At 60.2% G+C, this 53,964-nt stretch carries 48 protein-coding genes; 29 read left to right on the top strand and 19 right to left on the bottom strand.

What is annotated here, in order from left to right; all coding sequences use genetic code 11:
- A partial coding sequence (locus tag A8O26_RS07775; RefSeq protein ID WP_301336274.1) for a calcium-binding protein occupies positions 1–1,251 on the top strand: 1,251 nt, incomplete at its 5' end.
- A 166-nt stretch (positions 1,252–1,417) separates the two neighbouring features.
- Here A8O26_RS07775 and A8O26_RS07780 read toward each other — a convergent pair.
- Positions 1,418–4,312 (bottom strand): ribonucleoside-diphosphate reductase subunit alpha, encoded by a 2,895-nt coding sequence (locus A8O26_RS07780; protein ID WP_064117485.1) that lies wholly within the window; start codon positions 4,310–4,312, stop codon positions 1,418–1,420.
- Between the two features lie 774 nt (positions 4,313–5,086).
- Here A8O26_RS07780 and A8O26_RS07785 point away from each other — a divergent pair.
- The gene (locus A8O26_RS07785) at positions 5,087–5,809 is read left to right on the top strand and encodes a response regulator (protein ID WP_064117486.1); all 723 of its coding nucleotides are present in this window, start codon (positions 5,087–5,089) and stop codon (positions 5,807–5,809) included.
- A complete protein-coding gene (locus tag A8O26_RS07790) occupies positions 5,806–7,416 on the top strand; it encodes an ATP-binding protein (protein WP_064117487.1) in 1,611 nt (536 codons plus the stop codon). The genes A8O26_RS07785 and A8O26_RS07790 overlap by 4 nt, the downstream gene beginning before the upstream one ends.
- Before the next feature lie 116 nt (positions 7,417–7,532).
- Here A8O26_RS07790 and A8O26_RS07795 read toward each other — a convergent pair whose 3' ends face one another.
- Positions 7,533–8,258 carry a 4'-phosphopantetheinyl transferase family protein gene (locus tag A8O26_RS07795; protein WP_064117516.1) on the bottom strand — a complete coding sequence of 242 codons (726 nt, stop codon included), beginning with the start codon at positions 8,256–8,258 and terminating at the stop codon, positions 7,533–7,535.
- Between the two features lie 150 nt (positions 8,259–8,408).
- Positions 8,409–9,200: a dienelactone hydrolase family protein gene (locus tag A8O26_RS07800; protein ID WP_064117488.1), complete on the bottom strand. Its 792-nt coding sequence runs from the start codon at positions 9,198–9,200 to the stop codon at positions 8,409–8,411.
- 143 nt (positions 9,201–9,343) lie between these two features.
- On the opposite strand from A8O26_RS07800, the gene A8O26_RS07805 reads away from it, so the two are divergent.
- The 4 genes from A8O26_RS07805 to A8O26_RS07820 all read left to right on the top strand — a co-directional run bounded on the left by A8O26_RS07805 (position 9,344) and on the right by A8O26_RS07820 (position 14,057).
- The gene (locus A8O26_RS07805; protein WP_064117489.1) at positions 9,344–9,949 is read left to right on the top strand and encodes a hypothetical protein; all 606 of its coding nucleotides are present in this window, start codon (positions 9,344–9,346) and stop codon (positions 9,947–9,949) included.
- A 149-nt stretch (positions 9,950–10,098) separates the two neighbouring features.
- A complete protein-coding gene (locus tag A8O26_RS07810; protein WP_008079190.1) occupies positions 10,099–10,776 on the top strand; it encodes a response regulator transcription factor in 678 nt (225 codons plus the stop codon).
- Positions 10,773–12,119: an ATP-binding protein gene (locus A8O26_RS07815; protein WP_064117490.1), complete on the top strand. Its 1,347-nt coding sequence runs from the start codon at positions 10,773–10,775 to the stop codon at positions 12,117–12,119. The genes A8O26_RS07810 and A8O26_RS07815 overlap by 4 nt, the downstream gene beginning before the upstream one ends.
- Positions 12,120–12,425: 306 nt before the next feature.
- Complete coding sequence (locus A8O26_RS07820; RefSeq protein ID WP_064117491.1) at positions 12,426–14,057, top strand: hypothetical protein; 1,632 nt, start codon at positions 12,426–12,428, stop codon at positions 14,055–14,057.
- A gap of 49 nt (positions 14,058–14,106) precedes the next feature.
- Here the strand turns inward: A8O26_RS07820 and A8O26_RS07825 are convergent, their stop codons facing one another.
- Complete coding sequence (locus A8O26_RS07825) at positions 14,107–15,105, bottom strand: AraC family transcriptional regulator (RefSeq protein WP_064117492.1); 999 nt, start codon at positions 15,103–15,105, stop codon at positions 14,107–14,109.
- Between the two features lie 351 nt (positions 15,106–15,456).
- Here A8O26_RS07825 and A8O26_RS07830 point away from each other — a divergent pair, with 351 nt between their 5' ends.
- Together A8O26_RS07830 and A8O26_RS07835 are read left to right on the top strand one after the other, a co-directional pair.
- Positions 15,457–16,791, top strand: coding sequence for a dicarboxylate/amino acid:cation symporter (locus A8O26_RS07830; RefSeq protein WP_034155798.1), 1,335 nt, complete (start codon positions 15,457–15,459; stop codon positions 16,789–16,791).
- A 144-nt stretch (positions 16,792–16,935) separates the two neighbouring features.
- Positions 16,936–18,117, top strand: coding sequence for a CaiB/BaiF CoA transferase family protein (locus A8O26_RS07835; protein ID WP_064117493.1), 1,182 nt, complete (start codon positions 16,936–16,938; stop codon positions 18,115–18,117).
- A gap of 108 nt (positions 18,118–18,225) precedes the next feature.
- Here A8O26_RS07835 and A8O26_RS07840 read toward each other — a convergent pair whose 3' ends face one another.
- Both A8O26_RS07840 and A8O26_RS07845 read right to left on the bottom strand, forming a co-directional pair.
- Positions 18,226–18,720, bottom strand: a complete 495-nt coding sequence (locus tag A8O26_RS07840) for a SprT family zinc-dependent metalloprotease (RefSeq protein ID WP_064117494.1) — start codon at positions 18,718–18,720, stop codon at positions 18,226–18,228.
- A 140-nt stretch (positions 18,721–18,860) separates the two neighbouring features.
- The gene (locus tag A8O26_RS07845) at positions 18,861–19,463 is read right to left on the bottom strand and encodes a Yip1 family protein (protein WP_007917515.1); all 603 of its coding nucleotides are present in this window, start codon (positions 19,461–19,463) and stop codon (positions 18,861–18,863) included.
- A gap of 288 nt (positions 19,464–19,751) precedes the next feature.
- Here A8O26_RS07845 and ttcA point away from each other — a divergent pair, with 288 nt between their 5' ends.
- Positions 19,752–20,576: a tRNA 2-thiocytidine(32) synthetase TtcA gene (gene ttcA / locus A8O26_RS07850; RefSeq protein ID WP_008079181.1), complete on the top strand. Its 825-nt coding sequence runs from the start codon at positions 19,752–19,754 to the stop codon at positions 20,574–20,576.
- 150 nt (positions 20,577–20,726) lie between these two features.
- Entirely contained in the window at positions 20,727–21,401 is a 675-nt protein-coding gene (locus tag A8O26_RS07855; protein ID WP_007917512.1) for a DNA-3-methyladenine glycosylase I, read from the top strand.
- A gap of 100 nt (positions 21,402–21,501) precedes the next feature.
- Here A8O26_RS07855 and A8O26_RS07860 read toward each other — a convergent pair whose 3' ends face one another.
- The 3 genes from A8O26_RS07860 to arsC are packed head-to-tail and all read right to left on the bottom strand — an operon-like array spanning position 21,502 to position 22,876.
- Positions 21,502–21,927 carry a DUF2069 domain-containing protein gene (locus tag A8O26_RS07860; protein WP_064117495.1) on the bottom strand — a complete coding sequence of 142 codons (426 nt, stop codon included), beginning with the start codon at positions 21,925–21,927 and terminating at the stop codon, positions 21,502–21,504.
- Positions 21,928–21,929: 2 nt separating this feature from the next.
- Positions 21,930–22,526, bottom strand: coding sequence for an NAD(P)H:quinone oxidoreductase (gene wrbA / locus A8O26_RS07865; RefSeq protein WP_016987440.1), 597 nt, complete (start codon positions 22,524–22,526; stop codon positions 21,930–21,932).
- A complete protein-coding gene (gene arsC / locus A8O26_RS07870) occupies positions 22,523–22,876 on the bottom strand; it encodes an arsenate reductase (glutaredoxin) (RefSeq protein WP_064117496.1) in 354 nt (117 codons plus the stop codon). The genes wrbA and arsC overlap by 4 nt, the downstream gene beginning before the upstream one ends.
- Positions 22,877–22,989: 113 nt before the next feature.
- Here arsC and A8O26_RS07875 point away from each other — a divergent pair, with 113 nt between their 5' ends.
- Complete coding sequence (locus A8O26_RS07875; protein ID WP_007917494.1) at positions 22,990–23,457, top strand: TlpA disulfide reductase family protein; 468 nt, start codon at positions 22,990–22,992, stop codon at positions 23,455–23,457.
- Between the two features lie 365 nt (positions 23,458–23,822).
- Here the strand turns inward: A8O26_RS07875 and A8O26_RS07880 are convergent, their stop codons facing one another.
- Positions 23,823–24,227 (bottom strand): META domain-containing protein, encoded by a 405-nt coding sequence (locus tag A8O26_RS07880; RefSeq protein ID WP_064117497.1) that lies wholly within the window; start codon positions 24,225–24,227, stop codon positions 23,823–23,825.
- Complete coding sequence (locus A8O26_RS07885) at positions 24,227–24,661, bottom strand: hypothetical protein (protein ID WP_038367468.1); 435 nt, start codon at positions 24,659–24,661, stop codon at positions 24,227–24,229. The genes A8O26_RS07880 and A8O26_RS07885 overlap by 1 nt, the downstream gene beginning before the upstream one ends.
- A 133-nt stretch (positions 24,662–24,794) precedes the next feature.
- Here A8O26_RS07885 and A8O26_RS07890 point away from each other — a divergent pair, with 133 nt between their 5' ends.
- Positions 24,795–25,253, top strand: coding sequence for a hypothetical protein (locus A8O26_RS07890; RefSeq protein ID WP_064117498.1), 459 nt, complete (start codon positions 24,795–24,797; stop codon positions 25,251–25,253).
- A gap of 3 nt (positions 25,254–25,256) precedes the next feature.
- Here A8O26_RS07890 and A8O26_RS07895 read toward each other — a convergent pair whose 3' ends face one another.
- Positions 25,257–26,246, bottom strand: a complete 990-nt coding sequence (locus A8O26_RS07895) for a 2-hydroxyacid dehydrogenase (RefSeq protein WP_064117499.1) — start codon at positions 26,244–26,246, stop codon at positions 25,257–25,259.
- Positions 26,247–26,330: 84 nt separating this feature from the next.
- Positions 26,331–29,084 carry a response regulator gene (locus tag A8O26_RS07900; RefSeq protein ID WP_064117517.1) on the bottom strand — a complete coding sequence of 918 codons (2,754 nt, stop codon included), beginning with the start codon at positions 29,082–29,084 and terminating at the stop codon, positions 26,331–26,333.
- 217 nt (positions 29,085–29,301) lie between these two features.
- On the opposite strand from A8O26_RS07900, the gene A8O26_RS07905 reads away from it, so the two are divergent.
- The 7 genes from A8O26_RS07905 to A8O26_RS07935 all read left to right on the top strand — a co-directional run bounded on the left by A8O26_RS07905 (position 29,302) and on the right by A8O26_RS07935 (position 37,805).
- Complete coding sequence (locus tag A8O26_RS07905) at positions 29,302–30,024, top strand: response regulator transcription factor (protein WP_064117500.1); 723 nt, start codon at positions 29,302–29,304, stop codon at positions 30,022–30,024.
- Positions 30,011–31,435: a sensor histidine kinase gene (locus tag A8O26_RS07910; RefSeq protein ID WP_064117501.1), complete on the top strand. Its 1,425-nt coding sequence runs from the start codon at positions 30,011–30,013 to the stop codon at positions 31,433–31,435. Before A8O26_RS07905 ends, A8O26_RS07910 begins: the two co-directional genes overlap by 14 nt.
- A gap of 212 nt (positions 31,436–31,647) precedes the next feature.
- Positions 31,648–32,550 (top strand): cysteine synthase CysM, encoded by a 903-nt coding sequence (cysM, locus tag A8O26_RS07915; protein WP_027612303.1) that lies wholly within the window; start codon positions 31,648–31,650, stop codon positions 32,548–32,550.
- Complete coding sequence (gene rlmD, locus A8O26_RS07920; RefSeq protein WP_064117502.1) at positions 32,550–33,926, top strand: 23S rRNA (uracil(1939)-C(5))-methyltransferase RlmD; 1,377 nt, start codon at positions 32,550–32,552, stop codon at positions 33,924–33,926. Before cysM ends, rlmD begins: the two co-directional genes overlap by 1 nt.
- A gap of 101 nt (positions 33,927–34,027) precedes the next feature.
- A complete protein-coding gene (gene relA, locus A8O26_RS07925) occupies positions 34,028–36,271 on the top strand; it encodes a GTP diphosphokinase (protein WP_064117503.1) in 2,244 nt (747 codons plus the stop codon).
- A 132-nt stretch (positions 36,272–36,403) separates the two neighbouring features.
- Complete coding sequence (gene mazG / locus A8O26_RS07930; RefSeq protein ID WP_064117518.1) at positions 36,404–37,237, top strand: nucleoside triphosphate pyrophosphohydrolase; 834 nt, start codon at positions 36,404–36,406, stop codon at positions 37,235–37,237.
- Between the two features lie 25 nt (positions 37,238–37,262).
- Complete coding sequence (locus A8O26_RS07935) at positions 37,263–37,805, top strand: DUF2058 domain-containing protein (protein ID WP_016987455.1); 543 nt, start codon at positions 37,263–37,265, stop codon at positions 37,803–37,805.
- Positions 37,806–37,875: 70 nt separating this feature from the next.
- Here A8O26_RS07935 and A8O26_RS07940 read toward each other — a convergent pair whose 3' ends face one another.
- The 6 genes from A8O26_RS07940 to A8O26_RS07965 all read right to left on the bottom strand — a co-directional run bounded on the left by A8O26_RS07940 (position 37,876) and on the right by A8O26_RS07965 (position 45,408).
- On the bottom strand, positions 37,876–38,064 hold the full coding sequence (locus tag A8O26_RS07940; RefSeq protein WP_007917473.1) for a hypothetical protein: 189 nt from the start codon (positions 38,062–38,064) through the stop codon (positions 37,876–37,878).
- Between the two features lie 391 nt (positions 38,065–38,455).
- Positions 38,456–39,676 (bottom strand): beta-ketoacyl-ACP synthase I, encoded by a 1,221-nt coding sequence (fabB, locus tag A8O26_RS07945; RefSeq protein ID WP_003227152.1) that lies wholly within the window; start codon positions 39,674–39,676, stop codon positions 38,456–38,458.
- 11 nt (positions 39,677–39,687) lie between these two features.
- A complete protein-coding gene (gene fabA, locus A8O26_RS07950; RefSeq protein WP_003227150.1) occupies positions 39,688–40,203 on the bottom strand; it encodes a 3-hydroxyacyl-[acyl-carrier-protein] dehydratase FabA in 516 nt (171 codons plus the stop codon).
- A gap of 247 nt (positions 40,204–40,450) precedes the next feature.
- Positions 40,451–42,355, bottom strand: coding sequence for an ATP-binding protein (locus tag A8O26_RS07955; RefSeq protein ID WP_064117504.1), 1,905 nt, complete (start codon positions 42,353–42,355; stop codon positions 40,451–40,453).
- Positions 42,352–43,284: a hypothetical protein gene (locus A8O26_RS07960; protein WP_064117505.1), complete on the bottom strand. Its 933-nt coding sequence runs from the start codon at positions 43,282–43,284 to the stop codon at positions 42,352–42,354. The genes A8O26_RS07955 and A8O26_RS07960 overlap by 4 nt, the downstream gene beginning before the upstream one ends.
- Positions 43,285–45,408, bottom strand: coding sequence for a TonB-dependent receptor plug domain-containing protein (locus tag A8O26_RS07965; RefSeq protein ID WP_064117506.1), 2,124 nt, complete (start codon positions 45,406–45,408; stop codon positions 43,285–43,287). It lies immediately after the preceding gene.
- A gap of 196 nt (positions 45,409–45,604) precedes the next feature.
- On the opposite strand from A8O26_RS07965, the gene A8O26_RS07970 reads away from it, so the two are divergent.
- From A8O26_RS07970 to A8O26_RS08010, 9 genes are all read left to right on the top strand, one after another.
- The gene (locus A8O26_RS07970) at positions 45,605–46,630 is read left to right on the top strand and encodes an NAD(P)H-dependent glycerol-3-phosphate dehydrogenase (RefSeq protein ID WP_064117507.1); all 1,026 of its coding nucleotides are present in this window, start codon (positions 45,605–45,607) and stop codon (positions 46,628–46,630) included.
- 30 nt (positions 46,631–46,660) lie between these two features.
- Positions 46,661–47,008: a DUF4389 domain-containing protein gene (locus A8O26_RS07975; protein ID WP_064117508.1), complete on the top strand. Its 348-nt coding sequence runs from the start codon at positions 46,661–46,663 to the stop codon at positions 47,006–47,008.
- A complete protein-coding gene (gene sixA, locus A8O26_RS07980; protein WP_064117509.1) occupies positions 47,005–47,457 on the top strand; it encodes a phosphohistidine phosphatase SixA in 453 nt (150 codons plus the stop codon). Before A8O26_RS07975 ends, sixA begins: the two co-directional genes overlap by 4 nt.
- Before the next feature lie 204 nt (positions 47,458–47,661).
- Positions 47,662–49,317, top strand: a complete 1,656-nt coding sequence (locus A8O26_RS07985) for an AMP-binding protein (protein WP_064117510.1) — start codon at positions 47,662–47,664, stop codon at positions 49,315–49,317.
- 31 nt (positions 49,318–49,348) lie between these two features.
- Entirely contained in the window at positions 49,349–49,792 is a 444-nt protein-coding gene (locus tag A8O26_RS07990; RefSeq protein ID WP_064117511.1) for a hotdog fold thioesterase, read from the top strand.
- A gap of 276 nt (positions 49,793–50,068) precedes the next feature.
- Complete coding sequence (locus tag A8O26_RS07995; RefSeq protein ID WP_064117512.1) at positions 50,069–50,875, top strand: alpha/beta fold hydrolase; 807 nt, start codon at positions 50,069–50,071, stop codon at positions 50,873–50,875.
- Entirely contained in the window at positions 50,872–51,726 is an 855-nt protein-coding gene (locus A8O26_RS08000; protein WP_064117513.1) for an alpha/beta hydrolase, read from the top strand. The genes A8O26_RS07995 and A8O26_RS08000 overlap by 4 nt, the downstream gene beginning before the upstream one ends.
- Positions 51,727–51,841: 115 nt before the next feature.
- The gene (locus tag A8O26_RS08005; protein ID WP_064117514.1) at positions 51,842–52,648 is read left to right on the top strand and encodes a DUF4892 domain-containing protein; all 807 of its coding nucleotides are present in this window, start codon (positions 51,842–51,844) and stop codon (positions 52,646–52,648) included.
- Between the two features lie 69 nt (positions 52,649–52,717).
- Positions 52,718–53,770, top strand: a complete 1,053-nt coding sequence (locus A8O26_RS08010; protein ID WP_064117515.1) for an AI-2E family transporter — start codon at positions 52,718–52,720, stop codon at positions 53,768–53,770.
- Positions 53,771–53,964: the final 194 nt, after the last annotated feature.

A 53,964-nucleotide genomic window follows, 5' to 3' on the forward strand; every position in this document is an offset into this window, starting at 1 on the left:
GGCGCAGGTGCTGACCAGTTCTTCGGTGGCGATGGTTTTGACACGGTCAGCTACGTTGACAGCCTCTCGGGCGTGACAATCAACTCCAAAACCGGCGTCAACACGGGTATCGCTGCCGGCGATTCCTACAACAATATCGAACAGATCCGGGGCTCCAGTTACGGCGATATCTTTGTCGGCAGTGCCGGCGTGGATCGTTTTGATGGTGGCGATGGCAACGACATCCTCAGCTTTGCGGGTGAAAATGCCGGCGTTACGCTGGATCTGAGTGCTGCGGTGCTTACCGGTATTGCGGCGGGAGATTTCTACACGTCGATCGAGGGATTCCAAGGTTCTGCTTATGCCGACACCTTCACTGGCTCCGCGGCCGTGCGGGAGAGCTTTATTGGCGGTGCTGGTGCGGATACTTTGATTGGTGTGGGGCGTGGAGACTCTGCCTGGTACGTCAATAGCGCCGAGTCGGTGCAGGTCAATCTCCTGACAGGTTCCGGCACTGGCGGCGATGCTCAGGGGGATGTGCTCACCAATATCGATAATCTGGTCGGCTCAGCCTTCAATGACACTTTGACCGGTAATGCCTTCGCCAACATGCTGGAAGGTGGTGACGGTAACGACGTTCTCTATGGCGGTGATGGCAACGACATTTTGTACGGTCACAGCTTCACCAACACTGGCGCCCTGGCGGTACCTTTCGCCACGGATAACCAGGCCGATATCGTCTATGGCGGCAACGGTGATGATTACATCATCGGGTATGTGCGTGATGTCGGTTCGGTTTTCTACGGCGAAGCCGGCAATGACAACATTACGGTCATTTCGGGTATCGCCGACGGGGGCGACGGCAATGACACGTTGATGGGCTTGGGTCATGGCTATGAGTTGCGCGGCGGAGCGGGTGCCGACAAGTTGTATCTGAGCGCTTCCGGTGACGGTTATGGTGGAGAGGGCAGCGATGCGTATTTCGTGTCTTCCAAAACCATGGTCGCGATTTTCGATGACGGAACCACAGGGATCGATGTGGTCACTCTGAGAAACATCCAAAGTGTCAGCGATGTCCGGATCATGCAAAACGATCAGGGCGCCTACATCTTCAACGCCGCCGATCTGCAGAGCGGCAATCTGGACTCCGGCGTGTTCCTGAAAGACTGGTACAAGGGCGCCAACACCATCGAAACGTTCTACACCAACAATGGCGAGTCCTTCACCATTCCGGTGGTTGGACAGGCAATGTCTGAAGCATTCACGGTGTGATGATTAACTAGCGACAACAGAAAAACGGCGAAGCCTGTACTCAGGTTTCGCCGTTTTTTTTGCTTCGATTTTTATTCAAGACAAAAGAAAACCCCCGATAAACCAGAAGTCTGTCGGGGGTTTCTTTTGGAAAGCTCAGGCGTCTCGCAACGCCTGAGTGCTCAGCTTATTGGCAAGCTTCGCAATCCGGCTCGTCGATCGCGCAAGCCTTTGGCACTGGAGCAGGACCGGCAGGAGCTGCCAGAACCGAATCGTCGCCGTGGTTGCCGCCGCTGGAAACAGCGTTCAGCTTGCTGGTGCTGATGGTCGACTTCTCGGTGCTGGTCGCGGCCAGGGCACGGAGGTAGTAAGTGGTTTTCAGGCCACGGTACCAGGCCATGCGGTAGGTCACGTCGAGTTTCTTGCCCGATGCGCCAGCGATGTACAGGTTCAGCGATTGGGCCTGGTCGATCCACTTCTGACGACGGCTGGCCGCGTCAACGATCCACTTGGTGTCCACTTCGAACGCGGTCGCGTAGAGCTCTTTGAGTTCTTGCGGGATGCGCTCGATCTGCTGAACCGAACCGTCGTAGTACTTCAGGTCGTTGATCATGACCGAGTCCCACAGACCGCGAGCCTTGAGGTCGCGAACCAGGTACGGGTTGATCACGGTGAATTCGCCCGACAGGTTCGATTTCACATAGAGGTTCTGGTAGGTCGGTTCGATCGACTGCGAGACGCCAGTGATGTTGGCGATGGTCGCGGTCGGTGCGATGGCCATGATGTTGGAGTTACGAATGCCTTTCTGAACACGGGCGCGAACCGGTGCCCAGTCCAGGGATTCATTCAGGTCAACGTCGATGTACTTCTGGCCACGTTGCTCGATCAGGATCTGTTGCGAATCCAGTGGCAGGATGCCTTTGGACCACAGCGAACCCTGGAACGTCTCGTAAGCGCCGCGCTCGTCAGCCAGGTCGCAGGACGCCTGGATCGCGTAGTAGCTGACCGCTTCCATCGACTTGTCGGCGAACTCGACGGCAGCGTCGGAACCGTAAGGAATGTGCTGCAGGTACAAAGCGTCCTGGAAGCCCATGATGCCCAGACCGACCGGACGGTGCTTGAAGTTGGAGTTCTTCGCTTGTGGCACCGAGTAGTAGTTGATGTCGATAACGTTATCGAGCATACGAACGGCGGTGTTCACGGTGCGTTCCAGCTTGGCGGTGTCCAGCTTGCCGTTGACGATGTGGTTCGGCAGGTTGATCGAGCCCAGGTTGCAAACGGCGATCTCGTCCTTGTTGGTGTTCAAGGTGATTTCGGTGCACAGGTTCGAGCTGTGAACCACGCCGACGTGCTGCTGCGGGCTGCGCAGGTTGCACGGGTCTTTGAAGGTCAGCCATGGGTGGCCGGTTTCAAACAGCATGGAGAGCATTTTGCGCCACAGGTCTTTGGCCTGGATGGTCTTGAACAGGCGAACCTTGCCTGGGTATTCGGTCAGGGCTTCGTAGTACTCGTAGCGCTCTTCGAAGGCTTTACCGGTCAGGTCGTGCAGGTCCGGTACTTCGGATGGCGAGAACAGGGTCCACTTGCCGTCATCGAAGACGCGCTTCATGAACAGGTCAGGGATCCAGTTGGCAGTGTTCATGTCGTGGGTACGACGACGATCATCACCGGTGTTCTTGCGCAGCTCGATGAACTCTTCGATGTCCATGTGCCAGGTTTCCAGGTAGGCACACACAGCGCCTTTGCGCTTGCCACCCTGGTTAACGGCCACAGCGGTGTCGTTCACCACTTTGAGGAACGGAACCACGCCTTGCGACTTGCCGTTGGTGCCCTTGATGTACGAACCCAGTGCACGCACCGGCGTCCAGTCGTTGCCCAGGCCACCGGCGAATTTCGACAACATGGCGTTGTCGTGGATCGCGTGGTAGATGCCCGACAGGTCATCCGGCACGGTGGTCAGGTAGCAGCTCGACAGCTGTGGACGCAGGGTACCGGCGTTGAACAGGGTCGGGGTCGACGACATGTAATCGAAGGACGACAGCAGGTTGTAGAACTCGATCGCACGGTCTTCTTTCTGCTTCTCTTCGATCGCCAGGCCCATGGCCACGCGCATGAAGAAGATCTGCGGCAGTTCGAAACGAATACCATCCTTGTGGATGAAGTAACGGTCGTACAGGGTTTGCAGGCCCAGGTAGGTGAATTGCTGATCGCGCTCGTGGTTGATCGCCTTGCCCAGTTTTTCCAGGTCGAAGGAGGCCAGCACAGGGTTCAGCAGTTCGAACTCGATACCTTTGGCGATGTAGGCCGGCAGCGCCTTGGCGTACAGGTCGACCATCTCGTGGTGAGTGGCGCTTTCAGCGACACCGAGGAAACCCAGGCCTTCGGCACGCAGGGTGTCCATCAGCAGGCGGGCGGTCACGAACGAGTAGTTCGGCTCGCGCTCGACCAGCGTACGGGCGGTCATCACCAGGGCGGTGTTGACGTCGGTCAGGGCCACGCCGTCGTAGAGGTTTTTCAGGGTTTCGCGCTGGATCAGGTCGCCGTCGACTTCTTCCAGGCCTTCGCACGCTTCGGTGACGATGGTGTTCAGACGGCCCATGTCCAGCGGCGCCAGGCTGCCGTCGGCACGGGTGATGCGGATCGACGGGTGCGCGTTGACCGCCTCTTCGGCCGGTGCGTGGGCAGCGCGTTCTTTCGAACGACCGTCACGGTAGATCACGTAGTCGCGAGCGACTTTCTGCTCACCGGCACGCATCAGGGCGAGTTCGACCTGGTCCTGGATTTCTTCGATGTGGATGGTGCCGCCCGAAGGCATGCGACGCTTGAAGGTCGCGGTGACTTGTTCGGTCAGGCGGGCAACGGTGTCGTGGATTCGCGACGAAGCGGCAGCGGTGCCGCCCTCAACTGCGAGAAACGCTTTGGTGATAGCGACGGTGATCTTGTCATCGGTGTAAGGAACGACAGTGCCATTACGCTTGATCACGCGCAGTTGACCAGGCGCGGTGGCTGCCAGATCCGAAGTCGAATCGGCGGCCTGCGGCAAGGTGCCCTGCGGGTTCTCGCGAGTTGTGTCGGTTTGCATGGGTGTCTCCACGTTCTCTATGTTTGTTTGGGCACCATCACGGTGCCCACCGTTCCGTCCTGAAGCACTACAACCGGCACGCGCCGGGCATAACGACTTCGGGACAGTTCAGGAAGAGGGCCTTGTGAGCGCCGCTTCCATGCCGAAGTCTTCGGTCCACGCGATACGCGTGAATCCGCATTCCATTCCGGGAGCAGTTTCGTCACTGCAACACCCGTACCGTAAACGCCGTGATCGGCTGAAAATCGGTAGCCATCCGCAGGCGCGGTTTGGGCTTCTGAAAATACGTTTGGTTCAACCCGACAATGGCAATAAAAAGCCTTGAATTTACTGTCGGGTTTGTGTTTGGTTTTTTAGCGTCAAACCCTACATGTAGGGTTTTTTTTCGCTCGGGCTACAAGATAATGCGTTTCAGGGGGGGATTGCAACGTACTACCTGTGGATAAGCCTGTGCGTAAATTGTGTAAGAAATCCCGAATTCACGTGTAGGCCGCGAAGCTGCTGAGCTAGACCGTCTGTCACTGTTTTTGCATCGGGAAAAACGCTTCAGCGGATTTTTAAGGGCGCGAACCCTATCACAAAAAACCGCCTTGTCCGAACGCATTTACCGACTTGTGTTCTGCCTGTACGCCGTTTATACAATCGGGCCATGCACAGGCATCTTTATCCTCCCGGAACATGACAAAAAGACGGGAGGATTCAGAGCGACAGGGGTTTGTGCGTCTGGGCAATTGCTTTTCTTCTATTAATAAAAACAGCAAGCAGAGGTCACCGGTGGAGCAACAAGCCTTTCAGGTATTGATCGTCGAGGATGACCAGCGACTGGCCGAACTCACGCGTGACTACCTGCTCGCCAATGGACTGCGCGTCAACATCGAAGGCAACGGTGCATTGGCGGCGGCGCGGATCATCAGCGAGCAGCCGGATCTGGTGATCCTCGACCTGATGCTGCCGGGCGAAGATGGCCTGAGCATCTGTCGCAAGGTGCGCGATCGTTATGACGGGCCGATTCTGATGCTCACCGCGCGTACCGACGACGCCGACCAGATTCAGGGGCTGGACCTGGGCGCCGACGATTACGTCTGCAAACCGGTGCGTCCGCGTCTGTTGTTGGCGCGGATCCAGGCGCTGCTGCGACGCAGTGACACACCGGAACCGGCCGCAGAAAAATCCCGTCGTCTGCAATTCGGTCCGCTGCTGGTCGACAATGCCTTGCGCGAAGCCTGGCTGAGCGACAACGGTATCGAGTTGACCAGCGCCGAGTTCGACCTGCTCTGGTTATTGGTGTCCAACGCCGGGCGCATTTTGTCCCGCGAAGAAATCTTCACCGCCCTGCGCGGCATCGGCTATGACGGCCAGGACCGCTCGATCGATGTACGCATCTCGCGCATCCGCCCGAAAATCGGTGACGATCCCGACCATCCGCGCTTGATCAAGACCATCCGCAGCAAGGGCTACCTGTTCGTTCCTGAAGCCTGCGTAGACCTGCCGCTGTGAATTCGATCTTCCTGCGCATCTACGGCGGCATGTGCGCAGCGCTGATTCTGGTGGCAGTGCTCGGCGTGCTGGCGCTGAACCTGCTCAATCAAGTGCGCAGTGAGCAGTACCGCGAGCGCCTGGCCCACGGCACGTTTTCGCTGATGGCCGGCAACCTGCAACCGATGAACGAAACCGAACGCCACCGGGCGCTGCTGGTGTGGGAGCGTCTGCTGGGTATTCCATTGGCGCTGAAGGCATTTGCCGAAACCGATCTCGACCTCGCCCAACGCACCCGCGTGCAGCGCGGCCAGGCCCTGGTCGAACAGACCGGGCCGCATGCGGCCAAGGTGTATCGACTGGTCAGCGACAAGGAACAGCTTGTGCTGGTGGGGGAGGTGCAACAGATCAGCGAGCAACTGGCCCGCGCCACTATTTACCTGTTGGCCGATGAACTGGTGCGCGTGCCGGTCGGCGAGCAACCCAAGCGCCTTGCGCAGATAAAGCAAGAGAAGGGTTTTGGATTCGACTTGCGGCTGGTCACGGCCGACGACGCCGATATGGACGAAGACCAGAGCCGGCGTGTGTCCGAGGGCGACACGGTAATGGCGTTGGGCAAGGGCGGTGATTCGATCCGCGTGTTCGCCGGCATGGTCGGCACGCCGTGGGTACTGGAAATCGGCCCGCTGTATCAAATGAACCCGTACCCGCCGGAGTGGCTGGTGCTGATCGCCGCCCTCGGGCTGAGCTTGATCGGCCTGATCGTGTACTTGCTGGTGCGTCAACTCGAACGACGTTTGCGCGGTCTCGAAGCGGCCGCCACGCGCATTGCCAAGGGCAGCCTGGAAACTCGTGTGCCGGCGCGCGGTGCCGACTCGGTCGGGCGTCTGGCGGCGGCGTTCAACGGCATGGCCGAGCACTTGCAGCAGTTGCTGGCGATCCAGCGCGAACTGGTGCGGGCGGTGTCCCATGAGTTGCGCACGCCGGTGGCGCGGCTGCGTTTCGGTCTGGAAATGATCGGTTCGGCGACCACGCCGCAAGCGCTGGAGAAGTACCGCGAAGGCATGGACCACGACATCGAGGACCTCGATAAGCTGGTCGATGAAATGCTTACTTACGCCCGCCTGGAGCAGGGCTCGCCGGCGCTGACGTTCCAGCGCATCGATCTGGACGCGCTGGTCAATCAGGTCATCGAGGAACTCGCGCCGCTGCGCGCCGAGGTTACCGTGCAGCGCGGCTTGTGTTTGTCGGCGGCCGATAATGACGCCGCCTGGGTCGAGGCCGAGCCGCGCTATTTGCACCGGGCGATGCAGAACCTCGTAAGCAATGCCATGCGCCATGCGAGTTCGCAGGTGACGGTGAGTTATCAGGTCGGGCAGTTGCGTTGCCGCGTCGATGTCGAGGATGACGGGCCGGGCGTGCCGGAAGTGGCGTGGGAAAGGATTTTCACGCCGTTTCTGCGTCTGGACGATAGCCGTACACGGGCGTCGGGCGGCCATGGTCTGGGTTTGTCGATTGTGCGGCGGATCATCCATTGGCATGACGGCCGGGCGATCATTGGCAAGAGCAAGAGTCTGGGTGGGGCCTGTTTCAGCCTGAGTTGGCCGAGGAATCAGGAACGCCGGTAAGGTTTGTGGTGGCTGTGATGCCGCCTTCGCGAGCAGGCTCGCTCTGACAGGGGAATGCATTCCAAATGTGGGAGCGAGCCTGCTCGCGAAGAGGCCCCGACAGGCGCTGAAAATCCTCAGGCCTTGATGCTGACCAGACTCAACAACTGCCCATCCTGCACCCCGAACTGCGCCTCAAGTTCGCTGCCGTTGCGCCATTCCGCCGACAAGTCCGTCAACAAGCGCAAGCGAACCTGACCTGCCTCCGTCCACTCCAGCACTTCCGCATGCTCGAAATAAAAACGCTGCTGCACGATCGGATACAGCGCCTTGAACAGACTTTCCTTCACCGAAAACGTCAGCGTCACCCACAACGCCAACTGATCCCGCGACGCGGCGGTCATGCGCTGCATCTCTGCCGGCGTGAGAATTTCCCCGGCCAGGCGCTCGGCGCGTTCGGTGTTCAGCAGGTTTTCCAGGTCCATGCCCAAACCGCGCCAGTGCTGCTTGTTGGCGACAATCGCCGCCGCACGGCCGGTGCTGTGGGTGATCGAGCCGCAGATGTGCGCCGGCCACACCGGTGCGCGATCCTCGCCAATCGCCGGCACCACGCCGCTGCCCTCAAGTTGCTGCAACGCCGCCCGGGCGCAGATCCGCCCGGCAAGAAACTCTGCCTGACGCTTGGCCACCGAACGTTGAATGCTCGGCGGTGCCGTGACGGCGCTGCGCTGAAAATCATCGCCTAGCAGTTGGGCCGGATCGAAATGAGTGCTGAGCAGCACGGTGTCGGGCAACACCGTCGGCAACGGCCAGTGGCTGTCGAGCGCGGTGCAGCAGGCGGGAAGGGCGGGGGTGAGATTCATGGCGGGCATTTTGCCGGTTAGTCGTGGCAAGGTCGAGATTGGCGGTGAAGCTTTCGCGAGCAGGCTCGCTCCCACACTGGATCTATGCCACCGAGTAGATCCCCTGTGGGAGCGAGCCTACTCGCGAAGGTCGCACCGCGGTCCCTCTGATCAGCTGAAGATTTTCTGGAAGAACGCTTTCATGTCCGCCCAGGATTTTTCATCCGCAGCCTTGTTGTACCCGATGTCCGGGCCACCGTGCTCGCCATGGCTCAGGCGATCGGCATCGGGGTTGGTGAAGCCATGCTTGGCGCCATCCAGACTGACAAATTTGTAGTCAGCCCCGGCCTTGTCCATTTCTGCCTTGAACGCGGTGACATTGTCCGCGGTGACCATGCTGTCCAGCGCGCCGTGCTCGACCAGAATCTTCGCCTTGACGCTGCCGGGCGTCGCCGGGGTTTTGGTTGCCAGCGCGCCGTGGAAACTCACCACGCCTGCCAGTGGTTCACCTTGCCGCGCCGCGTTGAGCACCACGCCCCCGCCAAAGCAGTAGCCGATGGCGGCGAGTTTGTTCGCGTCAGTTTGTGGTTGCTGCTTGAGCAAATTCAGCCCCGCCTCAAAGCGTTTGCTGGAGGCTGCCGCGTCCGCCGTCGCCGCCTGCATGAACGCCATCGCATCTTTCGGGTGTTCGGTGTTCTTGCCTTCGCCATACATATCAATCGCCAGCGCGCTGTAGCCGAGACCGGCAAGATCGCGGGCGCGGCGTTTGGCGTAATCGTTCAGCCCCCACCACTCATGCACGACGACGACGCCCGGGCGCTTGCCTTTAATGGCGTCGTCGTAGGCGTAATAACCGATGAGCTGGGTGCCATCGGCGCTTTTATAGGGGATTTCCTCTGTCTTGATCGCAGCCTGAGTGAGGCTGCTGACAGCCAGCAACGTGAGGGCGAGGAACAGGCGCATGGTCGGGTCTCCTTATCGAAAGTGGTCAAAACAGCCTAGTCGATTTGATTCAGGTCAGGTTCAGAGACGGTTCAGGGTCGGTACAGGGGCGGGTCAGTAACCTTGCGCCATACCCAAACAGCACTGTGAAAGAGGAAATACCCATGACTCGTTTTAACCAACTGTTGCTGGCATTTACCCTGTTAGGCTCCAGCATCGCGGCCAACGCCGACGACACCAGCAACTTTGCCGGCCTGACTTTCGGCCAGACCAGTGACAAGATCGACAAGTCCCACGCCCTGAACAACAACCTCGATCACCCGAACGCCACTGGCGCGATTGACGGCAACAACACCTACGGCGTACGCCTCGGTCAGCAAAACAGCCAGGGTCGCTACTACGCCACCTACGACAACGTGTCCGGTTCGCACAATGGCATTAAACTGCGTCAGGAAAACCTGCTGGGCAGCTACGATCTGTTCTACCCGGTGGGCGGCAGCACCAAATTGTTCGGCGGTGCCACGGCCGGTCTGACCAAGCTGACCCAGGATTCGCCAGGCTACAGCCGCGACAGTGACATCGGTTACGCCGTCGGCGGCCAGGTCGGTGTGTTGCAGCAAGTCACCCAGAACACTTCGGTGGAACTCGGTTACCGTTACCTGATGAGCAACGCCAGCACCGAAATGAAAGAGAGCGGTGGCAGCAAGCAGGGCTCGCTGGATTTGAACAGCAGCGCCCAGACTTACCTGTCGGCTAACTACAATTTCTAAGGAGCGAGTCGCCCTGGAATCCTGTGGGAGCGAGCTTGCTCGCGAAAGCGATGTTTCATTCAACATCATCGTTGACTGGATAATCGCCTTCGCGAGCAAGCTCGCTCCCACAGGGGGTTGTGGAGATTTCAAGTGATTAGGAGAAGGTCATGAAACTGTTGGTCGTCGAAGATGAAGCGCTGTTGCGCCATCACCTGCAAACCCGCCTCACGGAGAGCGGTCACGTGGTCGAGTCCGTGGCCAATGCCGAAGAGGCGCTGTACCAGACCGGACAGTTCAACTTTGATTTGGCGGTGATCGATCTCGGCCTGCCGGGCATGGGCGGGCTCGACCTGATCCGCCAGTTGCGCTCGGGCGGCAAGACCTTCCCGATCCTGATCCTCACCGCGCGCGGCAACTGGCAGGACAAGGTCGAAGGCCTCGCCGCCGGTGCCGACGATTACGTGGTCAAGCCGTTCCAGTTCGAAGAGCTCGACGCGCGCCTGAATGCCTTGCTGCGCCGCTCCAGCGGTTTCACCCAGTCGACCATCGTCGCCGGCCCGCTGCTGCTCGACCTCAATCGCAAACAGGCGACCCTCGACGAACAACCGTTGGCGCTGACCGCCTACGAGTACCGCATCCTCGAATACCTCATGCGCCACCATCAGCAAGTGGTGCCCAAGGATCGCTTGATGGAACAGCTCTACCCGGACGACGACGAGCGCGATCCGAATGTCATTGAAGTGCTGGTCGGTCGCCTGCGCCGCAAACTCGAAGGCCCGGCCGGGTTCAAACCGATCGACACCGTGCGTGGCCTCGGTTACCTGTTCAACGAGCGCTGCACTTGATTCGTTCGCTTCGTGTTCGTCTGATGCTCGCCGCCACCACGTTGGCGGTGTTGTTCATGCTTGCCTTGCTGCCGGCGATGCAAGGCGCGTTCAGTCTCGCCTTGCAAGACTCGATCGAGCAGCGGCTGGCTTCCGACGTGACCACGCTGATCTCTGCCGCGCGCATCGAAAACGGTCGGCTGGTGATGCCCAATCAGTTGCCGGATGAGCGTTTCAACCTCACCGACTTCCGCTTGCTCGGCTACATCTACGACCGCGAAGGGCACCTGGTGTGGCGTTCGAAAGCCACCCAGGAAGAACAGATCAACTACAAACCGCGCTATGACGGCCTCGGCAACGAGTTCGCGCGGATCCGCGAAGCCAACGGTCAGGAATTCTTCGTCTACGACGTCGAAGTCAAACTGCTCGGCGGCAAGAGCGCGGCGTTCAGCATCGTTGCCCTGCAACCGGTGCGCGAATACGAAACCACCCTTGAAGGCCTGCGCGAGAATCTCTATCTGGGCTTCGGCGCGGCATTGCTCGTGTTGCTGGCGTTGTTGTGGATCGGCCTGACCTGGGGCCTGAAAGCCCTGCGCCAACTCAGTCAGGAGCTCGACCAGATCGAAGGCGGCACCCGCGAAAGTCTCACCGAACAACACCCGCGCGAATTGCTGCGCCTGACCGGCTCGCTCAACCGTTTGCTGCACAGCGAACGGCAACAGCGCAGCCGTTATCGCGATTCTCTCGATGACCTCGCCCACAGCCTGAAAACCCCGTTGGCGGTGTTGCAAGGCGTCAGTGAAGACATGGCCCAACGCCCCGAAGAACGCGATCAAGCCTGGGTGCTGCAAAGCCAGATCGAACGCATGAGCCAGCAGATCAGCTATCAACTGCAACGCGCGAGCTTGCGCAAAAGCGGTCTGGTGCGCCATCAGGTGCGGCTGCAACCGGTGCTGAAAAGCCTCTGCGACACCCTCGACAAGGTCTACCGCGACAAGCGTGTGCGCGTGGCCTTTGATCTGCCCGAGCATTGTTACGTGCCGATCGAGCAGGGCGCGTTGCTGGAGATGATGGGCAACCTGCTGGAAAACGCTTATCGCCTGTGCCTGGGCGAAGTGCGCATCAGCGTGCGCGAGACCCTGGCCGGAATTGAACTGTGCGTCGAAGATGACGGCCCGGGCGTACCGCCGGATCAGCGTGCGCGGATTCTCGAGCGTGGCGAACGGCTGGATGCCCAACATCCGGGGCAGGGCATCGGGTTGGCGGTGGTCAAGGACATCATCGAAAGCTACAACGCGAAATTGGCGCTGGGTGATTCGCCGATGGGTGGGGCGGCGTTCAGGATTCATTTTCCTGCGGTTTAGTGGGCGGCAATGGTGGCCCCTTCGCGAGCAGGCTCGCTCCCACCTGTGTTGGCGGTGTTCATACCAACTGGGGGAGCCCGCTTGCTGGCGATGATGAATCTTCGCTCGCACATTTGAAAACCGATCCCCTGTGGGAGCGAGTCTGCTCGCGAAAGGGCCCGTCCAGCCAACCCATCTTGCGGGCTTGCCGTCCGTCGGAAAATGCCGCTGACCTGTTAGTTCTTACAGTAGCCAGCGAAACCGCTACGGTGTCTGATTCTTGCTATCCGTCGCATAGCGCGACTTGTTCAGCAAGGAGCACGTGCGATGACTAGCGATCAGCCAGAAACCGGCTTATTGATCAATTTTCCTCTTAAGTTTGCTGGGGCCACCCCGGACGTTATCGTCAATCCAGCGCCGCCCGCTGGCGTGCCGGTCGAAGGGCTGCCGCAGGCCAGTTTTAGAGAGGTGGTAGGACTCGACGGTAACCGTGATGGCGCGGCGCGGGCGGTGGTCGACCCGCCCACGGGCGGTGAGTATACGGCTATCGCGCTCTACATGAAGGGGCCCCGCGATAGTGCGCGGCAATTCATCGATCGTAAGGATGTGTCGCCCGACGAGCAGAATGATCGAACGTATTTCGAGGTCTACCAGTCACTGCTCGGCGACGGCGTGCACGTCTTTACTTACGACGTGGAACGCGCCAGTGGCAACAGCGGCCCATCAACGGAATCATGGGCGCTCTATCACCGCGACCTGCCCGGCGGCAATGACGTGCCGGGTACTGGCCCCCACCCCAACCTTGCCATCAGCCTGCCTGCAGAGTTGGGCGAGCCACCCCGCATCGGTAAGGAAGAAATGGACGCAGGCGTTCCGTGCACGCTGTCCTACATCTTTCGGCGGGCATACGACCAAGTCACGCTGGAACTCAATCGCTATCGCTTTTACTTCACCGTCCAGCCCGAGCAGGTCGGCAAACCGTACGTGATCACTATTACCCGGGAAATGTTTGAACTGGCTGGCAACAGCCCTCGGTTTGCGATTTCCTACACGGTGGTCGATCAGCTCAATAACCCGACGGATAAACGACGCTGGTCGAAGGTGATCGAGGCTGATGTCGATACCGAACGTGTAACGCTGGAACCGGCAGTCCTCAGGGAAATCCCTACCGAGAACAATGACGACTCAAGCATTGTCGATCTGACGAAGATGAAAGGCGGTCCGTTATGGGCATTGATCCATCTGGTCGACAGGGTCTGGAGAGCCGGGGATGAAATCCATTTGAAGTTCACCGCCATGTTCGGGGGCAGCGAAGTTGCTACCCATGCAGCAACAATGCCGATCACGCAGGTTCCCGGGCAGTTCTCATGGGAGATCCCTAACAACAAAGTCATTGCCGACAGCCGTGTCGAAGTTGTTTATGAGCAAGTCAGAGGGGGCGCTGTGATCGGTACTTCGAAGGCTGCCACCGCGCAGGTGGTAGGCGAGGTTGTTCCTATTCTTTCTGAAGACTTCGAAGCCTATCCAGATGGGACGATCTTTCCTGCTGGAGAACGCACAGAACTGCCGAGCATGTACGTGACCGTTTCGCCAGGAGTACTTTTCCCTGCCAGGATAACATCGGGTAGCGCTCATACACCCGGAATAAATGATGGTAAATCGCTCTACGCAATACATGGCAGCATTGGTACTACACGGTTGGACTTCAAAGCCACCTACTCTGCAATTCGATTTGGAGCTGTAATGGCCGGTTGGGACCAATCTCAATTTATTTATAGAACATATGATGCTCAGGAGAATTTGCTTGAAGAAAAGATTTTTGTTAATCAAGGAATTGTAGGGATTCAACAGACCTTGATTTTTTCTAAACCAGGTATTGTTCGGCTTGATCTTCGCCATGATTCAGCGCAGGGGATGCCAGCCAATCTGGTTGTCGATAAGTTCGTGTTCACGCCATAGAAATCGAATAACAGTTTAAAGGATCGCTCCTCCCGGACCGCGTTTGCCGTTAATGCTCCTGCGCGCGATAAGCCCCCGGCGTCAGCCCCGTCCACTTCTTGAACGCCCGATGAAACGCCGACGGCTCGGAAAATCCGAGTTGCTCGGCAATCTGCTGCAACGACAGATCCGCCCGCCCCAGATGATAGATGGCGATATCCCGCCGCAACTGATCCTTCAGTTCCTGAAAACTCGTGCCTTCTTCGCGCAAATGCCGGCGTAGCGTCTGCGGGCTGATGTGCAAATGCGCCGCGACCGCTTCCAGATCCGGCCAGTTCGCGCTGTCGCGGCTGAGCAAGCGGCGCAGGCGACTGCTCAGGCTGTCGCCGTCGTCGGGGCGGGAGAGCAGGTCGGCGGGGGAGCGTTCGAGGAAGTGTTTGAGCGTGCGTTCATCCTGCAACAGCGGCATAGACAGATAGCGGCTGTGGAATAAAAGGCTGCTTTGCTCGGTGCCGAAGCTCAGCGGGCAGGGGAACAGCAGGTCATATTCGGCGCCGTGTTCGGGGCGTGGATAACTGAAGGTCGCTTGTTCGAGGCGAATCCGCTGGCCGATCAGCCAACTGCCGAGGCGATGCCAGATCACCAGCAGGCTCTCGGTGAGAAAGTGATCCGGATCCCATAATGGCGAATCATCAAGGCTCAAACGCACCCATTCGTCTTCGCGCGTCAGGGTCAGGCGCGGGGCTTGCGGGAATAGGCTATAAAACAATAAACCGCGTTGCAGTGCCTTCTCCAGATTGCGGCAGTGGATCGAGGCATGGCACATCATCGCGAAGCTGCCGGGCTTGCTCGGGGCGTTACCGAAACCGAGGTATTCGTCGTCCAGCGCCAGCCACAGGCTCTGGATCAACTGCGTGAATTGCTCCGGGGCGATGCGTGCGCGCGGCTCATCGAGCAATTCCGGGCTGATGCCCAGTTGCAGCAGCAGGCCCGAGTAATCGAAGCCCCGTCGGCGGGCGCCACCGAGGGCGGCACGGGCGAAATGACTGGCAATGGTGCGTTCGCGCATAAGCGGCAAATCCTTCCTCTGGTGCCGGATGGTAGTCATCGGTGGTGCGAGCAACAAGGCGGATTTCCGCCAAATTGTAGGACGAGAAGCGGCGAGTTGGCGGAAATCCGCCACACTCAAGTCACCGGACGGTGACACTGAACAGGCCTGTAGCCCCTGATATCAAAAGGCTTGCAGCAAAATGCACCAAAGTGGCACGACGTTTGCGATAAGAGCGACAGAAGCGTGCGTTGATCCTGTGCGGAAAACGCCGCTCCAACAACAAATCCCTCCAGTGCAGGAGGGTTCGCAATTCAGGTTTCGCGGTCAACAGATGGATGTTGCCACGCGAGACTCTTGAGGAAACTTGCAATGACGACTCGTCAGCCACTGTACAAATCCCTGTATCTACAGGTGATCGTCGCAATCGTTATCGGTATCGCGCTCGGTCACTATTACCCGCAGTTCGGTGTGGCGGTAAAGCCGCTGGGTGACGGGTTCATCAAACTGATCAAAATGATCATCGCCCCGATCATCTTCTGCACCGTGGTCAGCGGCATCGCCGGCATGCAGAACATGAAGTCGGTCGGCAAGACCGGCGGTTACGCACTCCTGTACTTCGAAATCGTTTCGACCATCGCTTTGCTGGTCGGTCTGGTTGTGGTCAACGTTGTGCAACCGGGCGCCGGCATGCACATCGACGTCGCGACCCTTGACGCTTCGAAAGTTGCTTCCTACGTGGCTGCTGGCGCTGACCAAAGTGTTGTCGGTTTCCTGCTCAACGTGATCCCGACCACCATCGTCGGCGCGTTCGCCACCGGTGACATCCTGCAAGTGCTGATGTTCTCGGTGATCTTCGGTTTCGCCCTGCATCGCCTGGGCGCCTACGGCAAGCCGATCCTCGACTTCATCGATCGCTTCGCTCACGTGATGTTCAACATCATCAACATGATCATGAAGCTCGCGCCAATCGGTGCCTTCGGTGCCATGGCCTTCACCATCGGTGCCTACGGCGTGGGTTCGCTGGTGCAGCTGGGTCAACTGATGATCTGCTTCTACATCACCTGCCTGGCGTTCATCCTCATCGTCCTCGGCGCCATCGCGCGCATGCACGGTTTCAGCGTGCTGAAGATGATCCGTTACATCCGTGAAGAACTGCTGATCGTCCTCGGCACGTCCTCGTCGGAATCGGTACTGCCTCGCATGCTGATCAAGATGGAGCGTCTGGGCGCGAAAAAATCGGTAGTGGGTCTGGTGATCCCGACCGGTTACTCGTTCAACCTCGACGGTACTGCGATCTACCTGACCATGGCTGCCGTGTTCATTGCTCAGGCCACTGACACGCACATGGACATCACGCACCAGATCACCCTGCTGGTGGTGTTGCTGCTGTCCTCCAAAGGCGCAGCCGGTGTGACCGGTTCGGGCTTCATCGTGCTGGCCGCGACCCTGTCGGCGGTCGGTCACCTGCCGGTGGCCGGTCTGGCGCTGATCCTCGGTATCGACCGCTTCATGTCCGAAGCCCGCGCCCTGACCAACCTGGTCGGTAACGCTGTAGCGACCATCGTGGTTGCCAAGTGGGTGAAAGAGCTGGACACCGACGTGCTGGATGCCGAACTGGCTTCGGGCGGTCGCGGTATCGCTGATACCCGTCCTGAAGATGACCTGGGTGTGGCTGAAGGCCCAACCCCGAGCAGCGTCAAGTAACACTCGTTGAATGAAAGAACCCGCTTCGGCGGGTTTTTTCTTGCCTGTGATTTGAGCGTAACGGTCACACCCGCTGACATTTGCGGTGATTGCTGTACGCGGCATCGCTGCCTAGGCTGAGTGCATCGCCCAAGGAGTTCGCCCATGTCCGCACCGCTGGCCTCACTGAAAATACTCGATTTCTCGACGCTGTTGCCGGGGCCGTTTGCCTCGTTGTTGCTGGCGGACATGGGCGCTGAAGTGCTGCGCATCGAGTCGCCGACGCGCCTGGATCTGCTGCGGGTGTTGCCGCCGCATGATGGCGGCCTTTCGGCCAGCCATGCCTACCTCAATCGCAACAAGCGCAGCCTGGCGCTGGACCTCAAGCAGCCTGAGGCGCTGGATGTAGTTAAACAACTGCTGGCCGATTACGACATCGTCCTTGAGCAGTTTCGCCCCGGTGTCATGGAGCGTTTGGGTCTGGGCTACGAAGCGCTGAAGGCGATCAATCCAAAGCTGATTTACGTGTCGATCACCGGTTACGGCCAGACCGGGCCGTACAAGGATCGCGCCGGGCATGACATCAACTATCTGGCGCTGGCCGGGCTGGCCAGCTACACCGGTCGCGCCGACAGCGGCCCGTTGCCGTTGGGTATGCAGGTGGCGGACGTCGCCGGTGGTTCGCTGCACGGGGTCATCGGTTTGCTTGCGGCGGTGATTGCGCGCCAGCAAACGGGGCAGGGCACGCATCTGGATGTCAGCATGACTGATTGCGCGTTCAGCCTGAATGCCATGGCCGGCGCCGGGTATCTGGCCTGCGGCGAAGAGCCGGGGTGGGAAGAGCAGATGCTCAACGGCGGCAGCTTTTACGATTATTACCGCTCCCGCGATGGGCGCTGGATGTCGGTGGGCAGTCTGGAACCTGGGTTCATGCAGCAATTGTGTACGGCGTTGGGCCGGCCGGAATTGGCGGCGCAAGGGTTGTCGCCCAAACCCGAACAGCAGCGCGCACTGAAATACGCGCTGACGGTCGAGTTCGAAAAACATGACTTTGCCGAGTTGTGCGCGTTGTTTGCCGGCATCGATGCCTGTGTCGAGCCGGTGTTGAATCTGAGTGAGGCGGTACGCCATCCGCAGTTGCAGGCGCGCGAACTGGTGACGCAGGTGCCGCGCGGGGATGGCACGGCGCAGGCACAGATGGCCTGTCCGCTGAAGTTTTCCGAAGCGTTGCCGGCGCCGCGGCATGTTGGCGCGGTGTTGGGGCAGCATACGGATCAGGTGTTGGGCGAGTTGGGGTTCAGCACTGAGCAGATTGCTGAATTGCGTTCATCCAAAGTGATTCTTTAGTGCCTGTACCGACCCTTTCGCGAGCAAGCTCGCTCCCACAGGAGAATGCATTTCAAGGTGGGAGCGAGCTTGCTCGCGAAGAGGCCAGAACAGGCAATAGAAGACTGACTATTCGACGCGCATCTCACCACTGAACACCAAGGTGCTCCGGCAGCGCCGACACAAATACCGCCGCCCCTGCCGCACCAGGCTATGGCGCTGTGCTGAAAACGGAAAATCACTGTCGGCACATGGGCATTTGTAGATGTAGCGGGTCACGCTGCGGCGCTTGATTGCATAGGTGTGGCAGCGATCCGGTGGCAGTTCGTAAACGCCGCGCATGATCAATTGCCATTCCTCGCCATGCGGCTGAATGCGGTCGCCGAACAACTGATGGGCGATCAGGTGCGCGACTTCATGGGCCACGGTTTGCTTGAGGAAGTGTTCGCTGTTTTCCCGGTACAGCTGCGGGTTGAAGCGCAGCAGGTTCTCGTGCAGATGCGCGACACCGGCTTTTTGCCCGCGCAGCTTGAGGCTGACGACAGGGCGTGGGAAAGAACGTTTGAAAAAGGATTCTGCGAGTTGGTAACAATCTTCGACGCGGGTATTGAGTTGCTCGGGCATGCTTGATGGATCTCCAGAGGCGTCGAGTATGCCGTAACGCCGCAGACTTGCGAATCGCCGAGCTGCCGAATGGTCATCCTCCAAACGACAAGGCCGCCTTGCGGCGGCCTGGATTGGCAGATGTTGTTTTTCTCGGCGAGTCAGTTCGTATAGACAGGGCCTACGCCCAATCCCCAGACGATCACGGTGAACGCCATGATGGCCACCAGCACCACCAGACCCACCGCCAGCACCGAGCTGGAAAACAGGAAACCTTCATCCGACGGAATATTCATGAACGTCGGCAGCCCCACATACAACAGATAAACCGTGTAACAGATGGCCGCCGTACCGACGATCATCCCCAGCCACATATGCGGATACAGCGCCGCCAGCCCACCGACAAACAACGGTGTCGCGGTGTAGGTGGCAAACGCCACGCAACGGGCCAGGCTCGGATTGGCGTCATAGGTGCGGGCCATCCAGTGCACGAAGGCGCCCATGACCGCGACCCCGCCGAGCATCGCCAGATAAGACATGACGGTCATCCAGATCGCGCTTTCGACGGTGAGCATCACTGGCGCGCGGTTGCCGATCACCCAGCCGACCTGAGTGGTGCCGATAAACGCCGAGACAGCGGGGATGGCCGCCAGAATCAGCGTGTGGGTGAGGTACATGTGGCTGATGCTTTCCTCTTGGTCGCCACGGATTTCCTTCCATTCCTGATCGGGGTGGGTGAAAAGTCCCACTACGTGATGGATCATGCCAGTCACTCCTCTTGTTATTGCCATCGCCCCCCAACGGAGCGCCTACGGGCCAAGGTGGCCGAGCAAATTCAGGTCTTCAGATGTGTGCGACCTTATGTCGCAGTATAGAAAGGACTTACCCGCACAGGTATTAGGGGCTTAGAGCAAATCGCGCTGTAAACAGGGCGGGTAATCGCCTCGGGGTCTGTAAAAGCGCCGTTGGCTTACGACGACAACCTGTGCCCACAACCCCGGGGTTTTTGCGTAAAATGCCGGCCTTTCGTCACACCTCACGGATTTCGCGTCATGGGCACTCTTACGGTCAACCAGAACAAACTGCAAAAGCGCCTGCGCCGCCTGGCCGGCGAAGCGGTCGCCGATTTCAACATGATTGAAGACGGCGACAAGGTCATGGTCTGCCTGTCCGGGGGCAAGGACAGCTACACCATGCTCGACGTGCTGCTGCACCTGCAGAAGGTTGCCCCGATCAAGTTCGAGATCGTTGCGGTGAACATGGACCAGAAGCAGCCGGGCTTCCCCGAACACGTGTTGCCGGCCTATCTGAAAGAGCTGGGCGTCGAGTATCACATCGTCGAGAAAGACACCTATTCGGTGGTCAAGGAACTGATCCCGGAAGGCAAGACCACCTGCTCGCTGTGCTCGCGCCTGCGTCGCGGCACGCTGTACACGTTTGCCGATGAAATCGGCGCGACGAAAATGGCCCTCGGTCACCACCGCGACGACATCGTCGAGACGTTCTTCCTCAACATGTTCTTCAACGGTTCGCTGAAAGCCATGCCGCCGAAGCTGCGCGCCGATGACGGCCGTAACGTGGTGATCCGTCCGCTGGCCTACTGCAACGAGAAAGACATTCAGGCTTACTCGGATTTGAAAGAATTCCCGATCATTCCGTGCAACCTCTGCGGCTCGCAGGAAAACCTGCAGCGTCAGGTGGTCAAGGACATGCTTCAGGACTGGGAGCGCAAGACCCCGGGCCGTACCGAAAGCATCTTCCGCAGTCTGCAGAACGTGATTCCGTCGCAACTGGCCGACCGCAACCTGTTCGACTTCACCAGCCTGAAGATCGACGAGACCGCCGCTTCGCGCTTCGTCAACGTCGTCAACCTGTAAACCCGATCCATGTGGGAGCGAGCTTGCTCGCGAAGGCGTCGTGTCAGCCGACATCCATGTTGAATGACAGACCGCTTTCGCGAGCAAGCTCGCTCCCACAGTGTTTTGTGTTCAACGATAAATTTTCATTTTCAGTTCTCAGGAGAGGGCATGCGCGATTACAAGTGGCTGCACGAATACTGTCTGAACCGCTTCGGTTCGGCGGCTGAACTGGAAGCCCATCTGCCCGTTCCCAAGACCCCTGCGCAACTGCGCAAGATCAGCGACGACCGCTACCTCTCGACCATGGCCCTACGCGTGTTCCGCGCCGGCCTCAAGCACAGTCTGGTCGATGCCAAATGGCCGGCTTTCGAAGAAGTGTTCTTCAAGTTCGACCCGGAAAAAGTCGTGCTGATGAGCGCCGAACACCTTGAGCGGTTGATGCAGGACGCGCGGATCATCCGTCACTTGGGCAAGCTGAAAAGCGTGCCGCGCAATGCGCAGTTCATTCTCGATGTCGAGAAAGACAAGGGTAGTTTTGGCGCACTGATTGCCGACTGGCCGGTGACCGATATCGTCGGCCTGTGGACGTACCTGAAAAAGCACGGTCATCAATTGGGCGGGCTGTCGGCGCCACGCTTCCTACGCATGGTCGGCAAGGATACGTTTGTGCCGAGTTACGACGTGGTCGCGGCGCTGAATGCGCAGAAGATCGTCGACAAGGTGCCGACCAGTCTGCGCGATCTGGCGATCGTGCAGGACGCGTTCAACCAGTGGCATGAACAGAGCGGCGGGCGGGCGATGAGTCAGATTTCGATGATGCTCGCCTACACTGTGAATCATTGAAACCGAGTCGCTCCAATCGCTAACAGGGCTAGCTCCCACAGGGAATCTGTGGCGTTCACAAATCCCCTGTGGGAGCTAGCCTGCTAGCGATGGCGGTCTCTCAGGCGACGGAGATTTCGCCTTCGCCAGCCAGTTTGCGATTCAACTGATACCGCCACCGCACATACAGCAGCGCCGAGCAGAACACCGCCAGGCTCGCGACCATCTCCAGCACTCCAAACAACTGCCGGCTCGGGTCATACGCCGCCAGTGCGCCTTTGATGAAGTACAGATTCACCACAAAACACATCCACGAATGCCCGCGCGCGCTGCCCATGATCATCGCCGGTGCGAGGACGATCCACGGGATCAGCTCGACCAGCAGAATCACCCACGGTCGCGCACCGTGCAGGTCGGCGAAGACCAGGTAGTAGGCGGCGAGCAGTCCGGCCAGCGCGAAAAAGCTCAGCAGGCTGATGATCCGCATCGCTTTGACGCGCGGCTCCAGCCACGCGACCGAGGGCAAGACTTTCGGCTTCTTCGCCACTGTCAGCCCTCCAGCTTCTGCGCAGTTTTGGCCAGACGCAGACCGAGCGCGCGGCACAGCGCGACTTCGTGCTGATCCAGACCTTTTTTACCGTCAGCCCCGGCGTGATGGCTGGCACCGTAAGGCGTACCGCCGCCCTGGGTTTCCAGCAGCGCCGACTCGCTGTACGGCAAGCCGGTAATGAGCATGCCGTGGTGCAACAGCGGCAACATCATCGACAGCAAAGTGGTTTCCTGACCGCCGTGCAGGCTGGCGGTCGAGGTGAACACGCCGGCGGGTTTGCCAACCAGCGCACCGGTCAGCCAGAGGTTGCTGGTGCCGTCGAGGAAGTACTTCAACGGGGCGGCCATGTTGCCGAAACGTGTCGGGCTGCCGAGTGCCAGCCCGGCGCAGTTCTTCAGATCATCGAGCGTTGCATACAGCGCGCCTTCGTCGGGAATGTCCGGCGCCACGGCTTCGCACTCGGTGGAAATCGCCGGCACGGTGCGCAGGCGCGCTTCGAGCCCGGCCTGTTCGACACCGCGGGCAATCTGCCGGGCCATCTCGTTGGTCGAGCCGCTGCGGCTGTAATACAGCACCAGAATGTACGGCGCGCTCACGGCAACAACTCCAGGATTTTTTCCGGCGGACGACCGATGACGGCTTTGTCGCCGACTTCAAGAATGGGCCGTTCCATCAGTTTTGGGTGCTGGGCGATGGCGTCGATCAATTGCGCTTCACTGAGGCTTTCGTCCGCCAGCTGAAGCATCTTGTATTCATCTTCTCCAGTGCGCAGCAACTGGCGCGCGCTGATCCCGAGCTTGCCGAGCAGGGCCTTGATCTGCGCTGCATTCAGCGGGGTTTCGAGGTAGCGCACGACGGTTGGCGTCAGGCCGCGGGCTTCAATGAGTTCCAGCGCGCCGCGGGATTTCGAGCAGCGCGGATTGTGATAAAGCGTCAGATCGGTCATGGCGGGTCGCTTCTGGCGTAAAGTGGCGGCTATTCTAACTGTGCAGCGCGCAATCCAGAACCGTCAGAGGCGATGGGTCGCAGGCGCGTTTAAATTTTCACAAGGAACATGACATGACACGGCGATTGGCAGCGGCATTGACGATAATCGGGGCGTTGATGCTGGGGGGATGCGGCAATGATTACGGCATTGACCAGAACGGTCAGAAAGTCGCCTCCGAGCGCTTGGACAAACAGTGGGTGGTGCTGAACTACTGGGCCGAATGGTGCGGCCCGTGCCGAACCGAGATCCCGGAACTCAACCATCTGGCTGACGAGCTGAAGAGCAAGAACGTCGGCGTGTTCGGGGTCAACTTCGACAACGTGCAGGGTGTGGAGCTGAAAGACGCCAGTGAAAAACTCGGCATCAAGTTCACCGTGCTGGCGCAGGATCCAGCGGAGTTGTTTGAGTTGCCGCGCAGTGAGGCATTGCCGGTGACGTACATCATCGACAACAAGGGCAAGGTGCGGGAGCAGTTGATGGGTGAGCAGACGGCGGCGGGGGTGATGGCCAAGCTTGAGGCTCTGCAGGCTACTAAATAACCTTCAAAAGCCCCTCACCCCAGCCCTCTCCCGGAGGGAGAGGGGGCCGACCGAGGTGTCTGGCGAGGTACATCGACCTGAGAGATCGAGTCGATTGTAGATTCGCCAAAGCATGATCCAGTCGATTATGGATTCAGTTGCACTCGTTCAGGTCGCTGTAGCTCTCCAATATCCCCCAATCAGTCCCCTCTCCCTTTGGGAGAGGGCTAGGGTGAGGGCTTTGGCAGACTCACGGGCCTAAAAGATCCAGTCGATTATGGATTCGGCATAGGCCGTTCAGGTCGCTGTAGCTCTCCAATATCCCCCAATCAGTCCCCTCTCCCTTTGGGAGAGGGCTAGGGTGAGGGCTTTGGCGATCCTGAGGCTTATCCCTCTTCCAGCCACCAACGCAACGGCTTGCCTTCAGCCGGCCAGAAGCGCATCTGCTCGATTGGCGAGATGTCCCAGCGCTCGACATGTTCCAGCGCCTGCAGGAAGCGTTGCTCCTGCTCCATCAGCGCCGGCGCACACAGTTTGCGGGTCTTGCCGATCTTGCCGAAGCTCAGCTTGTCGCCGTCCAGCGTGTACGGCGCGAACCAATGGTTGCAGCCGCCGTTACCGTAGGCGCGACCATCATCGCCAAGGGTCACGGTCAGATGGCTGTAATCCATCAATGGCCGTTCGCCGATCCATTCCAGAATGTAGCTGCGGTTCTGCTGCAGTTGCACAGGCTCCGCCGCGCAACCGACCAAACCGACACTGACCAAAGCGGTCAGGGCAAGGCGTTTCATCATGCCGGCTCCTGGCATTTCGGGCACAGGTGCTTGTCGCCCACGGCTTTCCAGCCCAACTCGGCGATGCGCGCGGTGGCGGCCGGTTTTTCAGCGGTTTTGCCCAGTTTGGCATCCACGGCAAATTCAAAGCTCAGCTCTTTGGCGCAGCTGTCGCAGTTGACCTGCCAGGTGTGGATCGCCAGTTCACCGAACACCGGGCCGGTGGTCATCGCGGTCCATTGGCCCGGCGGGTTGATCAGGTGGCGGACGGTTTCAACAGTCAGGCGCATGGACAAATCCTTGCTGCCTTTGAGGGTGACCAACAGCGCGTCACCAATGCGAATCGAGCCACCGTTGCCGGTGACCTGATAGCGGCCCGGAACGAGCGCGCGGCATTCGGTGAGGGTGTGTTGCGGGTTCATCAGGGTGTAGCGGAAATCGTGTTCGACCATGGGTCCTCCAAATATGCGCGACATGCTAGCACGGGCTCGATTACAGGATGATGCGCGCGTGCGACCTTCGATCCGGTTCAAATCGACGGACGCTCATGGCAAACTGCCGCCCTCGACTCTGAAGGAACGGAACATGGCGCTGATTGAATGTTATGAATGCAAGCGGAGCATCAGCTCGCAAGCCCAGGCGTGCATTCATTGCGGGGCTCCAATGGTGGCGCAAGTGGCGCCTGCGCACGCAGAGGCCGTAGCGGCCCCCGTTCAGGCGTCGACGATTTCGTTCGGCAGCCTGCCGCGCAACAAGGCGGTTCCGGAGGCGGTTACCCTGCCTCCCGCGGCAGAGCCATTGCCCAAAGTGGTGCCGGCAGCGGCAGGGCGGCGCCGTCGCCAGCAGGCCGAGCAACCGGTGGTGATGCCAGGTAATGCCGACGGCAGCCGGCCGGTTGAAGGCTGGCTGAAGATCATGGTGTTTCTGATGCCGTTGGTGTTCGTCTGGTTTCTGCTGCGTAGCGGGCATTCGATGAAACAGCGCTTTTTCGGTTTCGGCTGGCTGGCCCTGCTGATTCTGGCCACCTCGCTGTCACCGAAGTAACCCTCAACCCTCGACCTGGTTCTGCGGCGCCCCTGCCGCCCAGGTCGCGATGTTGTGCAGGGTGGTCGCGGCGATCGCCCCCAGCGCTTCACGGGTCAGAAAGGCCTGGTGCGCGGTGATGATCACATTGGGAAAGGTCAGCAAGCGCGCCAGCACATCGTCCTGCAACGGCAGGTCGGAGCGATCCTCGAAAAACAGCTGCGCTTCTTCCTCATAGACATCCAGACCCAGATAGCCGAGTTGGCCATCCTTCAGCGCGTCGATCAGCGCCGGGGTGTCCACCAGACCGCCGCGCCCGGTGTTGATGAGCATGGCACCGGCTTGCATATGCGCCAGTGAATCGCGGTTGATCAGGTGTTTGCTCTGCTCATTGAGCGGGCAATGCAGGCTGATGATGCGTGACTGCGCGAGCAGTTCCGGCAAGCTCAGGTAACGCGCGCCCAAGGCCAGTACCTCGGGATTGGGAAAAGGGTCGTACGCCAACAATTCACAACCGAAACCGTGCATGATTTTCGCGAACGTCGCACCGATCTGCCCGGTGCCGACGATGCCGACGGTTTTGCCAACCAGATCGAAACCGGTCAGGCCGTGCAGGCTGAAATCGCCTTCGCGGGTGCGGTTATAGGCGCGGTGCAGGCGCCGATTGAGTGCCAAAATCAGCGCCACCGCGTGCTCGGCCACGGCATGCGGCGAGTAGGCCGGGACGCGCACCACGGCCAGGCCCAGGCGTTTCGCCGCGACCAGATCGACATGGTTGTAGCCGGCCGAACGCAGGGCAATCAGTCGCGTTCCACCCGCGGCCAGACGCTCCAGCACTGGGGCGCTGAGGTCGTCATTGATGAAGGCGCAGACCACTTCGTGCTGTTCGGCCAGTGCCGCGGTGTCAAGGCTGAGCCGGGCCGGCTGAAAGTGCAGTTCGAGGTCGGCCGGGCAGTCGGCGGCGAGGAAACTCTCGCGGTCGTAGGTCTGACTGCTGAAAACGATCGTGCGCATCAATGCCTCCTTGAGTAACGTGGCGAGTCAGGTTCGACCCGCCATTACCTTAGCGTGAGAGTGTCGCGCCGGCATTGTCGTGGATCAGGCGCTGATCCGCGCCTGGGCCGCGAGGCGATTGATCGCCCGCTCCAGTTCCTCCAGCGCCGCCACCGCCTTGGGATCACCTTGCTTGAGCAAGGTTTCGCTGCGTTGGCAGGCCGCACGCAATTGCGGCACGCCGCAGTAGCGGGTGGCGCCGTGCAGGCGATGGACGCGTTCGATCAAGGCATTCTGGTCGCGGTTTTCGCTGGCCGCGCGAATCGCCTCGCGGTCGGCTTCCAATGACGCCAGGAGCATCGCCAGCATGTCGGCCGCCAGATCCGCCTTGCCGGCGGCCAGACGCAAACCTTCTTCATGATCGAGCACCGGCAATTCGTTACTGGCCGTCGCGCTTTCGTTGGCTCGCTCCGGTCCTTGATTGCGCAGGGCCAGACCGGTCCACTTCAGCACCACTTGCGCCAGTTGCCGCTCGCTGATCGGTTTGGTCAGGTAATCGTCCATGCCGCTTTGCAGCAACGCGCGTTTCTCGTTGGCCATGGCGTGGGCGGTGAGGGCGACGATCGGCAGCGGCGTGCTATGCCGTTCGCTTTCCCACTGGCGGATGGTTTCGGTGCTCTGGCGGCCGTCCATGCCGGGCATCTGCACGTCCATCAAGACCAGATCGAAGGATTCGGTCTGCACCGCTTTGACTGCCGCGTAACCGCTTTCCACCGCGAGCACCTTGGCGCCCATGTCTTCGAGCAGGGTCTGCACCAGCAGCAGGTTGGCCGGGTTGTCGTCGACACACAGCACTTTCGGTGCGCGACTCGACAATGGCTCGCCCGGCTCGTTGCGCGGCTGGCGCGGGTTGGCCAGATCCGACAGCGCCCGGCGCAGTTTGCGCGTGCAGGCCGGTTTGGCTTGCAACTGGCTGTGCGGGTTCGGCACCGACAGGTGAAACAGCGTTTGCTCAGTGGTCGGGCACAGCACCAGCACCTTGCAGCCGAGGTGTTCGAGGTCCCAGATGTGCTGGTTCAAACGCTCTGGAAGCATGTCGTTGCTGGTAATGCCGAGGACCGCAAGGTCAATCGCCTGATCGGTCTGGTGTGCACCGGTAACGCCATTGGTCAGGGTTTCCAGGGTATTGAACGTGGTGACATCGAGGCCACAGTCTTCCAGTTGATGCTGCAAGGCCTGACGCGCCAGTTCATGGCTTTCCAGCACCGCGACGCGGCGGCCGAGCAATGGCGCCGAGGGCAGGTCTTCGGCGTCGTCGCGGGTCTTGGGCAGGCTCAGGCTGATCCAGAATTCCGAACCTTCGCCGGGCGTGCTGTCGACGCCGATCTCGCCGCCCATCTGCTCGATCAGACGCTTGGAAATCACCAGGCCCAGACCGGTGCCGCCGGGCTGGCGTGACAACGAGTTGTCGGCCTGACTGAAGGCCTGGAACAACGCGCGCACATCTTCATTCGACAGGCCGATGCCGGTGTCCTGAATGCTGATGCGCAGTTGCACGCTGTCTTCGTGTTCTTCTTCAAGCATGGCGCGGGCGACGATGGTGCCTTCGCGGGTGAACTTGATCGCGTTGCTGACCAGATTGGTGAGGATCTGCTTGAGGCGCAGCGGATCGCCGACCAGCGACAGCGGCGTGTCGCGATACACCAGACTGACCAGCTCCAACTGCTTGGCGTGCGCGGCCGGAGCGAGGATGGTCAGGGTGTCCTGCAACAGGTCGCGCAGGTTGAACGGAATGTGGTCGAGCACCAGTTTGCCGGCTTCGATTTTCGAGAAATCGAGGATCTCGTTGATGATCCCCAGCAGGCTGTCGGCGGACTTTTCGATGGTGCCCAGATAGTCGAGCTGGCGCGGGGTCAGTTCGCTTTTCTGCAATAAATGCGTGAAGCCGAGAATGCCGTTGAGCGGCGTGCGGATCTCATGGCTCATGTTGGCGAGGAATTCGGATTTGATCCGGCTGGCTTCCAGCGCCTCTTTGCGCGCCAGATCCAGTTCGATGTTCTGGATCTCGATGGTTTCCAGATTCTGCCGGACGTCTTCGGTGGCCTGATCGACGCTGTGCTGCAGTTCTTCGCGGGCGTTCTGCAGGGTCCCGGCCATGCGGTTGATGCCCGACGCCAGTTCATCCAGCTCCTGACTGCCCAGCGGCGGCAGACGGGTTTCCAAGTGACCATCCTTGAGTTGCGCGACGGCTTGTTTGATCTGACTCAGCGGGCGGTTGATGGTGCGGCCCATGCGCAAGGCAAGCAGCGCGGCCCCGGCAAGACCGGCGGCGATCAGCAAGAGGCTGGCGAACAGACTGCGATAACCGCGCAGCAACATGCCGTTGTGCGACAGCTCCAGTTCGACCCAGCCGAGCAGTCGCTCGGATTCTGCCGGGATCAGTTCGCCGGCGAGGTTGCGGTGTTTGCCGAACACCGGCATCAGATAGCGCGTCGCATCGTTGCCACTGCGCCGTTGCAATTGTGCGCTGTCGCCGCTGGGCGCCTGATTGAGCATGGTCGGGCCGGCATGGGCCAGCGGCGAACGATCCGGCGCGAGAAAGGTTACCGCGCGCACGTCCGGTTGTTCGAGGGATTGGGTGGCGATGCGTTCGAGCAGATCGCTGTCACCATGACCCATGGCGGGTGCCACCAGCGGCGCCAGTTGCTCGGCGATCATTTCGCCGCGCTGCATTAATTGGGTCTGCAAGTCGGACTGCTGCGTCCAGGTGAAGTAACCACCCAGCACCAAGGCCATCAGGCTGGTCGGCAACAAGGTCAGCAACAATACGCGACCTTTGATTCCCAGTTTCTTGAGCACACCTGTCTCCTGCATCCCGCTGATCTGTTGACTCATGCGTGCATCCGGCACGCGACATTGGCGCAGTGTAGCGATTTGCAGGCGGGCGTTCGCGCTAAAAATGATGTCGTCATCGGTCGCTTGGCGCCGGCTCGTTTGTCCGCCCGGTCAACCTTGGGTTGCTCCGGCCACGGCAATCTTGAATAATCAGTCAACTGAGAATTATTTGCAGATACTCATGACTCCTGTTCCCGTTGGCGCGCCACGCATTCTTTCTATCGAAGACGATCCGGTCCTCGGTGCCTATGTTCATGAGCATCTGGGCCGCAGCGGCTTTCAGGTGACTTGGTGCCAGAATGGCCAGGAAGGTCTGAGCATTGCTCGGCGCCAGCCGTTCGACGTGGTGCTGATGGACATTCTGTTGCCGGGGCTGGACGGCCTGAATGTGCTCACGCAATTGCGTCAGAGCCATGCAACGCCGGTGCTGCTGATGTCGGCCCTTGGCGCTGAAGCCGATCGCATCAGCGGTTTTCGTCTGGGCGCCGACGACTATCTACCTAAACCGTTCAGCATGGCCGAGCTGCACGTGCGCATCGAAGCGATATTGCGTCGGGTCGCCCTCGATCGACGTCCGGCAACGCTGGCGGCGCCTGTCGCGACAGGCACGCTGCGTTTCGATGATCAACAGTGCGAAGTGTTTTTCCGCGAGCAACCTGCCGGGCTGACCCGCAGCGAATTCCGTCTGCTGGAAACCCTCAACCGCAACGATGAGGAAGTGTTGAGCAAAGCCTTCCTTTATCAGCACGTGTTGCAGCGCGGCTATGCAGCGCATGATCGCAGTCTTGATATGCATATCAGTCAAATCCGTCGCAAGCTCAAGGCCATCGGTTACACCGAGCGCGAAGTGCGTACGGTGTGGGGCAAGGGCTACGTCTTGAGCGGCGCCGATGAAACTGTCTGAGCTGCCGGGCCGTCATTCGCTGTTCTGGAAACTCGCCTGTTTGCTGGTTGCCTTCTGTTTGCTGATGATCTGGCTGAGCTGGTCATGGGGCCGCTATATGGAGGAGCGCAACCAGTTCCTCTCCGACGAGGCGCGCGGCACCCTCACGCGTTATGCCGCGCAAGCGGAAAAGGCCTGGCAGCACGGAGGTCGCAGCGGTGTCGACGACTGGTTGCAGAGCATGGAGCTGCGCGAGGCGAGTTGGGTCGGTGTGATCGGCGGCAATTTGCAGTCGTTGAGCAGTGATCCGCTGAATGAACAGGAAATCCAGCACTTGACGTTCTTGCGCGGTCTCGACTGGCCGATTCACAAACAGGGGCGGCCGTGGCTGCGCATTGCTTTTCCCAAGGATCCGTCCGCCGGCAGTCTGGTGATCGAATTGCCCGAGCGTTTTCTGCCGGGCAAATACCGGGTGTTCTGGCGGGTGATCACCAACGGCGTGATTCCCGGTCTGTTCACGTTATTACTGTGTGTCGGTCTGTACCGCTTGCTGGTCGTGCCCCTGAACAATCTGCGTGAGCAGGCCAACGCCTGGCGCGCCGATCAATTGAATGTGCGGCTGTCGAGCGGCATCACCCAGCGCCCGGACGAACTCGGCGAACTGGCCCGCGCGTTCGACTCGATGTCCGAACGCCTGCAATCGACCGTCGCCCTGCAACAGCAATTGCTCCGCGATCTGTCCCATGAATTGCGCACGCCACTGAGCCGCTTGCGCGTCGCCAGCGAAAGCGAACAGGGTCTGGTGCAACTGCGCGAGCGCATCGGTCGTGAAGTTGACGGCATGCAGCGCCTGGTCGAAGACACCCTGCAACTGGCCTGGCTCGACACCGAGCGCGCGCCATTGCCCGATGAGGCGATCCAGATCCAGGCCCTGTGGGAAATGCTCACCGACAATGCCTGTTATGAAAGCGGCTGGCCGAGTCTGCAATTGCAGTGTTCGGTCGAGGCGTCGTGCTGGGTGCGTGGCAATTTGAATACCCTGGCGCAGGCGTTGGAGAACATTTTGCGCAACGCCATTCGGCATTCGCCACCGGGTGGAATCGTACGTCTCGATGGCCGGCGCGATGGCAATTACTGGCACCTGTGGCTGGAGGATCAGGGCGGCGGGGTGGCGGAAGGGGACCTGCAACGGATCTTTTTGCCGTTCACTCGCCTCGATGGCTCGCGGCCAGGGGACGGAGGGTTTGGCTTGGGTCTGAGCATCGCGCGCAATGCCGTGCAGCGTCAGGGCGGCAGTATTTGGGCGGAGAACGGCGGGGCGGGGTTGCGTTTGAATCTGCGGTTGCTGGCGGATGACGGTGTTGCGCCGACTGACGCCTTCGCGAGCAGGCTCGCTCCCACATTGGATCTCGGTTCGCCGCAGGTTGTGTGAACAACGCAGATCTCCTGTGGGAGCGAGCCTGCTCGCGAAGAGGTCATTTGCATTACACAGATATTCAAAAGTACACATCGAAAGTCGCACCACTGGTGCGACTTTCAATCGCTTATTCCCATAAACCATAAGCACCGCACTTTGCGTGATATGGCCTGCGCGGGTTTGCCGGTATGATAGGCGCCCCCGCACGTCTGGATTGCGAATACGCCATGACCTTGCAGTACCCAACCATCGCCGATTGCGTCGGCAACACTCCGCTGGTGCGTTTGCAGCGCCTGCCCGGTGCCACCAGCAACACCCTATTGCTCAAGCTCGAAGGGAATAACCCGGCGGGTTCGGTCAAGGACCGTCCGGCGCTGTCGATGATCACCCGTGCCGAGTTGCGCGGGCAGATCCACGCCGGCGATACGCTGATCGAAGCGACCTCGGGCAACACCGGGATCGCGCTGGCCATGGCTGCCGCGATCAAGGGTTACAAAATGATCCTGATCATGCCCGACAACTCCAGCGCCGAGCGCAAAGCGGCGATGACCGCTTACGGCGCCGAGCTGATTCTGGTGAGCCAGGAAGAAGGCATGGAAGGCGCCCGCGACCTCGCGCAGCGCATGGAAGCCGAAGGCCGTGGCAAGGTGCTCGATCAGTTCGCCAATGGCGACAATCCTGAGGCGCACTACACCACCACCGGCCCGGAAATCTGGCGTCAGACCCAGGGCACCATCACTCATTTTGTCAGTTCGATGGGCACCACCGGTACCATCATGGGCGTTTCGCGCTACTTGAAAGAGCAGAGCGACAGCGTGCAGATCATCGGTCTGCAACCGATGGAAGGCTCGGCCATTCCCGGCATCCGCCGCTGGCCGCAGGAATACCTGCCGAAGATTTATCAGGCCGACCGCGTCGACCGTATCGTCGACATGGCGCAAAGCGAAGCCGAGGACGTCACCCGGCGTCTGGCCCGCGAAGAAGGCATCTTCTGCGGTGTGTCCTCGGGCGGTGCGGTGGCAGCGATGCTGCGCCTGTCCAAAGAAGTTGAAAACGCGGTGATCGTCGCGATCATCTGCGACCGTGGCGACCGTTACCTGTCGACCGGCATTTTCGACGCGCCCAACTGATGGCCAAGCACGAGAGAGGCCTGCGCTTCCAACCCGCGGGTGGCAGCAAGGCCGCGCAAATCCCGACCGGCAAAAAGCAGCGCTTGAGCATCGAGCGCCTGGCCAATGACGGTCGCGGTATCGCGTTTTTCGAAGGCAAAACCTGGTTCGTCCTCGGCGCCCTCGCCGGTGAAGAGGTCGAAGCGCGGGTGCTCGGCGCCCACGGCAAAGTGGTCGAGGCGCGCACCGAGCGCGTGTTCAAGGCCAGCGAGCTGCGTCGCCCGGCGCCGTGTCAGCACGCCGGCCGTTGTGGCGGTTGCAGCGTTCAGCACTTGCCCCATGAAGAACAACTCGCCCTGAAACAGCGCATGCTCGCCGAGCAATTGTCGCGCGTTGCCGGTGTCGAACCTGAAGAGTGGGCACCACCGCTGACCGGCCCGGAATTCGGCTATCGCCGTCGTGCCCGCATCGCGGTGCGCTGGGACATGAAAGCGAAGAAACTCGAAGTGGGTTTCCGCGCCGCCGGCAGTCAGGACATCGTCGCGATCAGCGAATGCCCGGTGCTGGTACAGCCCTTGCAGCCGATCATGACCCGTTTGCCGGAGATGCTCCGTCGTTTGAGCAAACCGCAAGCGTTGGGGCATGTCGAGTTGTTCAGCGGCTCGTCGCTGGCGGTGTTGCTGCGGCACATGGCGCCGTTGTCCGAAGCGGATCTGACCATCCTCAAGGACTTCTGCCAGTTTCATGAAGCGCAACTGTGGCTGCATGGCGAAGGCGAGCCACAGCCGGTCGATGCCAGCCAGTCGCTGGGCTATCGCCTGGAGCAGTGGGATCTGGATCTGGCGTACCGGCCGGGCGACTTCATTCAGGTCAACGCCGGGGTCAACGAAGCGATGGTCGCGCAGGCGCTGGACTGGCTGAAACCGAGCCGTGACGAGCGGGTGCTGGACCTGTTCTGTGGCTTGGGCAACTTTGCCTTGCCGCTGGCCAAAGGCGTGCTTGAAGTGGTGGCGGTGGAGGGCGTGCAGACGATGGTCGATCGTGCCGAAGCCAATGCTGCTAGTAACAATTTGCATAACACAAAGTTTTTTCAAGCCGATTTATCCCAGCCTTTGACCGATGCCCAGTGGATCGCAAACGGCTTTTCTGCGGTACTCTTGGACCCACCGCGTGACGGTGCTTTCGAGGTGGTGCGCAAGCTCGCGAGCCTGGGCGCGAAACGGTTGGTGTATGTGTCGTGCAACCCGGCAACGCTGGCGCGCGATACGGTCGAATTGATCAAGCAGGGCTACCGGTTAAAACGTGCCGGGATTCTCGATATGTTTCCTCAGACGGCACATGTCGAGGCCATGGCGTTATTTGAAGCGAGCCAGGATGGCTCGTCTGAATCCGTCTGATCTGTCCGCGCAGCGCTCGCTTTAGCCCCGCGAGCGCAAACGGGCAACAAGGATCAGCGATTTGACGCATTGAATCTGCGTCGTAGGGAAGGTAAAGCAAGATGGTACAGGTGAGAGCACACCAGCCGATCAATACTGACGGCAGTATCAATCTCGAAGCTTGGCTCGATCACGCGGTCAGTGTCGATCTGGCACTGGATCGCGAAGCTTTGAAAGAAGCCTGCGAGTTCGCTCGCGAGGCCGAACAACAGTCCAACGCGGCGAAGAATCTGTGGTCGGAAGGTTCCGGCAGTTTCAGCACCGGCCTTGAGATCGCCGAGATTCTCGCCGACCTCAAACTGGACCAGGATTCGCTGGTTGCAGCGGTCCTGTATCGCGGCGTGCGCGAAGGCCAGATCGAGCTCGCGGCGGTCAGTCAGCGTTTCGGTCCGGTGGTGACCAAACTGATCGACGGCGTGCAGCGCATGGCCGCCATCAGTGCCAGTCTCAGTCCTCGGCAGTCGATGGTCATGGGCACGCAAGGGCAGGTGGAAAACCTGCGCAAGATGCTCGTCGCCATGGTCGACGACGTCCGCGTCGCGCTGATCAAACTGGCCGAACGTACCTGCGCGATCCGTGCGGTGAAAACTGCCGACGACGAAAAACGTAACCGCGTCGCCCGCGAAGTGTTCGACATCTATGCGCCGCTCGCGCACCGTCTCGGCATCGGTCATATCAAATGGGAACTGGAGGACTTGTCCTTCCGTTACCTGGAGCCGGATCAGTACAAGCAGATCGCCAAGTTGCTCCACGAGCGACGGCTTGATCGTGAGCGTTTCATCGCTGACGTGATGACCCAGCTCAAGGACGAATTGCAGGCCACCGGCGTTGATGCCGACATCAGCGGCCGGGCCAAACACATCTATTCGATCTGGCGCAAAATGCAGCGCAAGGGTCTGGAATTCAGTCAGATCTACGACGTTCGCGCCGTGCGCGTGCTGGTCCCGGAAATGCGCGACTGCTACACCGCGCTGGGCATCGTCCACACCTTGTGGCGGCACATCCCGAAAGAATTCGACGACTACATCGCCAACCCGAAAGAGAACGGCTACCGCTCGCTGCACACCGCGGTGATCGGCCCTGAGGGTAAGGTGCTTGAGGTGCAGATCCGTACGCACTCGATGCACGAAGAAGCCGAACTCGGCGTCTGCGCGCACTGGCGCTACAAGGGCACCGACGTCAAATCCGGTTCGAACCACTACGAAGAGAAAATCTCCTGGTTGCGTCAGGTGCTCGAGTGGCACGAAGAGCTGGGCGACATCGGTGGTCTGGCCGAACAGCTGCGTGTCGATATCGAGCCGGATCGGGTCTACATCTTCACTCCGGATGGTCACGCCATCGACTTGCCGAAAGGCGCGACGCCGCTGGATTTCGCTTACCGCGTGCACACAGAGATCGGCCACAACTGCCGTGGCGCGAAGATCAACGGGCGCATCGTCCCGCTCAACTACAGCCTGCAAACCGGTGAGCAGGTCGAGATCATCACCAGCAAGCACGGCACGCCGAGCCGCGACTGGCTGAACTCCAACCTCGGTTACGTCACTACCTCGCGGGCGCGGGCGAAGATCGTTCACTGGTTCAAATTGCAGGCGCGCGACCAGAACGTTGCCGCCGGTAAAACCCTGATCGAACGCGAACTGACGCGCCTCGGTCTGCCGGCGGTGGACTTCGACAAGCTGGCCGACAAGGCCAACATGAAAACCGCCGAAGACATGTTCGCCGCCCTCGGTGCCGGTGACTTGCGTCTGGCGCAACTGGTCAACCTGGCGCAACAACTGGTCGAGCCGGAACGCGGCAATGAACAGCTGGAACTGATTCCGCGCAAGGCTACCGGCTACAAACCGGGCAAACGCGGCGACATTCAGATCCAGGGCGTCGGCAACCTGATGACGCAGATGGCCGGCTGCTGCCAGCCGTTGCCGGGCGACGCGATCGTCGGCTACATCACCCAGGGCCGTGGCGTGAGCATTCACCGTCAGGACTGCGCTTCGGTGCTGCAACTGTCGGGGCGCGAGCCCGAGCGGATCATCCAGGTCAGCTGGGGTCCGGTGCCGGTGCTCACCTATCCGGTGGACATCATCATCCGCGCCTACGACCGTTCCGGTCTGCTGCGCGACGTCTCCCAGGTGCTGCTCAACGAGCGCATCAACGTGCTGGCGGTCAACACCCGCTCGAACAAGGAAGACAACACCGCGCTGATGTCGCTGACCATCGAGATCCCCGGTCTGGATGCGCTGGGACGCTTGCTCGGGCGGATTTCGCAGTTGCCGAACATCATCGAAACGCGGCGTAACCGTACGCCGTGAACATCGACGCCGATCAACTGTGGGAGCGAGCCTGCTCGCGAAGAGGGTGTGTCAGTCGACATCATTGTTGCAGACACACCGCTTTCGCGAGCAGGCTCGCTCCCACATGGGTTTTGTGGTGAGAAATAAATGATGTACAGCCTTGAAGACCTGCTCCACCTGATGAACCGACTGCGCGATCCGCAGTTCGGTTGCCCGTGGGACATCAAGCAAACCTACGCGACCATCGTCCCGCACACCCTCGAAGAAGCCTACGAAGTGGCCGACGCCATCGAGCGTGGCGACTTCGATCACTTGCAGGGCGAACTCGGCGATCTGCTGTTCCAGGTCGTCTATTACAGCCAGTTGGCCAGGGAAGAAGGGCGCTTCGAATTTGCCGGGGTGATCGACAGCATCACCCGCAAGCTGATCCGACGTCATCCCCACGTGTTTCCTACCGGTGATCTGTACGCGCCGCTGGACGTGCCGCGCTTGAGCGAGGCGCAGGTCAAGCAGCGCTGGGAAGAGATCAAGGCACAAGAGCGCGCCGAGAAATCCGCCGCGCCCGAGCAACTGTCACTGCTCGACGATGTGCCGGCCACGTTGCCGGCCTTGTCGCGTTCCGCCAAGTTGCAGAAGCGCGCCGGCCAGGTCGGTTTCGACTGGCCGGACGCCTTGCCGGTGCTCGACAAGGTCCGCGAAGAACTCGATGAAGTCCTCGAAGCCATGGCCGAAAACGATCCGGTCGCGGTGGCTGACGAGATCGGCGACCTGCTGTTTTCCGTGGTCAATCTGGCCCGGCATCTGAAGGTCGACCCGGAAACTGCATTGCGTGGTGCCAATGGCAAGTTTGAAAGACGTTTCCGTTTTATCGAACAGGCATTGCGCGACACCCATCGTCCCATAGAAGATTGCACCCTCGAAGAGTTGGACGCCCTGTGGGGTGAAGCCAAACGCCAGGAAAAGAATGTGCCCAGCTGCGGCTGAGCAACTGCCCAAGTGAGTAAGCCCCATGAGTATTTCCCTTCGCGACCAGTTGCTCAAAGCAGGACTGGTCAACCAAAAGCAGGCCAAGCAGGTCAGCAAGGACAAGCAGAAGCAGCAACGTCTGGCGCACAAAGGCCAGATCGAACTGGATGACTCGCAGCAGCGCGCTGCCCAGGAAGCCATGGCCGAGAAGGTCAAGCGCGACCAGGAGCTGAACCGTCAGCAGAAAGAGAAAGCCGAAGCCAAGGCGCGTGCAGCACAGGTCAAGCAGTTGATCGAAGTCTCGCGTCTGCCGAAGTTGACCACCGAGGACTACTACAACTTCGTCGACGACAAGAAGGTCAAGCGCATCTCGGTCAACACGCTGATGCGCAACAAGCTCAGCAGCGGTTCGCTGGCGATCGTGCACCATGCCGGCGGCTATGAAGTGATTCCGCGTGAGGCGGCCCTGAAGATCCAGGAGCGCGATCCACAGCGTATCGTCCAGCTCAACGTGCAGACCGAGGAGGTCAGCACCGAGGACGATCCGTACGCGGCGTATCAGATCCCTGATGACCTGATGTGGTAAATCGATAAAGCAGTAACAACGACAAACCCCGCTCATGGCGGGGTTTGTCGTTTTCAATGCTGTGGTTGAATCAGGCGGATTTCAGGTCCCGCTGCTGTTCTTGCACTTCCAGTTCGGCCTTGTAGTTATGGGCATCGATCTCGTTGTGGAACATGCCGACCAGCAAGTCTTGTTGATGCACATCCCAGATGCGGATACCGGCGGCTACGCCTTCGTGGGACATGTGTGAATCGTCGCGTTCAGTTACTTTTACAGTCATCTGCTAGCTCCAAATCTCAAGTTATCTGCAGCAAGGCGTGTGCAGGACTCTGTTATATGATTTGTTAGCTTGCTAAGTAAACGGCTGATTTGTGCAAGGTGTTATTGCGTTTTTTGCAACAGTGCTACAGCCCGCGTAATCCGCGACATTCGGTCGCAGGGCGGTAAGTTTCATGACAGAAGTTTCATTTTCAGAAGCGCCGAAACTCATTGTGGGAGCGAGCCTGCTCGCGAATTCGGTGGGTCAGAGGACGATAGGGTGACTGGAATATCGCATTCGCGAGCAGGCTCGCTCCCACAGGGTTTTGCGGTGTTCCCGCTATTTTCTGCGGGCGAAAAAAAACGCCCCGAACCAGTCGGGGCGTTTTTGTGTGTGGCTCAAGCGGGGGGAATTACTTGCCTTCCCAGCGCTTCAGTACCAGCGTGGCGTTGGTGCCGCCGAAGCCGAAGCTGTTGCTCATCACGGTGTTGATGGTGGCGTTCTCGCGGGTCTTGGTCAGCACCGGCAGATCGGCCACTTCAGGGTCCAGCTCGTCGATGTTGGCGGAACCGGCAATGAAGTTGCCTTCCATCATCAGCATGCAGTAGATCGCTTCGTGAACGCCGGCAGCGCCCAGGGAGTGACCGGACAGGCTCTTGGTCGAGCTGATCGCTGGAGCCTTGTCGCCGAACACTTCACGCACACCTTTCATTTCCGCGACGTCGCCGACCGGAGTCGAAGTGCCGTGGGTGTTCAGGTAGTCGATCGGGGTATCAACGGTGGACATCGCCATCTGCATGCAGCGGATCGCGCCTTCGCCACTCGGGGCAACCATGTCGTAACCGTCGGAGGTCGCGCCGTAGCCAACGATTTCCGCATAGATTTTTGCGCCACGGGCCAGAGCGTGTTCCAGCTCCTCAACCACGACCATGCCGCCACCGCCCGCGATGACGAAACCGTCACGGTCGGCGTCGTAGGCACGCGAAGCTTGTTCCGGGGTGTCGTTACGCTTGCTGGACAGTGCGCCCATGGCGTCGAACAGGAACGACTGGCTCCAGTGCTCTTCTTCACCGCCACCGGCGAAGACGATGTCCTGCTTGCCCATCTGGATCTGTTCCATGGCGGTACCGATGCAGTGAGCACTGGTGGCGCAGGCAGAAGCGATGGAGTAGTTCAGGCCTTTGATCTTGAATGGCGTGGCCAGGCAAGCGGAAACAGTGCTGCTCATGGTCCGCGTTACGCGGTATGGGCCAACGCGCTTCACGCCTTTCTCGCGCAGGATGTCCAGCGCTTCCATCTGGTTCAGCGTGGAAGCACCACCGGAGCCGGCGATCAGGCCGGTACGCGGGTTGGACACCTGCTCTTCGGTCAGGCCGGAGTCAGCGATCGCGTCTTTCATGGCCAGGTAGGCGTAAGCCGCTGCGTGGCCGACGAAGCGATAGATCTTGCGATCGATCAGCTCTTCAAGGTTGAGGTCGATGGAGCCGGAAACCTGGCTACGCAGACCCATTTCAGCATATTCCGGGTTGAACCGGATGCCAGGGCGGCTTGCACGCAGGTTAGCGGAGACGGTCTCTTTGTCATTGCCCAGGCACGAAACAATGCCCAGACCAGTGATAACGACGCGGCGCATGCGAATAACCCTTAGAAGTTGTCAGTGGAGGTGAACACGCCGACGCGAAGGCCTTCGGCGGTGTAGATTTCGCGACCGTCGACAGTCACCGAACCATCGGCAATGGCCAGGTTCAGCTTGCCCTTGAGGACGCGTTTGATATGAATGTTGTACGTGACTTTCTTGGCGGTCGGCAGTACCTGGCCGAAGAATTTCACTTCGCCCGAACCCAGCGCACGGCCACGGCCCGGCAGGCCTTGCCAGCCCAGGAAGAAGCCGACCAGTTGCCACATGGCGTCCAGACCCAGGCAGCCCGGCATCACCGGATCGCCTTCGAAGTGGCACGCGAAGAACCACAGGTCAGGGTTGATATCCAGCTCGGCGACCAATTCACCTTTGCCGTACTTGCCGCCTTCTTCGCTGATCAGGGTGATGCGATCAACCATCAGCATGTTCGGGGCGGGCAGTTGCGCGTTACCTGGGCCGAACAGCTCACCGCGACTGCAGCGCAGCAGATCTTCCCGAGTAAAGGCGTTTTGTTTGGTCATGCGAGCTCCTCAATAATCCCATGCGGCAGGTGGGGCAAATCTTCCCGACCGTTCGAAGCGTTCATGCCTCGAACCGGCAGCCTACTCATAGACTATTGCGTTGTGGTGAAAGTCACAGCACCAAGGACATGAATGTACACTTGTGCACTGAAATTTTTATTCAAGCCCCTTTTGAGGCTCGTTCGGGTGCCTAAGACTGCCGCACTTTCGCTTTTCACGCCAGTCGCAGATGGTCGAAAGGCCCACACTACGACACCCAGCGCTGCAGAATCTGCTGCAGATCATTACGTTTGAACGGCTTCGCCAGATAATCGTTCATGCCCGCCGACAGACAGGTTTCGCGGTCGCCCTGCAAGGCATTGGCGGTCAGGGCGATGATCGGCACTTCGCTGCGGCCAGGCAGAAGTCGGATCTGCCGGGTCGCTTCGTAGCCATCGATGATCGGCAAACGACAATCCATCAGAATCACTTCGAAGTCGCTGCCCTCGGCACTGCGCACCGCCTGCGCGCCATCGGTGGCGACACTGACAGTAAAGCCCAGACTGCGCAGCATCGCTTCGATAACCGTCTGGTTCACCGGATTGTCTTCGACCAGCAAGACATTGCGCCCTTCGCCCTGGCCCTTGCCATTGAGCGCACGCGGCGCGGCCAATGTCGGCAGCGTCTGTTTATAGAGTGCCAACGGGATTTCCAGGGTGAACACCGAGCCGCGACCTTCTTCACTTTGCGCGCGCAAGGTGCCGCCCATGCGTTCGGCCAGCGTACGGGCGATCGGCAAACCGAGGCCGGTGCCGCCGTAACGCCGCGAAATCGAGCTGTCGGCCTGCTGAAAAGCGTTGAACATCAATTCCAGGCTTTCGGAAGAAATACCGATGCCGCTGTCGCGCACCGAGCAGGTGAACCACAGTAATTCGTGATCCAGCGACTGCCACTGCGCCTCGATGCTGACCCGACCCTGTTCGGTGAACTTCAAGGCATTGCCGACCAGATTGACCAGAATCTGCCGGATCCGCGTCGGATCGCCCTGTACCTGCAAACCGCGCATGTCGTCCGGGATGCGCAGATTCAGCGCCAGTCCGCGTTGTACCGCGCTGTGCTGGAACGACTGCGCGCAGGCGCCGATCAACTCGGCGAGGTTGAACGGGATGTGCTCCAGTTCCAGCTCCGAACGTTCGATGCGCGAGAAGTCGAGAATATCGTTGATGACTTTCAGCAAGTGCTCGGTGGACTCCGAGGCGAGGGCGGCGTATTCGACCTGTTCCTCGGTCATCTCGGTGGTTTCCAGCAGTTGCAGCATGCCGAGTACACCATTCATGGGCGTGCGCAGTTCATGGCTCATCATGGCCAGAAAGTCGGACTTGGCGTTGTTGGCTTTTTCCGCCTCCTCGCGAGTCTGGATCAATTGCGCCATGGCTTGATGCTGTTCGCGGCTGGCCTGTTCCAAGGCCTCTGCGAGGTTATTGATGTGTTGTGACAGCGCGCCCAGTTCGGTGTCATCGACAATTGGCAGCGGGGTTTTGTAGTCGCCGTCCTGAATCGCCTTGACCGCATCGCCGATATCGCGGATCGGTTGCGACAGGCTGCCGGCGAGGCGCCGCGCCACCACAAACGTAAAGAGCAGGGCAAACAGCGCCAGAATCCCGGCCTTAAGCAAGATTTCCTGCTGGCGCTGGCTGAAGGCATCGTTGGACAGGCCGACGATCACCCGCCCCAGATAGTCCTCGCCGGCGCCGCCGTTACTGACTTTGCCATCCTGGAAAAAATCATTGTGCAGGGCGATCCGTTGCAGGCGCACCGGCGCCTGGAACACCTCGACCTGATGCGGATGGCCGTGCGTGGCGGCCGGTTGTTCGACATACACCAGAATGCGGTTGGCGCTGTCCTGTACTTCGAGAAAGCGCACATTGGGCGTGGCCAGCGTCGCTTTGAGCAGGCTTTCCAGCACTTCGTTGTTGCCGGAAATCACCCCGTATTCGGTGGCGGGCGCGAGTTGGTTGGCGATCAGTTGCCCGGTGTGGTTCAGCTCCTGGCGCAAATCCTGAATGCGCACAAAGGTGAAGAAGCTGATCAACAACAGGGTCAACAACAACGCCGGGCCCAGGCTGATCAGCTGGGTGCGGGTGTTGATGTCCCAACGGCGACGGAAACTCATGGGCGGCGTTCTCCTTCTGTCAGCGCATTGGCGACAGACGCTTCATCCAGCGGTTCGATACCTAGGGAACGAGCGACTTGCGCATTACTTGAGACTTTAAAACGTGCGGGATAGAGCGTTCGCGGCCAACTGGCCGGCGGTTGGTCGAGCAATTGGTCGAGGATCGCCAGCCAATCGTTCTGATCGCTGTACGTGCTGGCCAGACTGCCGGCGCGGACGAAAGCCACGTTAGGACCAACCAGCGCGACTTGCCGTGAGTAACTGCTGAGCAGCAGATTTTTCGCGGTTTTCGGGTTGTACAGGTCGGGATCGTCGAGCCCGAGCAAGACGTCGCTGTTTTTCAGCACGGTTTGCAGCGGGCGACTGTCATGTGTGTTGTCCCAACGCTGGCTGACGATTTCCAGATTCAGCGGTCGCGCGGCCAGGTGCAGTTCGTTGAGCAGGAACTCACTGTGCTGATCAAACAGCACACCGATGCGCCGTGCCTGCGGCAGAATCCGTCGGATCAACTGCAATTGCCGGCTCAGCGGCGGATCGCTCCACAGAAGGCTCAAGTGCGGCGGTTGGGCATTGCCCAGTCGTTGCCGGGCCTGCAAACGGCTGATGCGCAGGACCAGCGTGGTCGGGCCTTGAGCGTCCTGCAGGCGCCAGTCGAGGCTTGGCAGATCAAGCAGAATCAGGCGCAGGCTGGACGGTAATTTGCCCGGTGCCGGCAGGCTGGCCAGGGGCTGGAAACGTACGTTGTCAGTCGGCCGCAACTCGCTCAGCGCCTGCACGAACGCCTGCACGCCGGGACTTTCCTCGGCACCCGTCAGCAAAATATCGGCCGCCTGCACCGCGACGCCATGCAGCCACGCGGTCAAAAACAGACAACAACCCGCCAGCCAGTGGCCAAGGGTCGGCATCTTGCGTGACAGGCCGTGGCGCATCTAGAACTCCAACTCAGCGCTGAAGTACATCACGTGGCGTTGGTCATAGTTGTTATCGACGAAGGTGGTCGGCGCGTGGTCGAGACGCTGTTGCAGCACGCCGGCCAGTTGCAGTTGGGCCTTGCCCAAGGCGATGCGTTTGGCGATGCGCGTGTCGAGCCGTTCGAAGCGATAGCCGTTGAGGGCGTTGTCGCCGTAATAGAAGAGGGCGCTGTTCCAGCCGTGACCCCAATCGCGCAGCCAACCGGCGGAACCGCTGTTGCGCGAAGTGAATTGCTGGTCCAGCGGATTGCTCGCCTCGGCGTCGACGAAGGCGTAGGTGAAACGCAAGCGGTCGGCAAGGCTCACGCGCCAGTCGAGCTGGGTTTCGGTGCCACGAAAGCGTGAGCTGTTGGCGTTGCTCGCGATGTATTGGTTGTTGCGCAGTGGCTCACTGATCATCCCGGTGATCTCGTCGTAGAACAGCTTCACATCCAGGGCCAGGCCCAGCTCGGCGAAGTAGCCGTTGTAACCCAATTCGCGCGAGCGCATGTGTTCCTGATCGAGATCGCCCGGGCCGCGGGTCTTGACGAAATAGCGCGCTGAAGACTGGCCGTAGGCCGAGGGCCGCAAATTGCTGACCTGATAGCTCCAGTTCACATTGTTCTCGAACATGTCCGGCGAGCGGATCGCCTCCGAGTACACCGCGCGCAGGCCATGGCGCGGGTTGATCAGGTAATTGACGGCAAAGCGCGGTGTCAGCGAACTGCCGATCAGTTGCGTGTCTTCGAACATCGCGCCGCCCTGCAACAGCCAGTGTTCAGTGGCGCGCCATTCCAGTTGGCCGAACGCCCGCCAGGTGGTGTCGTCCAGCGTGCCGTTGAAATAGGTTTCGGAATCGGCGCGGTCGTAACGATAGTTCATGCCACTGACCAGACGCAGGCTGTCGGACAGGCTGAGGGTGTCCTGCAGTTCGAGGTCGTAGCGCGACTCGCGGGCGCTCTGGTCGATGTCGCCGCACAGGGTTCGACTGGCACCGTTGCGCCATTGATCGAGCACCTGATTGGCCAGGGCCATTTCCTGCGGAGTGCCGGGCGCGGCACCGGGGCCGGTGAAACGGGTGATGTTGCGCGCCAGCCGTTCGGTGTAGTTCGGGTTGAGTTGCCACAGTTGCGTCAACTCGGGGCTGAACGACACTTCGGCATCGCAGGCGCGCCAGGTTTGCTGACGATCCCAGTGCTGGGCCGAGCCTTGTATATAAAGGCTGTGTTCGGGATTGATGTCGAGGTTCCAGCGCACCGAGCCGGCGTAATCCTTGGCGACCACGTCGGAATTGTTGCCGGCGGCGGTAATCCCCGAGAACACCGGGCGGTAGGTGTAGGGCCGCTGGTTGCTGCCGTCTTTTGCGTTGAGCTGCCAATCGAGGCTTTGGTCGTCACTGAGGGTGTGACTGACCGCAAGACTGAAACGGTTCAAGCGGCGACTGTCGCGATAATCGGCGCCGCTGCGATCAGTGTCGAAGCCGTCGTCTTCCTGGCCGGACAACGACAGGCGCAGGTCGCCGCCATTCCAGCCGGTGCCCTGGCTGGCATAGAAGTCATTGATGCCGCGCTGGCCACGGGTGTACTTCAACCGCGTGCCGTGGCTGTCCGCCGGGTGACGGGTGATGATGTTGACCACCGCCATCAGCGCGTTGGCGCCGTAACTGACGGTGTTCGGGCCGCGAAATACTTCGATGCGCTCGATGTCTTCCATGGCCACCGGAATATCGCTCCAGTCCACCGTGGACAAACCGGCGCGATACACCGAACGGCCGTCGATCAACACCTGCATGCGCCGCGCTTCGGTGGCGTTGGTGCCGTGATAATTGACCGCCGCCTGATTGCCGCTGATGTTGCCGACCATCATCCCCGGCACGAGGCGCAGCAGTTCGCTGATGTCACGGGCGCCGCTGGCGCTGATCAGTTCGCTATCGAGTACGGTCATGCTCCCGGGCACTTCCGCCGGGGTTTGTTTCAGGCGCGTGGCGGTCAGCACCTGCGGCAGTGCTTCGTTGTCCATGAACAGATCGTCGGCCAGCAATACCGGGCTGAACAGCAGCGCCAGTAAGACGGACGAACGCGGGGACGTAGAGCCAAAAGACACGGCACAACCTTGATAGCGAAGAATTGGCGCGCATGTTAACCGAGGGGCGCGACTTTTCCAGTCACGTTGCAGGCATTTTCCTAGGTTTTATTGGTCTTCTTCCTACAAGTGTCGGTAATTGCTGCTGGGGCTGGCCGCGCGTGGGGCGCCCCGTATAATGCCGGCATCGCCACTGGTATGGATTAACGGATTGCATATGACTGAACAGCGCCCGATTGCGGTCCTGGGAGGCGGAAGTTTTGGTACCGCCGTGGCCAATCTTTTGGCCGAGAACGGCCATCAAGTCCGGCAGTGGATGCGTGACCCCGAGCAGGCCGAGGCCATCCGGGTCAATCGCGAAAACCCGCGTTACCTCAAAGGCATCAAGATTCTGCCGGGGGTGACTGCCGTCACCGACCTGCAGGCAACCCTCGACGCCTGCGACTTGTGCTTTGTCGCGCTGCCGTCGAGCGCACTGCGTGCGGTGCTGGCCGTCCACGCCGAGCGGCTCAGCGGCAAGATGCTGGTCAGCCTGACCAAGGGCATCGAAGCCCAGACGTTCAAACTGATGAGCCAGATTCTCGAAGAGATCGCCCCGCAGGCGCGCATCGGCGTGTTGTCCGGGCCGAACCTGGCGCGGGAAATCGCCGAACACGCACTGACGGCCACGGTGGTCGCCAGTGAAGACGAAGAACTGTGCAAAGCCGTGCAAGCCGCGCTGCACGGTCGCACCTTCCGCGTTTACGCCAGCGCCGACCGTTTCGGCGTCGAGCTGGGCGGGGCGTTGAAAAACGTTTACGCGATCATCGCCGGCATGGCGGTGGCGCTGGAGATGGGCGAGAACACCAAAAGCATGCTGATCACCCGCGCACTGGCGGAGATGACCCGCTTTGCGGTGAATCAGGGCGCCAATCCGATGACCTTCCTCGGGCTGGCCGGTGTCGGCGATTTGATCGTGACGTGTTCGTCGCCGAAGAGCCGCAACTATCAGGTCGGTTTCGCCCTCGGTCAGGGCCTGAGCCTCGACGAAGCGGTGTCGCGCCTCGGTGAAGTCGCCGAAGGCGTCAATACCCTGAAAGTGCTCAAGGCCAAATCCCAGGAGGTTGGCGTCTACATGCCGCTGGTCGCCGGGCTGCACGCGATCCTGTTCGAAGGACGCACGCTGGAGCAGGTGATCGGTCTACTGATGCGTGCCGAACCGAAAACCGACGTCGACTTTATTTCCACCAGCGGTTTCAACTGATTGCTTTTATCTACGGGCAGGGAGTGAGTCATGAACGATCCGAAAACCGAAGCCAAGTACGAATCCATTCTCCTGCGCGTGTTGTGGATGATCATCTATGTGCTGGTCTGGCAAGTGGCGCAGTTCATCCTCGGCGCGGTGGTGCTGGTGCAACTGATCTATCGTTTGATCTATGGCGCACCGAGCGCCAGCCTGATGAATTTCGGCGACAGCCTGAGCCAGTTCCTGGCGCAGATCGGTCGTTTCGGCAGTTTTCACAGCGACCAGAAACCCTGGCCGTTCGCCGACTGGCCAACGCCGCGTACCCCGGAAGGTGAAGCGCCGCACGCCGTCGCACCGGCGCCGCATCCGGTTCGAGATGAGGAACCCAAACTATGAAACTCTGGGTATTGCGTCACGGCGAGGCCGTGTCTTATGGCTCGTGCCCCGACTCCGAACGGGAACTGACCGATCACGGTCGCAAAGAAGCCTTGAGCAGCGCCGCCCGCTTGATCGGCCAGCCGCTGACGGCGATTTACGCCAGCCCTTATCTGCGCGCGCAGCAGACCGCGCAGATTGTTCGCGAGGCGCTGGGTTTCGAACCGGAGATCCGTACGGTCGATTGGCTGACGCCGGAGGTTGATCCGGACAAGGTCACCGATCAACTGGTGTCGGTGAGCAATGTGCTGCTGGTCAGCCACAACCCGCTGGTGGGCAATTTGCTCAGCTATCTGCAGCATGGCGCCGGGTATCCGCCGGAGAAGGTCAGCACTGCCGGGTTGGCGGAGCTGGAGAGCGCTGAGTTGCTGATCGGCTCGATGACCCTCAACAGCCTCAAACATCCGTAACGCTGATCCCTTGTGGGAGCGAGCCTGCTCGCGAAAGCGGCGTGTCATTCACTCTTTATGTGTCTGACAGCCTGCATTCGCGAGCAGGCTCGCTCCCACATTGGTTTCTGCGTAAGCCATGAAATTATTTGTTTGAAAATTCCAACCAAGCACTTGCTTGGTTGACTACGCTTGCTCCAGACCAAAAAAACAGGAGCGAGTCGCATGTCTGCCGCCTTCCGTTTGCCGCTGGACGTGTTCTACGAACGTGAAGCCCGACACCCGCGCCAGCGCTTTCTGGTGCAGCCCGTCGGTGGCGGGCAGGTCGAGACGCTGAGCTGGGCCGACGTCGGCCATCAGGCCCGCTGCGCCGCGCACTGGCTGCGTGCGCGCGAGTTGCCGCAAGGCAGCCACATCGCCCTGATCTCGAAAAACTGCGCGCACTGGATCATCGCCGACCTGGCGATCTGGATGGCCGGCCACGTCTCCGTTCCGTTGTATCCCAACCTCACTGCCGACTCCGTGGCGCAAGTGCTCAAGCACTCGGAAAGCGTCCTCGCCTTTATCGGCAAACTCGACGACTGGCCGGGCATGGCCAAAGGTGTGCCGGCGGATCTGCCGACCATCAGCCTGCCGCTGCACCCGCCCGGGGAGTTCGATTTCACCTGGGCCGACCTGCAATGCAGCTCACCGATTCAGGACGATCCGCGCCCAGGCGCCGAGCAACTGGCGACGATCATCTATACCTCGGGCACTACCGGGCTACCGAAAGGCGTGATGCACAGTTTTGCCAATTTGGGTTTCGCCACAACGCACGGCACACAACTGTTCGGGCTCAACGACAACGATCGGCTGCTGTCGTACCTGCCGCTGTGCCATGTTGCCGAGCGCATGTTCGTTGAACTGGCCTCGATCTACACCGGGCAGACGGTATTCTTCGCCGAGAGCCTCGAAACGTTTATCACTGACTTGCAGCGCGCGCGGCCGACCGCGATGTTTGGCGTGCCGCGCATCTGGACCAAATTCCAGATGGGCGTGTACAGCAAGATCCCGGCGAAGCGCCTGGACTTCCTCCTTGGCCTGCCATTCATTGGCAAGCGGGTCGGGCACAAAGTGCTGGCGGGCCTGGGGCTGGATGCCTTGCGCGTGGCGCTTTCTGGCGCGGCGCCCGTGCCGCAGACCTTGCTCGCCTGGTATCAGAAGCTTGGCCTCGACGTGCTTGAGGTCTATGGCATGACCGAGGGTTGTGGCTACTCGCACATCTGTCTGCCGGGGCAATACAAACAAGGCTGGATCGGTAAGCCGTGCCCGGATGTCGAGGTGCGCATTGATGAGTCGGGCGAGGTGCAGGTGCGCAGTCAGGCGAACATGCTCGGCTATTTCAAGGAGCCGCTGAAAACCGCAGAGACGATTACCGAGGATGGCTTTCTGCGCACTGGCGACAAAGGCGAACAGGATGCTGAAGGGCGCTTGCGCTTGACCGGCCGACTGAAGGAAATCTTCAAGACCAGCAAGGGCAAATACGTCGCCCCGGCGCCGATCGAAAACCGTCTGGCGGTGCATTCGCGGATAGAGCAGGTGTGCGTGGTCGGCGATGGCTTGAGTGCGCCGCTGGGTTTGTGCGTGCTGTCGACGGTCAATCAGGAGGAGGGGCGGGCGAGCCTTCATTCGAGCCTGGAAAAACTCCTCGAAGAGGTCAACGCCGTGCTCGACAAGCATGAACGTCTGCGCCGTCTGGTGGTGGTCAAGGACAGTTGGGCGGTGGAGAACGGCTTTCTCACGCCGACCCTGAAGATCAAGCGCAACGTCATCGAAGACACTTATGGCGCGCGTTTCGAGGAATGGAGCGAGCGCAGCGAGGCGGTGCTGTGGCAGGATTGAGCGATCACTAAAACAACAAAGGAAGTCCGCGATGAGCTTGTGGCGTACCACTCCCAACATCGAGCAGTTGAACGCGATCCAGAAGAACACCATCGGCGAAGTGCTCGACATCCGCTTCGAAGCGTTCGACGAAGCGTCACTGACCGCGAGCATGGTCATCGACCATCGCACCCATCAGCCCTACGGCTTGCTGCATGGCGGCGCCTCGGTGGTGCTGGCGGAAACCGTTGGCTCGATGGCCAGTTACCTGTGCATCGATGCCAGCAAGTTCTATTGCGTCGGCCTCGAGATCAACGCCAACCACTTACGCGGTTTGCGCAGTGGCCGGGTGACGGCGGTGGCCAAGCCGATTCATATTGGGCGCACCACGCATGTGTGGGACATTCGCTTGACCAGTGATGAAGGCAAGGCCAGTTGTGTGTCGCGGTTGACCATGGCAGTGGTACCGCTGGGTGAGCAGCCACCCTCACCCTAACCCTCTCCCGGAGGGAGAGGGGACTGACCGAGTTGAATGCTCAATTGACACCGGCCTGAGAGATTGAGTCGACTGAAGATCTCGAAGCCTTTGAAGATCGGCTCCCTTTCCCCCTCGCCCCTTGGGGGAGAGGGCTGGGGTGAGGGGGAAAGCGATCTCCCTGACACACCATCACGCTGACCGGACTGTCATCATTCCTGGCAGTTACGGTCATTGCTGTAAGCCGCGGTGTTGCGGACAATCAACGCCACGTTTCCCGCTCATGGATTTGCCAGCATGTCGCAACCAATCTTCTTCGCCCACGCCAACGGCTTCCCTTCGGGCACCTATGGCAAGTTGTTCGCGGCGCTGGCGCCTGAGTACCGGGTTGCGCATCTCGAGCAGCATGCCCATGACCCGCGTTTCCCGGCCGACGACAACTGGTACAACCTTGTCGACGAACTGATCCATCATTTGCAGCAGCAGGACCAACCGGTGTGGGGTGTCGGCCACTCGTTCGGCGGGGTGCTGCATCTGCACGCGGCGTTGCGTTGTCCTGAACTGTATCGCGGCGTGGTGATGCTTGATTCGCCGGTGCTGACCCGTACCGATCAGTGGGTGATCCGCGCGGCCAAGCGTTTTGGTTTTATCGACAAACTGACCCCGGCCGGTCGTACGTTGGGTCGGCGTGAAGAGTTTGCCGATCTTGCCAGTGCGCGCAGCTATTTCGCCGGCAAGACCTTGTTCCGGGGATTCGATCCGGAGTGTTTCGACGCTTATCTACAACACGGTTTGCATCCCGTCGGCGACAGACTGCGCCTGCGTTTTGATCCTGCGACCGAAATCAGCATCTATCGCGGTGTGCCGCACACCAGCCCCGGCCGCACCCGGCAATTGCAGGTGCCGTTGGCGGTGGTGCGCGGGCACAAGAGCAGCGTCGTGATGCGCCATCACACCCGTTTCGTCTCGCGCATGCCGCAAGGCGAAGCGCTGAGCATGCCCGGCGGCCACATGTTTCCCCTTGAGCGTCCGCAGGACACTGCACGCCTGTTGAAGAATCTGTTTACTCGCTGGGAAAACCGTCAGGACAAGGATTGCGCATGAGCCCGACCTTCGAAGAAGTGCGCCTGAGCCTGCCGCATATCGAACTGGCGGCGCATTTGTTCGGGCCCGAGGACGGGCTGCCGGTGATCGCGCTGCATGGCTGGCTCGACAACGCCAACAGCTTTGCCCGTTTGGCGCCCAAGCTCAAAGGCTTGCGCATCATCGCGTTGGACATGGCCGGGCACGGGCATTCCGGGCATCGCCCCAACGGCGCCGGCTATGCGCTGTGGGATTACGCCCATGACGTGCTGCAAGTCGCCGAACAACTCGGCTGGAAGCGTTTCGGCCTGCTCGGGCATTCGATGGGCGCCATCGTGTCTATGGTGCTGGCGGGGTCGCTGCCGGAGCGCATCAGCCATCTGGCGCTGATCGACGGCGTCATTCCTCCTACAGACAAAGGCGAAAACGCCGCCGAGCGCATGGGCATGGCCCTGCAAGCGCAACTGGATCTGCGTGAGAAGCGCAAACCGGTTTACAACACCCTCGATCGCGCCATCGAAGCGCGGATGAAGGGGTTGGTGGCAGTCAGTCGCGAGGCCGCCGAATTGCTGGCCCAGCGCGGATTGATGCCGGTGCCGGGCGGTTACACCTGGCGCACCGACAATCGTCTGACCCTGCCATCGCCGCTGCGCCTGACCCAGGAACAGGCGATGGCCTTCGCGCTGCGGGTCAGTTGCCCGGCGCATCTGGTGGTCGCGGCTGACGGCATGCTGGCCAAACATCCTGAGTTGCTGGAGCGTCTACCCTTTAGCCGGGAACAGCTGGCGGGCGGGCATCATTTGCACCTCAACGACGAGGCCGGTGCCGACCTTGTCGCAGACTGTTTCAATCGGTTCTTCGCCATTCCTTGACTTGCCGCGGGCAACTGTCGAGGCTGGGCGGGTTGAAATGGGAGACAACCACGATGGATTTCTATACCGCTGCGACCCCGACCCGCCACGTCATGCCGATCCGATGAGCCTGACTATGCGGTCACTCAGTCTGTTGGCGCTGTGCTGTTTCAGTTCCGTTTCCTTCGCGGCCGATGTGCCGGGCAGTCAGGATCTGCAGATCGTGCCACGTCTGGCCGATGCGCAAATCGTCGACTATCGCCCTCCGGTCGAGCTGGAACGGATTTATCCGCTGGGTTCGATCCGCAAGATCAGCGGCCAGTTGCGTTTCGACGGCCAGGTCACCGCCCGTGGCCAGACCACTTCGGTCACCTATGAGTTACCCCCCGAACATTCCGCCACCGAAGCCTTCACCGCGGCTCGCGAAGCCTTGCAAAAGCAGGACGCCGAGTTGCTGTTCTGGTGTCAGGCCCGCGATTGCGGCGAAAGCAGTCTGTGGGCCAACGAGGTGTTCGGCAATTCCAAACTGTACGGCGCTGACGAGCAGCAGGCCTATCTGCTATTGAGGCTGGCGGCCCCGCGCGACAACACGCTGGTGGCGCTTTACAGCATCACCCGCGGCAATCGCAAAGCTTATCTGCATGTCGAGCAGTTCGAGGCGATCGCGCCGTTGGGGGAATTGCTGCCAACATCGGCAACGCTGTTGCGCCAGCTCAAAAGCACCGGTGAACTGGATTTCCCCAAACTGGTGAATGATCCGGATGACACTTGGCTACGGCTGATTTCCCGTGGTCTGAACCTCGATACCACTCAGCGCGTGACAGTGTCCGGACCGAAAGCCGAGGCCTGGCGACAGGCACTGATCAATCAGGGCGTGCGTGCGGCACGCATGGAAACCGGCAGTGTCGAAGGCTCTGGCCTGCGCATCGATCTGTTGCGGTAAGCTGTTTTTGGCGAGCACGAACCGCGTGCTCGCCTACTCTTTGCCTGACTGACTTTTTCGAGACCTTACATGCTCAATAACGATCGCCTGCTGGTGCAGATCCTGCTGCTGGTGTTGTTTGGTGCCAGCCTGTGGGTGATGGCGCCGTTCTGGTCGGCGCTGTTCTGGGGCGCGGTGCTGGCGTTCGCCAGTTGGCCGCTGATGCGCCTGCTGACTCGCTGGTTGAAGGGCCGTGAATCGTTGGCGGCGGCGATTTTGACCCTGGGCTGGATGTTGTTGGTGGCGGCGCCGCTGGTGTGGCTGGGGTTCAATCTCGCCGATCATGTGCGCGATGCGACGGCGTTCATCAAGGATGTACAGGTCGACGGTTTGCCCGAGGCGCCGCTCTGGTTGGGCACTGTGCCATTTGTCGGTGAACGGCTGGTCGGGCTCTGGAACAGCATCGATCAGCAGGGTGCGGCGCTGATGGTGTCGGTCAAACCGTATCTGGGCCAGGTCGGTAATTGGCTGCTGGCGCGCAGTGCGCAGATTGGCGGCGGCATTCTCGAGCTGACCCTGAGCATTGTCTTTGTGTTCTTTTTCTATCGTGACGGGCCGCGACTGGCGGCGTTTGTGCACAGTCTGCTGGAGCGTTTGATCGGTGATCGTGCCGGTTATTACATCGAACTGGTGGCCGGTACGGTGCAGCGGGTGGTCAACGGGGTGATCGGTACGGCGGCGGCGCAGGCGGTTCTGGCGTTGATCGGGTTTTTGATTGCCGGGGTGCCGGGGGCGTTGGTGCTCGGGATCGTGACCTTTCTGTTGAGTCTGATTCCGATGGGGCCACCGTTGGTGTGGGTGCCGGCGACGGCCTGGCTGGCGTGGAAGGGTGAGTACGGGATGGCGGTGTTTCTCGGGATTTGGGGGACGTTCATCATCAGTGGCGTGGATAACGTGCTCAAGCCGTATCTGATCAGTCGCGGGGGGAATTTGCCGTTGGTGATTGTGTTGCTTGGGGTGTTTGGCGGGTTGATTGCGTTTGGGTTTATCGGGTTGTTTATCGGGCCTACGTTGTTGGCGGTGGCTTATAGTTTGTTGACGGATTGGAGTAAGAGTCAGGGGCGGGTTGAGGAGCGGCGGTAGCGGTTTTGGGTTTTGGGTTTTGGGTGAATATCCGTTGCTGCGGTAACGGCTGCTTAGGGTTTCGCCCTTACGGCGACTCACTTTTTTACAAGCGCCTAAAAAAGTAAGCAAAAAACGCTTGCTCCTACGTGCGGCCCGCTCGCTGGGGCTCGGGGTTCCTTCGCTCCGGGATTGATCCGGGCGCAGCGCCTACG

The organism is Pseudomonas fluorescens (genome assembly GCF_001648775.1).
Classification (GTDB): domain Bacteria; phylum Pseudomonadota; class Gammaproteobacteria; order Pseudomonadales; family Pseudomonadaceae; genus Aquipseudomonas; species Aquipseudomonas fluorescens_M.

What these genes read in the sequence shown, in the direction of transcription:
- A8O26_RS07780 (WP_064117485.1), bottom strand. Translation starts at nt 4,312, where the DNA reads ATGCAAACCGACACAACTCGCGAGAACCCGCAGGGCACCTTGCCGCAG.
- A8O26_RS07795 (WP_064117516.1), bottom strand. Translation starts at nt 8,258, where the DNA reads ATGAATCTCACCCCCGCCCTTCCCGCCTGCTGCACCGCGCTCGACAGC.
- A8O26_RS07800 (WP_064117488.1), bottom strand. Translation starts at nt 9,200, where the DNA reads ATGCGCCTGTTCCTCGCCCTCACGTTGCTGGCTGTCAGCAGCCTCACT.
- A8O26_RS07805 (WP_064117489.1), top strand. Translation starts at nt 9,344, where the DNA reads ATGACTCGTTTTAACCAACTGTTGCTGGCATTTACCCTGTTAGGCTCC.
- A8O26_RS07810 (WP_008079190.1), top strand. Translation starts at nt 10,099, where the DNA reads ATGAAACTGTTGGTCGTCGAAGATGAAGCGCTGTTGCGCCATCACCTG.
- A8O26_RS07820 (WP_064117491.1), top strand. Translation starts at nt 12,426, where the DNA reads ATGACTAGCGATCAGCCAGAAACCGGCTTATTGATCAATTTTCCTCTT.
- A8O26_RS07825 (WP_064117492.1), bottom strand. Translation starts at nt 15,105, where the DNA reads ATGCGCGAACGCACCATTGCCAGTCATTTCGCCCGTGCCGCCCTCGGT.
- A8O26_RS07830 (WP_034155798.1), top strand. Translation starts at nt 15,457, where the DNA reads ATGACGACTCGTCAGCCACTGTACAAATCCCTGTATCTACAGGTGATC.
- A8O26_RS07835 (WP_064117493.1), top strand. Translation starts at nt 16,936, where the DNA reads ATGTCCGCACCGCTGGCCTCACTGAAAATACTCGATTTCTCGACGCTG.
- A8O26_RS07840 (WP_064117494.1), bottom strand. Translation starts at nt 18,720, where the DNA reads ATGCCCGAGCAACTCAATACCCGCGTCGAAGATTGTTACCAACTCGCA.
- A8O26_RS07845 (WP_007917515.1), bottom strand. Translation starts at nt 19,463, where the DNA reads ATGATCCATCACGTAGTGGGACTTTTCACCCACCCCGATCAGGAATGG.
- ttcA (WP_008079181.1), top strand. Translation starts at nt 19,752, where the DNA reads ATGGGCACTCTTACGGTCAACCAGAACAAACTGCAAAAGCGCCTGCGC.
- A8O26_RS07855 (WP_007917512.1), top strand. Translation starts at nt 20,727, where the DNA reads ATGCGCGATTACAAGTGGCTGCACGAATACTGTCTGAACCGCTTCGGT.
- arsC (WP_064117496.1), bottom strand. Translation starts at nt 22,876, where the DNA reads ATGACCGATCTGACGCTTTATCACAATCCGCGCTGCTCGAAATCCCGC.
- A8O26_RS07875 (WP_007917494.1), top strand. Translation starts at nt 22,990, where the DNA reads ATGACACGGCGATTGGCAGCGGCATTGACGATAATCGGGGCGTTGATG.
- A8O26_RS07880 (WP_064117497.1), bottom strand. Translation starts at nt 24,227, where the DNA reads ATGAAACGCCTTGCCCTGACCGCTTTGGTCAGTGTCGGTTTGGTCGGT.
- A8O26_RS07885 (WP_038367468.1), bottom strand. Translation starts at nt 24,661, where the DNA reads ATGGTCGAACACGATTTCCGCTACACCCTGATGAACCCGCAACACACC.
- A8O26_RS07890 (WP_064117498.1), top strand. Translation starts at nt 24,795, where the DNA reads ATGGCGCTGATTGAATGTTATGAATGCAAGCGGAGCATCAGCTCGCAA.
- A8O26_RS07895 (WP_064117499.1), bottom strand. Translation starts at nt 26,246, where the DNA reads ATGCGCACGATCGTTTTCAGCAGTCAGACCTACGACCGCGAGAGTTTC.
- A8O26_RS07905 (WP_064117500.1), top strand. Translation starts at nt 29,302, where the DNA reads ATGACTCCTGTTCCCGTTGGCGCGCCACGCATTCTTTCTATCGAAGAC.
- A8O26_RS07910 (WP_064117501.1), top strand. Translation starts at nt 30,011, where the DNA reads ATGAAACTGTCTGAGCTGCCGGGCCGTCATTCGCTGTTCTGGAAACTC.
- cysM (WP_027612303.1), top strand. Translation starts at nt 31,648, where the DNA reads ATGACCTTGCAGTACCCAACCATCGCCGATTGCGTCGGCAACACTCCG.
- rlmD (WP_064117502.1), top strand. Translation starts at nt 32,550, where the DNA reads ATGGCCAAGCACGAGAGAGGCCTGCGCTTCCAACCCGCGGGTGGCAGC.
- relA (WP_064117503.1), top strand. Translation starts at nt 34,028, where the DNA reads ATGGTACAGGTGAGAGCACACCAGCCGATCAATACTGACGGCAGTATC.
- mazG (WP_064117518.1), top strand. Translation starts at nt 36,404, where the DNA reads ATGTACAGCCTTGAAGACCTGCTCCACCTGATGAACCGACTGCGCGAT.
- A8O26_RS07935 (WP_016987455.1), top strand. Translation starts at nt 37,263, where the DNA reads ATGAGTATTTCCCTTCGCGACCAGTTGCTCAAAGCAGGACTGGTCAAC.
- A8O26_RS07940 (WP_007917473.1), bottom strand. Translation starts at nt 38,064, where the DNA reads ATGACTGTAAAAGTAACTGAACGCGACGATTCACACATGTCCCACGAA.
- fabB (WP_003227152.1), bottom strand. Translation starts at nt 39,676, where the DNA reads ATGCGCCGCGTCGTTATCACTGGTCTGGGCATTGTTTCGTGCCTGGGC.
- fabA (WP_003227150.1), bottom strand. Translation starts at nt 40,203, where the DNA reads ATGACCAAACAAAACGCCTTTACTCGGGAAGATCTGCTGCGCTGCAGT.
- A8O26_RS07955 (WP_064117504.1), bottom strand. Translation starts at nt 42,355, where the DNA reads ATGAGTTTCCGTCGCCGTTGGGACATCAACACCCGCACCCAGCTGATC.
- A8O26_RS07960 (WP_064117505.1), bottom strand. Translation starts at nt 43,284, where the DNA reads ATGCGCCACGGCCTGTCACGCAAGATGCCGACCCTTGGCCACTGGCTG.
- A8O26_RS07970 (WP_064117507.1), top strand. Translation starts at nt 45,605, where the DNA reads ATGACTGAACAGCGCCCGATTGCGGTCCTGGGAGGCGGAAGTTTTGGT.
- A8O26_RS07975 (WP_064117508.1), top strand. Translation starts at nt 46,661, where the DNA reads ATGAACGATCCGAAAACCGAAGCCAAGTACGAATCCATTCTCCTGCGC.
- sixA (WP_064117509.1), top strand. Translation starts at nt 47,005, where the DNA reads ATGAAACTCTGGGTATTGCGTCACGGCGAGGCCGTGTCTTATGGCTCG.
- A8O26_RS07985 (WP_064117510.1), top strand. Translation starts at nt 47,662, where the DNA reads ATGTCTGCCGCCTTCCGTTTGCCGCTGGACGTGTTCTACGAACGTGAA.
- A8O26_RS07990 (WP_064117511.1), top strand. Translation starts at nt 49,349, where the DNA reads ATGAGCTTGTGGCGTACCACTCCCAACATCGAGCAGTTGAACGCGATC.
- A8O26_RS07995 (WP_064117512.1), top strand. Translation starts at nt 50,069, where the DNA reads ATGTCGCAACCAATCTTCTTCGCCCACGCCAACGGCTTCCCTTCGGGC.
- A8O26_RS08000 (WP_064117513.1), top strand. Translation starts at nt 50,872, where the DNA reads ATGAGCCCGACCTTCGAAGAAGTGCGCCTGAGCCTGCCGCATATCGAA.
- A8O26_RS08005 (WP_064117514.1), top strand. Translation starts at nt 51,842, where the DNA reads ATGCGGTCACTCAGTCTGTTGGCGCTGTGCTGTTTCAGTTCCGTTTCC.
- A8O26_RS08010 (WP_064117515.1), top strand. Translation starts at nt 52,718, where the DNA reads ATGCTCAATAACGATCGCCTGCTGGTGCAGATCCTGCTGCTGGTGTTG.